Source organism: Glycomyces sp. NPDC046736 (genome assembly GCF_040645615.1).
In the GTDB taxonomy this organism is placed as follows: domain Bacteria; phylum Actinomycetota; class Actinomycetes; order Mycobacteriales; family Micromonosporaceae; genus Glycomyces.
This window is the reverse complement of the sequence record NZ_JBEYYO010000024.1, coordinates 1-56,286: the sequence shown is the minus strand read 5'-3', so window position 1 is coordinate 56,286 and position 56,286 is coordinate 1. Positions and strand designations below refer to the sequence as shown.

The 56,286-nt window shown below is 69.4% G+C and carries 50 protein-coding genes, 1 tRNA gene and 2 pseudogenes (1 of these 53 only partly in view); 27 read left to right on the top strand and 26 right to left on the bottom strand.

From position 1 onward, the window contains the following. Positions 1-623: the 5' portion of a helix-turn-helix transcriptional regulator gene (locus AB0B28_RS20550; protein ID WP_360123804.1), read on the bottom strand. Its footprint begins 316 nt before the window's first position; the window shows 623 of its 939 coding nt (coding positions 1-623); it begins with the start codon at positions 621-623; its stop codon lies beyond the left edge, outside the window. Positions 624-950: 327 nt separating this feature from the next. Here AB0B28_RS20550 and AB0B28_RS20545 point away from each other — a divergent pair, with 327 nt between their 5' ends. Both AB0B28_RS20545 and AB0B28_RS20540 read left to right on the top strand, forming a co-directional pair. Further along, entirely contained in the window at positions 951-1,265 is a 315-nt protein-coding gene (locus AB0B28_RS20545; protein ID WP_360123801.1) for a hypothetical protein, read from the top strand. A gap of 152 nt (positions 1,266-1,417) precedes the next feature. Beyond that, positions 1,418-3,133 (top strand): protein kinase, encoded by a 1,716-nt coding sequence (locus AB0B28_RS20540; protein ID WP_360123798.1) that lies wholly within the window; start codon positions 1,418-1,420, stop codon positions 3,131-3,133. 336 nt (positions 3,134-3,469) lie between these two features. Here AB0B28_RS20540 and AB0B28_RS20535 read toward each other — a convergent pair whose 3' ends face one another. Together AB0B28_RS20535 and AB0B28_RS20530 are read right to left on the bottom strand one after the other, a co-directional pair. Next, positions 3,470-6,415 carry a UPF0182 family protein gene (locus AB0B28_RS20535; protein ID WP_360123795.1) on the bottom strand — a complete coding sequence of 982 codons (2,946 nt, stop codon included), beginning with the start codon at positions 6,413-6,415 and terminating at the stop codon, positions 3,470-3,472. 106 nt (positions 6,416-6,521) lie between these two features. After that, on the bottom strand, positions 6,522-7,493 hold the full coding sequence (locus AB0B28_RS20530; protein ID WP_360123792.1) for a S16 family serine protease: 972 nt from the start codon (positions 7,491-7,493) through the stop codon (positions 6,522-6,524). A 144-nt stretch (positions 7,494-7,637) separates the two neighbouring features. Here AB0B28_RS20530 and AB0B28_RS20525 point away from each other — a divergent pair, with 144 nt between their 5' ends. Beyond that, entirely contained in the window at positions 7,638-8,900 is a 1,263-nt protein-coding gene (locus tag AB0B28_RS20525) for a zinc-dependent metalloprotease (RefSeq protein WP_360123789.1), read from the top strand. A gap of 46 nt (positions 8,901-8,946) precedes the next feature. On the opposite strand, the gene AB0B28_RS20520 is transcribed toward AB0B28_RS20525, so the two are convergent. Further along, complete coding sequence (locus AB0B28_RS20520) at positions 8,947-9,477, bottom strand: YgjP-like metallopeptidase domain-containing protein (RefSeq protein ID WP_360123786.1); 531 nt, start codon at positions 9,475-9,477, stop codon at positions 8,947-8,949. A gap of 173 nt (positions 9,478-9,650) precedes the next feature. Then, positions 9,651-9,815, bottom strand: a complete 165-nt coding sequence (locus AB0B28_RS20515) for a DUF5679 domain-containing protein (RefSeq protein ID WP_166659568.1) — start codon at positions 9,813-9,815, stop codon at positions 9,651-9,653. Positions 9,816-10,113: 298 nt separating this feature from the next. Between AB0B28_RS20515 and AB0B28_RS20510 the strand changes: the two genes are divergently transcribed. Continuing rightward, positions 10,114-11,415, top strand: a complete 1,302-nt coding sequence (locus AB0B28_RS20510; protein WP_360123842.1) for an AarF/ABC1/UbiB kinase family protein — start codon at positions 10,114-10,116, stop codon at positions 11,413-11,415. 60 nt (positions 11,416-11,475) lie between these two features. Here the strand turns inward: AB0B28_RS20510 and AB0B28_RS20505 are convergent, their stop codons facing one another. From AB0B28_RS20505 to AB0B28_RS20495, 3 genes are all read right to left on the bottom strand, one after another. Next, entirely contained in the window at positions 11,476-11,658 is a 183-nt protein-coding gene (locus AB0B28_RS20505; protein WP_360123782.1) for a hypothetical protein, read from the bottom strand. After that, positions 11,655-12,014: a WhiB family transcriptional regulator gene (locus AB0B28_RS20500; RefSeq protein WP_360123839.1), complete on the bottom strand. Its 360-nt coding sequence runs from the start codon at positions 12,012-12,014 to the stop codon at positions 11,655-11,657. The genes AB0B28_RS20505 and AB0B28_RS20500 overlap by 4 nt, the downstream gene beginning before the upstream one ends. 649 nt (positions 12,015-12,663) lie before the next feature. Further along, on the bottom strand, positions 12,664-14,814 hold the full coding sequence (locus tag AB0B28_RS20495; RefSeq protein ID WP_360123779.1) for an ATP-dependent DNA helicase UvrD2: 2,151 nt from the start codon (positions 14,812-14,814) through the stop codon (positions 12,664-12,666). 279 nt (positions 14,815-15,093) lie between these two features. Between AB0B28_RS20495 and AB0B28_RS20490 the strand changes: the two genes are divergently transcribed. Together AB0B28_RS20490 and AB0B28_RS20485 are read left to right on the top strand one after the other, a co-directional pair. Continuing rightward, the gene (locus AB0B28_RS20490) at positions 15,094-15,327 is read left to right on the top strand and encodes a mycoredoxin (RefSeq protein WP_360123776.1); all 234 of its coding nucleotides are present in this window, start codon (positions 15,094-15,096) and stop codon (positions 15,325-15,327) included. A gap of 269 nt (positions 15,328-15,596) precedes the next feature. Beyond that, entirely contained in the window at positions 15,597-16,547 is a 951-nt protein-coding gene (locus AB0B28_RS20485) for an EamA family transporter (protein ID WP_360123773.1), read from the top strand. 48 nt (positions 16,548-16,595) lie between these two features. On the opposite strand, the gene nudC is transcribed toward AB0B28_RS20485, so the two are convergent. The 3 genes from nudC to AB0B28_RS20470 are packed head-to-tail and all read right to left on the bottom strand — an operon-like array spanning position 16,596 to position 20,103. After that, positions 16,596-17,498: an NAD(+) diphosphatase gene (gene nudC, locus AB0B28_RS20480; RefSeq protein WP_360123770.1), complete on the bottom strand. Its 903-nt coding sequence runs from the start codon at positions 17,496-17,498 to the stop codon at positions 16,596-16,598. Further along, positions 17,495-18,805: a pitrilysin family protein gene (locus tag AB0B28_RS20475; RefSeq protein WP_360123767.1), complete on the bottom strand. Its 1,311-nt coding sequence runs from the start codon at positions 18,803-18,805 to the stop codon at positions 17,495-17,497. The genes nudC and AB0B28_RS20475 overlap by 4 nt, the downstream gene beginning before the upstream one ends. Beyond that, a complete protein-coding gene (locus AB0B28_RS20470) occupies positions 18,802-20,103 on the bottom strand; it encodes a pitrilysin family protein (protein WP_360123764.1) in 1,302 nt (433 codons plus the stop codon). The genes AB0B28_RS20475 and AB0B28_RS20470 overlap by 4 nt, the downstream gene beginning before the upstream one ends. A 237-nt stretch (positions 20,104-20,340) precedes the next feature. Between AB0B28_RS20470 and AB0B28_RS20465 the strand changes: the two are divergent. The 4 genes and pseudogenes from AB0B28_RS20465 to AB0B28_RS20450 all read left to right on the top strand — a co-directional run. Further along, positions 20,341-21,051 (top strand): annotated as a pseudogene (locus AB0B28_RS20465) (ATP-binding cassette domain-containing protein); the annotation flags it as partial. Between the two features lie 92 nt (positions 21,052-21,143). Continuing rightward, positions 21,144-21,797 (top strand): methionine ABC transporter permease, encoded by a 654-nt coding sequence (locus AB0B28_RS20460; protein ID WP_360123761.1) that lies wholly within the window; start codon positions 21,144-21,146, stop codon positions 21,795-21,797. Positions 21,798-21,832: 35 nt separating this feature from the next. Then, a complete protein-coding gene (locus AB0B28_RS20455) occupies positions 21,833-22,666 on the top strand; it encodes a MetQ/NlpA family ABC transporter substrate-binding protein (protein ID WP_360123758.1) in 834 nt (277 codons plus the stop codon). Between the two features lie 80 nt (positions 22,667-22,746). Beyond that, positions 22,747-22,819 (top strand) — tRNA-Trp (locus AB0B28_RS20450). Positions 22,820-22,872: 53 nt separating this feature from the next. Here the strand turns inward: AB0B28_RS20450 and AB0B28_RS20445 are convergent. The 5 genes from AB0B28_RS20445 to AB0B28_RS20425 all read right to left on the bottom strand — a co-directional run bounded on the left by AB0B28_RS20445 (position 22,873) and on the right by AB0B28_RS20425 (position 26,932). Then, the gene (locus AB0B28_RS20445; RefSeq protein ID WP_360123755.1) at positions 22,873-23,382 is read right to left on the bottom strand and encodes a hypothetical protein; all 510 of its coding nucleotides are present in this window, start codon (positions 23,380-23,382) and stop codon (positions 22,873-22,875) included. Next, positions 23,366-23,758, bottom strand: coding sequence for a hypothetical protein (locus AB0B28_RS20440; RefSeq protein ID WP_360123752.1), 393 nt, complete (start codon positions 23,756-23,758; stop codon positions 23,366-23,368). Before AB0B28_RS20440 ends, AB0B28_RS20445 begins: the two co-directional genes overlap by 17 nt. Before the next feature lie 90 nt (positions 23,759-23,848). After that, positions 23,849-25,540, bottom strand: a complete 1,692-nt coding sequence (locus tag AB0B28_RS20435; RefSeq protein ID WP_360123749.1) for a CDP-glycerol glycerophosphotransferase family protein — start codon at positions 25,538-25,540, stop codon at positions 23,849-23,851. Positions 25,541-25,551: 11 nt separating this feature from the next. Further along, positions 25,552-26,259, bottom strand: a complete 708-nt coding sequence (locus tag AB0B28_RS20430) for an SDR family oxidoreductase (protein WP_360123746.1) — start codon at positions 26,257-26,259, stop codon at positions 25,552-25,554. Further along, positions 26,252-26,932 carry a 2-C-methyl-D-erythritol 4-phosphate cytidylyltransferase gene (locus AB0B28_RS20425; protein ID WP_360123743.1) on the bottom strand — a complete coding sequence of 227 codons (681 nt, stop codon included), beginning with the start codon at positions 26,930-26,932 and terminating at the stop codon, positions 26,252-26,254. Before AB0B28_RS20425 ends, AB0B28_RS20430 begins: the two co-directional genes overlap by 8 nt. A 541-nt stretch (positions 26,933-27,473) precedes the next feature. On the opposite strand from AB0B28_RS20425, the gene AB0B28_RS20420 reads away from it, so the two are divergent. Next, positions 27,474-31,406 carry a glycosyl hydrolase family 28-related protein gene (locus AB0B28_RS20420; RefSeq protein ID WP_360123740.1) on the top strand — a complete coding sequence of 1,311 codons (3,933 nt, stop codon included), beginning with the start codon at positions 27,474-27,476 and terminating at the stop codon, positions 31,404-31,406. 84 nt (positions 31,407-31,490) lie between these two features. Here the strand turns inward: AB0B28_RS20420 and AB0B28_RS20415 are convergent, their stop codons facing one another. From AB0B28_RS20415 to AB0B28_RS20405, 3 genes are all read right to left on the bottom strand, one after another. Next, positions 31,491-31,784, bottom strand: coding sequence for a hypothetical protein (locus AB0B28_RS20415; protein WP_360123737.1), 294 nt, complete (start codon positions 31,782-31,784; stop codon positions 31,491-31,493). Beyond that, positions 31,781-32,077, bottom strand: a complete 297-nt coding sequence (locus tag AB0B28_RS20410) for a hypothetical protein (RefSeq protein WP_360123734.1) — start codon at positions 32,075-32,077, stop codon at positions 31,781-31,783. Before AB0B28_RS20410 ends, AB0B28_RS20415 begins: the two co-directional genes overlap by 4 nt. A gap of 186 nt (positions 32,078-32,263) precedes the next feature. After that, positions 32,264-32,764: a MarR family transcriptional regulator gene (locus tag AB0B28_RS20405; RefSeq protein WP_360123731.1), complete on the bottom strand. Its 501-nt coding sequence runs from the start codon at positions 32,762-32,764 to the stop codon at positions 32,264-32,266. A gap of 82 nt (positions 32,765-32,846) precedes the next feature. Here AB0B28_RS20405 and AB0B28_RS20400 point away from each other — a divergent pair, with 82 nt between their 5' ends. Continuing rightward, positions 32,847-34,043: an amidohydrolase family protein gene (locus AB0B28_RS20400; protein WP_360123728.1), complete on the top strand. Its 1,197-nt coding sequence runs from the start codon at positions 32,847-32,849 to the stop codon at positions 34,041-34,043. Positions 34,044-34,070: 27 nt separating this feature from the next. Next, the gene (locus AB0B28_RS20395) at positions 34,071-35,096 is read left to right on the top strand and encodes an FAD-dependent oxidoreductase (protein ID WP_360123725.1); all 1,026 of its coding nucleotides are present in this window, start codon (positions 34,071-34,073) and stop codon (positions 35,094-35,096) included. 9 nt (positions 35,097-35,105) lie between these two features. Here the strand turns inward: AB0B28_RS20395 and AB0B28_RS20390 are convergent, their stop codons facing one another. Further along, positions 35,106-36,200, bottom strand: coding sequence for a hypothetical protein (locus AB0B28_RS20390; RefSeq protein WP_360123721.1), 1,095 nt, complete (start codon positions 36,198-36,200; stop codon positions 35,106-35,108). Between the two features lie 83 nt (positions 36,201-36,283). After that, on the bottom strand, positions 36,284-37,276 hold the full coding sequence (locus AB0B28_RS20385) for a LacI family DNA-binding transcriptional regulator (protein ID WP_360123718.1): 993 nt from the start codon (positions 37,274-37,276) through the stop codon (positions 36,284-36,286). 169 nt (positions 37,277-37,445) lie between these two features. On the opposite strand from AB0B28_RS20385, the gene AB0B28_RS20380 reads away from it, so the two are divergent. The 5 genes from AB0B28_RS20380 to AB0B28_RS20360 all read left to right on the top strand — a co-directional run bounded on the left by AB0B28_RS20380 (position 37,446) and on the right by AB0B28_RS20360 (position 44,798). Beyond that, positions 37,446-39,857 (top strand): HAD family hydrolase, encoded by a 2,412-nt coding sequence (locus AB0B28_RS20380; RefSeq protein WP_360123715.1) that lies wholly within the window; start codon positions 37,446-37,448, stop codon positions 39,855-39,857. 25 nt (positions 39,858-39,882) lie between these two features. Beyond that, positions 39,883-40,779, top strand: a complete 897-nt coding sequence (locus AB0B28_RS20375) for a cell division protein FtsQ (protein WP_360123713.1) — start codon at positions 39,883-39,885, stop codon at positions 40,777-40,779. Then, positions 40,779-42,476, top strand: coding sequence for an ATP-binding cassette domain-containing protein (locus tag AB0B28_RS20370; RefSeq protein ID WP_360123710.1), 1,698 nt, complete (start codon positions 40,779-40,781; stop codon positions 42,474-42,476). Before AB0B28_RS20375 ends, AB0B28_RS20370 begins: the two co-directional genes overlap by 1 nt. Beyond that, positions 42,476-43,309 (top strand): energy-coupling factor transporter transmembrane component T, encoded by an 834-nt coding sequence (locus AB0B28_RS20365; RefSeq protein WP_360123707.1) that lies wholly within the window; start codon positions 42,476-42,478, stop codon positions 43,307-43,309. The genes AB0B28_RS20370 and AB0B28_RS20365 overlap by 1 nt, the downstream gene beginning before the upstream one ends. 193 nt (positions 43,310-43,502) lie before the next feature. Further along, positions 43,503-44,798 carry a prenyltransferase/squalene oxidase repeat-containing protein gene (locus tag AB0B28_RS20360; RefSeq protein WP_360123704.1) on the top strand — a complete coding sequence of 432 codons (1,296 nt, stop codon included), beginning with the start codon at positions 43,503-43,505 and terminating at the stop codon, positions 44,796-44,798. A 103-nt stretch (positions 44,799-44,901) separates the two neighbouring features. On the opposite strand, the gene AB0B28_RS20355 is transcribed toward AB0B28_RS20360, so the two are convergent. Both AB0B28_RS20355 and AB0B28_RS20350 read right to left on the bottom strand, forming a co-directional pair. Next, on the bottom strand, positions 44,902-45,297 hold the full coding sequence (locus tag AB0B28_RS20355; protein WP_360123701.1) for a hypothetical protein: 396 nt from the start codon (positions 45,295-45,297) through the stop codon (positions 44,902-44,904). Next, entirely contained in the window at positions 45,276-45,791 is a 516-nt protein-coding gene (locus tag AB0B28_RS20350; RefSeq protein WP_360123698.1) for a hypothetical protein, read from the bottom strand. Before AB0B28_RS20350 ends, AB0B28_RS20355 begins: the two co-directional genes overlap by 22 nt. A gap of 105 nt (positions 45,792-45,896) precedes the next feature. Here AB0B28_RS20350 and AB0B28_RS20345 point away from each other — a divergent pair, with 105 nt between their 5' ends. Beyond that, a complete protein-coding gene (locus tag AB0B28_RS20345; protein WP_360123695.1) occupies positions 45,897-46,403 on the top strand; it encodes a DUF664 domain-containing protein in 507 nt (168 codons plus the stop codon). 36 nt (positions 46,404-46,439) lie between these two features. Here the strand turns inward: AB0B28_RS20345 and AB0B28_RS20340 are convergent, their stop codons facing one another. Further along, positions 46,440-47,798 carry a cellulase family glycosylhydrolase gene (locus AB0B28_RS20340; RefSeq protein WP_360123692.1) on the bottom strand — a complete coding sequence of 453 codons (1,359 nt, stop codon included), beginning with the start codon at positions 47,796-47,798 and terminating at the stop codon, positions 46,440-46,442. Positions 47,799-47,970: 172 nt separating this feature from the next. Between AB0B28_RS20340 and AB0B28_RS20335 the strand changes: the two genes are divergently transcribed. The 6 genes from AB0B28_RS20335 to AB0B28_RS20310 all read left to right on the top strand — a co-directional run bounded on the left by AB0B28_RS20335 (position 47,971) and on the right by AB0B28_RS20310 (position 51,746). Beyond that, a complete protein-coding gene (locus tag AB0B28_RS20335) occupies positions 47,971-48,345 on the top strand; it encodes a helix-turn-helix transcriptional regulator (protein WP_360123689.1) in 375 nt (124 codons plus the stop codon). A 37-nt stretch (positions 48,346-48,382) separates the two neighbouring features. Further along, complete coding sequence (locus AB0B28_RS20330; protein WP_360123686.1) at positions 48,383-48,649, top strand: hypothetical protein; 267 nt, start codon at positions 48,383-48,385, stop codon at positions 48,647-48,649. A 117-nt stretch (positions 48,650-48,766) separates the two neighbouring features. Then, positions 48,767-49,483 carry an ABC transporter ATP-binding protein gene (locus AB0B28_RS20325; protein ID WP_360123683.1) on the top strand — a complete coding sequence of 239 codons (717 nt, stop codon included), beginning with the start codon at positions 48,767-48,769 and terminating at the stop codon, positions 49,481-49,483. A gap of 2 nt (positions 49,484-49,485) precedes the next feature. Beyond that, positions 49,486-51,000 (top strand): hypothetical protein, encoded by a 1,515-nt coding sequence (locus tag AB0B28_RS20320; protein ID WP_360123680.1) that lies wholly within the window; start codon positions 49,486-49,488, stop codon positions 50,998-51,000. Further along, on the top strand, positions 50,900-51,244 hold the full coding sequence (locus AB0B28_RS20315) for a hypothetical protein (RefSeq protein WP_360123677.1): 345 nt from the start codon (positions 50,900-50,902) through the stop codon (positions 51,242-51,244). The genes AB0B28_RS20320 and AB0B28_RS20315 overlap by 101 nt, the downstream gene beginning before the upstream one ends. After that, positions 51,216-51,746, top strand: a complete 531-nt coding sequence (locus AB0B28_RS20310; RefSeq protein WP_360123675.1) for a hypothetical protein — start codon at positions 51,216-51,218, stop codon at positions 51,744-51,746. The genes AB0B28_RS20315 and AB0B28_RS20310 overlap by 29 nt, the downstream gene beginning before the upstream one ends. Here the strand turns inward: AB0B28_RS20310 and AB0B28_RS20305 are convergent. Next, positions 51,703-52,128, bottom strand: coding sequence for a methyltransferase domain-containing protein (locus AB0B28_RS20305; RefSeq protein ID WP_360123672.1), 426 nt, complete (start codon positions 52,126-52,128; stop codon positions 51,703-51,705). The two genes, AB0B28_RS20310 and AB0B28_RS20305, sit on opposite strands and share 44 nt — an antisense overlap. Positions 52,129-52,176: 48 nt before the next feature. Then, complete coding sequence (locus AB0B28_RS20300; RefSeq protein WP_360123669.1) at positions 52,177-52,437, bottom strand: LuxR C-terminal-related transcriptional regulator; 261 nt, start codon at positions 52,435-52,437, stop codon at positions 52,177-52,179. Positions 52,438-52,693: 256 nt separating this feature from the next. On the opposite strand from AB0B28_RS20300, the pseudogene AB0B28_RS20295 reads away from it, so the two are divergent. Both AB0B28_RS20295 and AB0B28_RS20290 read left to right on the top strand, forming a co-directional pair. After that, positions 52,694-52,954: pseudogene (locus AB0B28_RS20295) on the top strand (winged helix-turn-helix domain-containing protein); the annotation flags it as partial. 18 nt (positions 52,955-52,972) lie between these two features. Beyond that, positions 52,973-55,975 carry a BTAD domain-containing putative transcriptional regulator gene (locus AB0B28_RS20290; protein WP_360123836.1) on the top strand — a complete coding sequence of 1,001 codons (3,003 nt, stop codon included), beginning with the start codon at positions 52,973-52,975 and terminating at the stop codon, positions 55,973-55,975. The last annotated feature ends 311 nt before the right edge of the window (positions 55,976-56,286 follow it).

Genomic DNA, 56,286 nt, shown 5'->3' with positions numbered 1-56,286 from the left:
TGGTCGATCATGACCTTGGGGCCGCCCAGGACCCGCCGGATCGCGGCCTCGTCGATCACGTTCCAGATCTTCAGGTCCCCGCGCAGGCGCTGCTGGCGCTCCATGCGCAGGTCGATCCGCTCGCTCATGTAGCGGCGGGAGTTGCCCTGCTGGTAGTCGAAGGTGTGCTCGGCGTACTCGCGGGTCTGCAAGAGCCCGTTGATGATCAGGCCGTCGTAGAGGTTGAGGCTGGAGGCGTCCTGCTCCAGTCCGATGTAGGTCGCGTACGGCGGGGAGATCGTGTCGGAGTAGCGGGCCCACCAGCCGCGCTTGCGGCCGTCGCGGGCCAGGCGCACGAGCTCCTCGACCAGGTCGTCGTCGTCCACGCCGTAGACCTCGACCAGGGCCTGGACGTCGCGGGGCTTGATCCCGACACGCCCGAGCTCCATGCGGTAGATCGTGGAACTGGTGACCTCCAGAGCGTCCGCGGCGTCGTTGGCGTCGCGTCCGGACTGCTCGCGCAGGGCCCGGAGGATCTTGCCCGCGCGGCGGCGGCGGACGGTGGGGCTGCCGCTCGAAGGCATGGCCTTGCCTCCCAACTTCTTCGGCAGATCGCTGTCAGAATTGCCGTTCGATGATCCCATTTGACACCCTGATCTCTCCGGATTCGGTGAGGACGCACCGGCCGTAGAGGACTTCCGGTCGACCACACGGTGACGTCACGTGACCGCCCACGGCCGGGCCAGGGGCCGCCGAGGTTCGGGGAGAACGCCACCCGATCCGGTTATACCTCTTGCATCCAAAATCTGCATGTGCAATTCTACTCTACGGAGGGGCTACCCGCCTCCCTCGACTGTACCGATTCGACACCGCGACTCGGCATCGACCAGGCCGAACCCGAACCGGAGCGCCCGATCACGAAGGGCCACAAGCGGTTCGACTCATCTCGAAGACCGGAAGGGCAGCCAGCCTTGCGCAGTCCGTACACACTCGACAATCCTCCGCCGGAAGCGCCGCCCAGCGAGGTCCTGGTGCCGAGCCTCTGGCGCGTCCAGGTGCGCTGGTGGAAGCGGCACACGCCCGCGCTCGACCAGCACGGTGCCAAGCACCCCGTCTGCCGCCACTGCGGCCAGTCCTGGCCCTGCCACTCGTGGGCCTGCTGGGACGGCCAGCTCGGCCAGGCGATCGGGCAGGCGCCCGTCCCGGCGCCGGTGCCCGCCGCGCCCGTCAAGCCCCCGTCGCGGGTGCTGGCGCTCAGCGGTGTCCTGGCGGCCAAGCGCACTTGAGGGCCCGCATACGAGCCTTGATTTTCGGCGCCGCGAGACATCGCGGCGCCGAAAATCCTTCGTTCGGGCCGAAGTTCGCCCGCTCCAGCGCGTAGCCTGGGCCGCCCCCGGTCGTTAGTCCCTCAGAGATGATCCGACTCAAGGGGACAGCCTTGCTCAGCACGCGCAACCTCAAGGCGGGCGATGTCCTGGACGGGCGGTACCGGCTTGAACGCCGCATCGGCGGCGGCGGCATGGGCGACGTCTGGGAGGGCACCGACACGATCCTGTGGCGCACGGTCGCCATCAAGATTCTCCTCGCCGACCTCGTCGACGACCGCGGCTTCCGCGAACGGTTCCGGCGCGAAGCCCGCGCCATCGCCGTCATGCAGGGACCGGGGGTCGTGGAGGTCTACGACTACGGCGAGATCGAGGACGAGGACGCCCAGCTCGCCTACCTCATCATGGAATACGTCGACGGCAAGCCGCTCTCGCGGCTGCTCGGCCTGTGGGGCAAACTCGAAGCGCCCGACGCGATGCGCGTCATGGGCGGCGTGGCCCAGGCCCTCCACGTGGCGCACGCCGCGGGGATAGTCCACCGGGACATCAAGCCCGGCAACATCCTCGTGCGCGCCGACGGCTCGGTGGTCCTGGTGGACTTCGGGATCGCCCGCGTCAGCCACAACCTCACCCTGACCACGACCGGGGTCGTGCTCGGCACGGTCACCTACATGTCGCCCGAGCAGGCCGCCGGCGAGAACCTCAGCGCCGCATCCGATCTGTACTCGCTCGGGGTGGTCGCCCACCAGTGCCTCGCCGGTTCGCCGCCGTTTCGCGCCGACACCCCGCTCGGGGTGCTCTCGGCGCACCTGCGCAACGCGCCGCCGCCGCTGCCGGCCGACGTCCCGTACGAGGTCAGCCAGATCGTGCGGCGCGCGCTGGAGAAGGACCCGTCGGCGCGCTGGCCCGACGCGGCCTCGCTGGCCGCGGCCTGCCACGAGACGCGCGAGCGGATGCTCGCCAACCGGCGCGGCGCGAGTCCGGTGCGCACCAAGGTGATGCCCGAGCCGCACGACGGCTCCTCGCCTCAGGCGGTGTCGCCGGTGCGGGCCACGGGCGCGCACCGGCGGGCCCGCGGCGTGGCCGGGCCGGTCACGGGCGCGAACACGCTGCCGCCGTTGACCGGGGCGCACACGGGGGCGCATGCGACCGGCGCGCACACCGGGGCGAACCCGGTGCCGCCGTCGCCGCCGCCCGAACCGGCTCCCGAGCCTGAGCACCACCGGCGGCGCGGCATGTGGATGTCGCTGATCGGGACCATCGCGGGGCTGGCGGCGGTGGGCGCGATCGCGTTGACGCTGCCGTGGGGCGAGCCGGACGGCACGGGCCGCTCGCCCGCCGACGACCTCGACGTCAACGGCGCCGAGCTCCAGGGCCAGGTGGGCGAGGACGGCGAATGGGCCGGGGACTACGGCGACGACGAGGAGCGGTCGGCCTCGCCCGAGCCGAGCGAGTCGGCCACCGACGGCGAGGACGCGAGCCCCGAGGACCCGGCCGCTTCGGCCGGGCCGTCGCTGAACCCGAGCGGCTCGGCGACCCCGACCGAGAGTTCCTCGCCGACCTCCCCGGCGAAGTCGACGGTCCCGAACGTGGTGTCCAAGAACGAGGCCGACGCGCGCTCCAGCATCGAGGAGTCCGGCCTCAACCCCACGGTCGAGTACGAGGGCGAGGGCGACGCGCGCTGCACGGTGGTGCGCCAGTACCCCAAGGCCGGCGACGAGGTCGAAGAGGGATCCACGGTCCAACTCACGATCCGCAAAGCCGCCGACGCCGAGTCCTGCAAGACCGAGTCGGAGGAGACCCCGACCCCGGGCGAAGGCGCGCCGTAACGCGGGAAGCGACGCGAGCGGGGCGGGGATACCATCCCTAGCCCCCACCCACCCGAGGGGAAAAGGTAGCGCCCATATTGCCCGCCGGGTCCGACAAGAATCGGCCCCGGCCGCGAAGGTGTCACCCGAAAGTGTCACCGGCGCAGCGCCGCAAGCGTCCGCGCCGGAATCCGACCGCTCGGCGAGGAACGAAACCGAGGACTCCGGTCGCCGCGTGAACGACCAGCCTCCGCGCCGGAATCCGACCACTCGGCGAGGAGCTCCGAGTCAGAGCGGATGTCGAAAACGGAAATCGCCCGGCGGCCGAAAGGCCGCCGGGCGATTTCCTTCTATCGCTTACTGACCCGCGGCTTCGCGGGCTGCCTGGAGTTGGTCGAGCGCGGCGAGGAGGTCGTCGAGCGCGCGGCCCTCCTCCTCGTTCGAGCCCGAGGTGCGGGCGACCTCGTAGGCCTCCTGCGCGGCGATCACGTTCTCGATCGCGGCCTCGACCTCAGGCGGGTCGGTGGCCGGAGGCGCCTCTGTCGTCGGCTCGTCCGTCGGGGTCTCCGAAGGCGTCTCGGTCGGGGTCTCCCCCTCCTCGCCTTCGCCTTCGCCCTCGTTCTGCTCGGCCTCACTCGGCGCCCCGGAGACGTACTTCTCGACCACCATGTCCACGGCCTGCTCGAACGTCGGCGCGAAGCCGACGTAGCCGCCGTAGCTGATGGCCACGTTCGTCAGTCGCGGCAGCTCCTCGCCCTGGCCGCCCGCCTGCCTGCGCAGGTACATCGGCTCCAGGTAGAGGATGCCGTCGCCGACCGGCAGCGCGAGCAGGTTGCCCCACTCGACCGTGGTCCCGGCCTGCTGGGCGTCGCGCAGCGTGGTCACCACTTCCGAAGTGGAGGTGATGATCTGGTGGATCTGGCGCACCGACTGGTCGTCGCCGCCCACCACGTCGAAGACCTTGAGCTGCGGATCGCCGTTCTCGTCGTAGTAACCCGACATGAGGCTCGCCAGGGCGTTCGGCCGATTCCTCGGCGTGAACGAGCCGGTGAGCTGGAAGTACGGCTGGGACTGCTCGGGGTAGGTCGCGTACACGTAGTACGCGGGCTGGGTGACCTCGGAGCCCTGCGACGGGTCCGAAGGCGTGGCCCAGGCCTCGCCGCCCTCGATGAAGGTCCGCGCCTCGTTGACGTGGTAGCGCTGGAGCAGGCTGCGCTGGACCTTGAACAGGTCCTGCGGGTAGCGGAAGTGGTCGATCAGGCCCTGGGGCGTCTCGTCCTTGGGGATGACGAGGTCCCCGCCGTAGATCTGGTTCCAGGCCTGGAGGATCGGGTCCTCTTCGTCGAACTCGTAGAGGTCGACCGAGCCGTCGTACGCGTTCACCACGGCCTTGACCGAGGAGCGCATGTAGTTGATCTCCTCGGACGACTGGTTCGCCACGCCCTGGCCGGAGTAGGTGTCGTTCGTGGCGTCGGCCAGGTTGACCCGGTCGGCGTAGGGGAAGTTGTTGGTCGTGGTGTAACCGTCCACGATCCAAACGATCTCACCGTCGACCACGGCCGGGTACGGGTCGGCCTCGATCGTCAGGAACGGGGCGACCTCCTGGACGCGCTCGCGCACGTTCCGGTTGTAGAGCAGCTGCGACTCTTCGTTGATCTGGTCGGACAGCAGGAAGCGCGGCTCTTGGAACTCCCACGCGTACAGCAGTCGGTGTCCGATGGAGCCGATGTCGACCCCGCCTTCGCCTTCGTAGGTGGTGTAGCGGTCGTCGCCGATCTCCTCTGCGTCCTCCTCGGTCGAGTCGTCGTCGCTGACGGCCACGTCGATCGGGCGGTCGTACTCGCGGGGCGTCTCGGTGTCGGGCGCGCCGACGATCGCGTACTCGTTGTTGAGCAGGCCGTAGTAGATCTGCGGCTTCTCGACGTCGATGATGTCGTTGCCGATCTGGCAGTTGCCCGGGTCGTCGGAGAGGACGCCGGAGGTGAAGCAGGGCGCGCCGTTGTCGCTCTCGGTGGTCGAGGCGGACACGAAGCCCCAGCCGTGCGTGTACACGGTGTGGGTGACGGTCCAGTCCTGCTGCTCGTCGGTCAGCTGCGCGGGGTTGAGCTCGCGCAGGCCGACCACGAAGTCCTGGGTGACCTCGTTGCCGTTCTCGTCGGTGTAGGTGTAGCGGTCGATGTCGAGCTTCTCGTTGAAGTCGTAGAAGCTTCGCGGCTGCTGCGCCTGGGTGAACGCGTCGGAGACCACGAACGGGTCGATGAGGCGCACGAACGGCACGGTCGACTTGTCGGCGGCCATGGCCTCGGCGTCGGGCTGGGAGGCCACTGGGTACGTGGTGGTCTCCAGGTCCTCCATGCCGAAGGCGTATCTGGTGCCGTCGATGGTGTGCTGGGCGTAAGGGCCTTCGCGCTGGGGGCGGTTGGGCTCGACCTGGAAGTTGCGGACCACGGCGGGGTAGATGCCGCCGGCGGCGATCGCGGTGACCACGACGAGGCCCAGGGCCGCGGCGGGCAGGGCCAGCGAGCGGGTGAAGCCCCACGAGAAGACCAGGATGACGACCGCGGCGATGACCGAGACCCAGATGAGCGCGTTCTTGGCGTTCATGAGCGCGGTCATCTCGGTGTAGCCGCCGCCGACGATGTCGGTGACCTGGTTCTCCTGGGTGGTGAAGTTGAAGCGGTCGAAGTAGTACGCGACGGCTTTGAGGCCCAGGAAGAGCGCGACGAGCACCGAGAGGTGGATGCGCGCGGCGTTGCTCATGCGGTCGCCGGTGCCCGAGAAGCGCAGGGCGCCGTAGAGGTAGTAGGCGCTCAGGGAGGCGAGGATGCCGACCACCACGGCGGCGAAGCCGAAGCCGATGAGGAACTGCCAGAACGGGAGCCGGAACACGTAGAAGCCGGCGTTCATGCCCAGGACCGGGTCGGACCAGGCGAACTCGCCGCCTTCGCGGAACAGCAGCCAGGTCTCCCAGCGGCTCTGGGCGGACATGCCGGCGAAGACGCCGACCACGGCGGCCACGCCGCCGATCCACCAGCCGGCCTTGGGCGAGATGAGTTCGCGGTAGCGCTCCAGGCCCTCCTGCTCGCTCGTGGCGGGCCAGGTGTCGGGGCGGAAGCGGTAGGCGAGGTAGAGGTTGATGCCGGTCCACGCGGCCATGGCCAGGGCGAATACCCCGAACAGACCGAGGCGCGTCCACATCATCGTCGAGAACACCGAGGTGTACCCGACCGATTCGTACCAGAGGTAACTGGTGCGCAGGCTGACGAGCCAGCCGAGCACCGACAGGAGGACTATGGCTCCCACGAGGAGTATCAGGACGTAGCGTCCTCGTCGGCTCATCCGTGGGGGGGTGGGCGTCCGGTTCGCCACTGTCAAGCAACTCCTTCGTTGTGCTGCGGCACTGGCGGGGTCAGCAGGTGATGACTTCCCCGCCGGCCGCTAGGGACTCCAGCGCCGTTACGGCGTCTGCGAGCGTCTCGACTCTGACAATAGTCATGTCGTCGGGCGCGACGGTGACGGCGTCCGAACAGTTCGAAGCCGGGGAGAGGAAGACCTCGGCGCCCGCTTCGGCCGAGGCGGCGATCTTCTGCTGGATGCCGCCGATGCCACCGACGTTCCCTTGTGGATCGATCTCGCCGGTGCCGGCGATGATCCTGCCGTCGGTGAGATCGCCCTCGGTGACCCGGTCGACGATGCCGAGCGCGAAGATCAGGCCCGCGGAGGGGCCGCCGATGTCGAGGGCCTCGGTGTCGATCTCGATGCCGTAGGGGTCCTCATGTGTGGAGGACAGATCGGCCTGCCCGAGGACCACGCCGGGAACCTCAACGGCCGCACCGGCACGCGTCACGGTGACCGTGGTTTCGCTGTCGGCGTAATTCTCCAGGTCGGTCAGCGAGGTGACGGGGGTCCCATCGACGGCGGTGAGGACGTCCCCGGCGACCAGGCCGCCGGAGTCGGCCACGACCTCGATGACGGCGGGCTCGCCGAGGTAGCCCAGGGCGGCCTGCTCGGCGTTGGACTGGGACTCGACCCAGTCGGCCTGCTGCTCCTCGGCGATGTCCTCCTCGGACTCGCCGGGCGGGTAGACCAGGTCGCGCGGGATGATCGCGTAGTCGTCGGACATCCAGAAGCGCAGGGCCTCGGCGAGGGTGATCGACTGCCGCACCCGCACGGTGGTCAGTCGCAGCTGGCCTTCGGAGTCGTATTCGGTGTCGGCGGTGATGATCTGGTGCTCGACGCCGTCGAGTTCGCCCGAGCCGAGCACGTCTTCGGTGGGCCCGGGGCTGAAGACCACGTAGGCGACGTCCATCGAGAGGGCCTGCCAGGTCAGCATCGCCACGAGGGCGGCCCCCAACAGGACGGTGATTCCACGCCTTCGCACCTTCGGCGATCCTTTCGAGCCGGACTCGGTATGGCGGGAAGCCTACATGCCGCGGCCCACAGCGGCTTTCGGCCCGCAGCGAACAGGGCGTTCCAGTTCGGCGGGCCGTGGTCCGAGGCCCCTACTCTGACGTACGGTTGGCGCATGGGCTCCGATATTCCGTTCGGCTTCGGGAACATGGGCGGCGACCTGCCCGACCCGAACGATCCGCGTGTGCGCCAGATGATGCAGCAGCTGCAACAGATGATGTCGCAGTCGCTGTCGTCCGGACCGGTCAACTGGGAGTTGGCGAGGCAGCTCGCCGAGTCCGAGCTGGAGGCCGAGAACACGGTCGGACCGGCCGACCAGGCCAAGATCGCCGAGGCGGTGCGCCTGGCCGACCTGTGGCTCGACTCGGCCGTGAACTGGCCCTCGGGAGTCACCGCCACTGACGCGTGGACGCGCAAGCAGTGGATCGCGCGCACCGAGGCCTCGTGGAAGCAACTGGCCGAGCCGCTGGCCGCCCAGATGGGCGAGGCGATGCAGACCCTCGTCCCCGAGGAGATGGCCGGGATGCTCGGCCCGATGGCCGATTTGATGAAGGGCGTCGGCTCGGCGCTGTTCGGCGCGCAGATGGGCCAGGCCCTCGCCAAGCTCGCCGGAGAGGTCCTGTCCTCCACCGAGGTCGGGCTGCCGCTGGGCAAGACCGGGGTCGCCGCGCTCCTGCCGGGCAACATCACCGCCTACGCCGAGGGCCTCGAGCTCCCGGTCGAGGAGGTGCGCCTGTTCGTGGCGCTGCGCGAGGCCGCGGCCCACCGCCTGTTCACGCACGCGCCGTGGCTGCACGCCCATCTGCTCGGCGCCCTGGAGGCGTACGCGCGGGAGATCCGCATCGACGAGTCGGCGATCGAGGAGGCCATGTCGGGGATCGACCCGATGGACCCCGAGGCCGCGGCCACGCTCGACCTGAGCGAGGTGTTCAAGCCCGAGGACACCGAGCAGCAGAAGGCCGCGCTGGCGCGGCTGGCCACCACGCTGGCGCTCATCGCCGGTTGGATCAACGTGGTGGTGGCCGAGGCGGTGGGCGAGCGCCTGCCGACCATGGGTCGCCTCATGGAGTCGGCGCGCAGGCGCAGAGCTTCCGGAGGTCCGGCCGAGCAGACGTTCGAGGCCTTGGTGGGCCTGCAACTCGATCAGGCGAAAGTGCGGGCCGCGTCGCAGCTGTGGCGTTCGGTCGCCGAGGCGCGCGGGATCGAGGGGCGCGAGGCGGTCTGGGCCCACCCCGACCTGATGCCGAGCGCGGCCGATCTGGAGCACCCCGAGAGCTTCGCCACCGTCTCCGAGGCGATGGAGGACCTGGAGTCGATGTTCGACCAGCTCGCGGTCAACGACCCGAAGAGCGAGGACGAGGGCCCCGAGGAGAAGTGAGGCGCGCGGGCTCGCCCGGCCGCCGAGGCGGTCGGCTGCGGCCTCTTCAGGCGCGTTCGCTCGCTTCGGCGTCGGCGATGCCTTCGAGGTAGCCGCGGGCGCGCTCGGCCTTGCCGTAGCGGTTCACCAGTTCCCAGAACGGCCCGGAGTGGTCGTGGTGGACCAGGTGGGCCAGTTCGTGGAGCAGGACGTAGTCGATGACCCACGAGGGCATCATGGTGAGCCTGCGGGAGATCCTGATGGTGCCGTCCGAGGGGGTGCACGAGCCCCAGCGGCGGTGCTGGTTGTCGACCCAGCGGACGCTGCGCGGGGCGGCGCATTCGGGGTGGTCGGGGTAGTAGCGGTGCGCGAGCCTGACGGCCCGGTCCTGGAGGGCCGAGTCGGACGCGCGGCCGTCGCGGGCCTCGCGTTGACGCAGCCTCGCCAGCATGTGGTCGATCCACTCGCGCTCCTCGGTCTCCGAGAAGGCGTCAGGGATCATCACGACCACGCGGCCTCGTTCTTCGTAGGCCGCTACGGTAGCCCGGCGTCGGGGGGAGCGCCGCACTTCTACGGGGGGATGCACTTTGCGCGCCATGCACGCACACTAAACCTCGGGAGTGACAATCGCATAACGCCGATGTCGCGATTGCACCGAGAGTGCGTGTATGCCAAGAAAATCCCCTCGCCAGTGTCCCGGAATATGGGATCAGGCGAGGGGTGTGCTCACCGGGCGTCGCCCGCGAGTCGCAGTCGGCCCTTCGGCCGGGGTCACGAGGCCTTGCCGAGAATCCGGTTCATCTTGGTGCCGCAGGTCGGACACGTGCCCTTGGCCATTCGGCGACCCGAGTCCGAGACCACCACATGACCCTCGAAGTCGCGCTTCTCGCGGCATTTGACGCAGTAGCCGTTGTATGTCTCCGTAGCTTGAGCCACTGGTTTCCCCCTGTAGTCTGCGTCGCGGTTGCGATGGTCACGCTGTGCGACCGTTCCGCCTCAGAATGCCACAGATTTCACGCGTGTAAGCCCCGCCGCGCCACATCACCCAAAGGGTGTGAGGACCGTGCCCCCAGGCGGGTGACAGGCGTGAGGTGGGCTCGCGGCCTGAGTGGATTCGGCGGCGTGCTCGGGCTTCGGGAAGCGGCCCGGCCGTGAGAGCATTGGGAACGTGAGCGACAGGCATGGACCCTCCCAATCGGGTGACGATCTCCCGCGGCGGGCCTTCTCGCGCGGCATGAAACTCGCCTCCCTGCCCCTGGGGCTGGCGGGCCGGGCCACCGTGGGACTGGGCAAGCGGGTCACCGGGCTGGCCGACGAGATCCTCTCCGAGCAGGCGCAGCGGCGCACCGCCGAGCACGTCTTCAGCGTGCTGGGCCAGCTCAAGGGCGGGGCGATGAAGCTCGGGCAGGCCCTGTCGATCTTCGAGGCCGCACTCCCCGAGCACCTGGCCGCGCCCTACCGGCAGGCCCTGACCAAGCTCCAGAACGCCGCTCCCCCGCTGCCGGTGGCCAGCGTCCACGGCGTGCTCTCGCGCCAGATGGGCCCGGACTGGCGCGACAGGTTCGAGTCCTTCGACGACGCCCCGGCCGCCGCGGCGAGCATCGGCCAGGTCCATCGGGCCGTGTGGTCGGACGGGCGCGACGTGGCCGTCAAGATCCAGTACCCCGGCGCGGGCGACGCGCTGCGATCGGACCTGCGCCACCTCTCGCGCATCGCGCCGATGTTCAAGGTGCTGCAACCGAACTTCGACGTCAAGCGGATCACCGTGGAGCTGCGCGAGCGGCTCCTCGAAGAGCTCGACTACGAGCTGGAGGCCGCCACGCAGCGCAAGTTCGCCGACGCCTTCCGCGACGACCCGCTCATCGTGGTCCCCGAGGTCGTCCACGCCAGCGGCGAAGTGCTCGTCACCGAGTGGATCGCCGGGCGCGGCCTCGCGCAGGTCATCGCCGAGGGCACCCAGGCCGAGCGCGACGCGGCCGGGCTGCGGCTGGCCACGCTGCACTTCTCGGCCCCCAGGAGGGTCGAGCTGCTGCACGCCGACCCGCACCCGGGGAACTTCGCGATCGCCGAGGACGGGCGGCTGATCGTCTACGACTTCGGCGCCGCCGCCAGGCTCCCCGGCGGCATGCCGGTGCAGGTGGGGCGCTTGACGCGGCTCACGCTCGACGGCAAGGCCGACGAAGTCGTCGAGGGCCTGAGGGGCGAGGGCTTCGTGCCGCCGCACCTGAAGATCGACGCATCGGCCATGCACGACCTGCTGGAGCCGATGCTGGCGCCGATCGCCGGCGAGGAGTTCCAGTTCTCGCGCGAGTGGCTGCGCGGGGAGAGCACCCGCATCACCGGGCAGGGCTCGGAGGCCGCGAAGCTGAACAAGCAGCTGAGCTTCCCGCCCGAGTACCTGCTCATCCACCGCGTCACGATGGGGTCGATCGGGGTGCTGTGCCAGCTGGGCGCGACGGCGCGCTGGCGTTCGATCCTGGAGGAGTGGCTGCCGGGCTTCGCCGACCCCGAGGGCACCGACCCGAAGCGGGCATAACGAAAGGGGCCCTTCCTCTCTCAAGGAAGGACCCCTTCAGCCAACGCGGTTGTCACGGCGTCAAAGACGCCCCTCACCGGCTTCTTTCCACAGACTCCGCATCCGGAGCCTGCCGATGCGGCCGAACAGCGTGCTCGGCGGTGTCATCGGCCTGACCGCTTCGATCTCCTCGCTGAGCAGGAGTTCGAGTTCGTTCACGCCGACATCGCGCTTGAGATGACGGCTCAGATAGTCGACGGTCATGACACCGCCACCCCCGCGAGCGCGAGCTCCTTGGTCCGCGCGGCGAGCTCGGCCTGCGCGGCCTGCTCGACGAGCGCGGCGTCCTTGCGGGGCCGGCCGCGCGGCCGCTTGCGGGCCACGACGTTCCCCTTCTCGAAGATCTCGCCGCCCCACACGCCCCACGGCTCGTGCCGCTCCAGGGCGCCGGTCAGGCACGCCATCCGGACGGGGCAGTCGGCGCACAGGGACTTGGCGTACTCCAGCTCGGTGGGCTGCTCCGAGAACCACAGGTCGGCGTCGTACTCGCGGCAGGGCAGGTCGCCGCCGGTCTGACAGGCCTGCTCTCGCAGCTCGGGCCCGATGAGGGTGTCGGTCATGAGCTCGGTCTCCTCTCTCGTGTTGTCGGTCGGTCGCATCAGTGCTGTCTGAGGACTCAATTGCTTCGCAATCTGTCTCGTCTTTGGTCAACTGGTGGGTCGCGACCTGGCCTTCAAGCCATACAAAAAGGCCGCGATCCCTGGTGCGGGATTCGCGGCCTCGAGAGTTCCGAGCGGGCTCTAAATAAGCCCTTTCGATGTTCTCGAGGCGGTCTCCCGCGGGTGGCGCCGTGACGCTTCTTCTCGGAGCCGACGATCGGCTGCCATCCGAGGCCTGCGAACGCACGGCCGCTTCCGAAGACGCCGGTGACGTCCATGCCATTGGTGCCGACGGTGCCCAGAGCCGTAGTACGGACGGCAACGGGCAGAGTGGTGCCACGAAGCTGGGTGAAGACGGGCGCGAGACGGTGATAGGCGGCCGTGGCCGTCTCAGTCGTGGCGTGCGGCGCGGTGTGCGCGGTTGCTTCGAGCAGCATCATCGTCTGATCCCCCTTCCCAGGTTTCGTGGTCAACATTGGTCAACTCCTAAGTTCAACGAGTGAGGCACACACCTCACCCGGCAGCAGCAACGCTACGCCCGTCGTACACCGAAGCGCAACGTCTTTTTCCGCGAGTCAATCAAGAAATTTCTCGCCCGCCTCCGGGGCGGTCAGGAGGCCGCTTCGCACAGCGCCACCGCCCCCTCGACCTCGCCGCCGTTGACCAGGTGCAACACCGCCGGACCGTACTTGTCGAGTTTGGACTTCCCGATGCCGTGGAGGGACGCCAGCTCGCTGTCGGATCCCGGACAGCGCTCCGCGATGGCGATCAAGGTCACATCCGTGAAGATCGTGAAGGCCGGTTTGGCGTCCCGCTTGGCGATCGTGATGCGCCATTCGCGCAGCCGCTCGAACAGCGATTCGTCCATTGTGGCCGGGCAGTCGGCGCAGTGGCCGAGCTTGCGGTCGCGCGCGTCGGTGAGGGTCTTGCCACAGCCGGAGCAGTCGAGGATCTTGTTGGCGCGCTTGGCATTTCGCTGCTTGGATGCGGCGGTCTTGGGCTCTGAGGGGCGGGGGAATCCGCTCAGGCCGAGCGGGGCGAGGAAGCGGCTGAGCCGCCGTTCGCGGCCTCCGGCGTTGCGGGCCAGGCCGTAGGAGAGCTGGAGCCGCTCGCGGGCGCGGGTGATGCCGACGTAGAGGAGGCGGCGCTCCTCTTCGAGGGCGGCGTCGGTGCGGGCGAACGTGGTCGGGAGGGTGCCTTCGGCCAGGCCGACGAGGAACACCGCGTCCCATTCGAGGCCCTTGGCCGCGTGGAGGCTCGCGAGGGTCACCCCGGCGACGGCGGGCGCGTGCTGCTCGGCGGCGCGGCGTTGCAGTTCGGCGCAGAACGCGTCGAGGTCGGGGTCGGGGCCGTCCTCGTCGGGGTTGGCGCGGTGGTGCTCCAGGAACTGCTCGGCGAGGGCGGCGAGGGCCGAGACCGCTTCGTACGCTTCGCGTTGGGCCCCACCGGAAGGGGGCGAGTCGGGGCGCCAGCCGACCGCTTCGAGGGCCGCGGGGACCGCTTCGAGGAGCGGCTGGTGCGCCAGCTCGGTCTTGGCGGCCGAGCGGAGGGCGACCACGGCCTGGCGGACCTCGGGCCGGTCGAAGAAGCGGGCCGCTCCGGTGATCACGGTGGGGACGCCGTAGGAGGCCAGCGACTCCTCGTAGGCCTGGGACTGGGCGTTGGTGCGGTAGAGGACGGCGATCTCGGAGGGGCTGACCCCGTCGGCGATGTACTGGGAGCAGCGGCGGGCGATCATGTCGGCCTCTTCGGCCTCGTCGGCGAAGACCTCGGCGGTGACTGCGGGGCCGTCGGGGCGCTGGCCGATCAGTTCGAGGCGCATCTTGGCCTCGCGGCCCTTGGACTCGCCGATGATGCGGTTGGCCAGGCCCACGACCTGGGGGGTGGAGCGGTAGTCGCGGACGAGGCGCACCAGGGCGGCGCCGCGGTGCCTGCGGGTGAAGTCGAGGAGGTGGGTGGAGGTGGCGCCGGTGAAGGAGTAGATGGTCTGGCTGGCGTCGCCCACGACGGTGATGTCGTCCCTGTCGCCGAGCCAGGCGTCGAGGAGTCGCTGCTGGAGGGGGGTGACGTCCTGGTACTCGTCGACCACGAAGAAGCGGTACTGGCTGCGAATCTGGTCGGCGGCGCTGTCGACGTCGGCGATGAGGTCGGCGGTGTAGGCGAGGACGTCGGCGAAGTCCATGACCCCGGCGCGGCGCTTGGCCTCGATGTAGGCGGCGTAGACCTTGGCGACGTCTTCGGGGGCGATGGGGGCGTCGCGGCCGAGGGCGGCGATGGCGCTGACGTAGTCGTCGGGGCCGATGAGGGAGGAGGCGGCCCATTCGATCTCGGTGGTGAGGTCGTAGTTCTTGGCGCGGGTGGTCTGGAGTCCGGCGCGGGCGGCGGCGATGGCGGTGAACTTGAGGGTGGAGTCGACCAGTTCGGGGAGCTGGCCGCCGAAGCGGCCGGTGCCGAAGTAGCGGAGTTGGCGCAGCGCGGCGGAGTGGAAGGTGCGGGCGTTGACGCCGGAGACGCCCAGGCCGCGGAGGCGGTCGCGCATCTCGCCGGCGGCGCGGGCGGTGAAGGTGACGGCCGTGACGTGCTGGCCGCGCATGTCGCCGCGCAGGACGCGCCAGGCGATGCGGTGGGTCACCGCGCGGGTCTTGCCGGTCCCGGCCCCGGCCAGGACGCAGACCGGCCCGGGTTCGGCGGTCACGGCCTCGCGCTGCTCAGGGTCGAGTCCGGCCAGTAGCTCTTCGATTGCCCGGTCGCGTGCGGTCATCGCAACAGTGTGGCAGAGCGGACCGACACGGCCCGGGCGGCGGGGAAGCGCGGTGGGGCGCGCGATCGGGTGCGCGACGCGGTTACGGGAGGTGCGGGGAAACGTGGGGTGGGTGGGTGGGGACGTACGATCCCTAGCCCCACCCACCCAGGGGAAGAAGAAGGTGCGCCCATCTTCCGGCGGGGGTACGACAAGAATCGCCCCGCTGCGGGTGATGTTCGCTGCGGGCGGAATGCCCCCGGGCGGTATCGCGTTAGTGTCGATGACGAAGGAGGATCGATGATCACCATGTACAGCACCACCTGGTGCGGCTATTGCAGGCGGCTCAAGTCGGCGTTCGACCGTGAGGGCGTGCTCTACAAAGAGGTCAACATCGAGGACGACGCCGAAGCCGCGGCGTGGGTCATGGGGGTCAACGGCGGCAACCAGACCGTGCCCACGGTCAAGTTCGAGGACGGCTCGGCCCTGACCAATCCCTCTCTGGCGCAGGTGAAAGCCAAGCTCGCGGTTTGACCTGTGCCACATGTCGAGACCATGGTCACGTTTAGGACACAAAGCCGGTACGATGCCCTATAGTTGACTCGTCAGACTTGCTTAGCGACTTCGAGGGGTGGTCGCTAAGCATTCAAGGCCCGGGATGGATCCGTCCCGGGCCTTTTCTTCTGCCCTCAATCGGTGCTACGGTTCGCCAGCCCCTCAATCGATCCCGCGCGTCGGCCCCGCTCGGACCCCTCAGGTCCGAGCGGCCCGCGCCTCCCGACCGATCGACTTGTGGAGCCCTCATGTCCTCACCTCGCGCCACCCTCGGCGTGGCCCTCGTCCTCGCCGCCTCGCTGTTCTTCGGTGTCTGCGGTCCCTTCGGGAAGGTGGTCATCCAAGCGGGCCTGACCCCGCTCCAGGTCACCTGGCTGCGCATCTGCGGCGTAGGGGTCATCGCCATCGCGATCGCCCTGGTCCCGCTCGTGCGGACCCTGCGCGAAGGCAAGCGGCTCCCCTGGGGCGCGCTGATCCTGTTCGGGCTCACCGCGATCGCGGCCGTGCAGGCGTTCTACTTCATCGCCGTCGAACGGCTGCCGGTGGGCATCGCGCTGCTCCTGGAGTTCATGGGCCCCATCGTGGTCGTGGCCTGGGTGCGGTTCGTCAGGCGGACGATCCTGCCGCGCTCGGCCGTGATCGGGGTGCTGCTGAGCATCACCGGCCTGTGCATCGTGGTCGAGGTCTGGTCGGGGCTGCGCCTGGACGCGGTGGGCCTCATCGCAGGCTCGGCCGCCGCCGCCTGCCAGGCCACGTACTTCCTCGCGGGCGAGAAGCTCACCGCGAAGGTCGACGTGCGCGTCCTCTTGGCCGTGGGCTTCGCGGTCGGCGTCGTGGCCCTCACCCCGCTCGCGGCCCCGTGGGCGCTCGACTGGGCGGTGCTGTCGGCCGAAGTCACGCTCGGCGGCGTCGAGACGACCGCGCTGGTCAGCTCGATCGCCTTGGTGCTGTGCACGGCCCTCGCGTACGGGTTGGGCCTCAGCGGCCTGCGGTTCGTGTCCGCGCCGGTCGCCGGAGGCATCGGGTACACCGAGGTCGTGGTGGCCTCGCTCGCGGCCTGGGCGCTGCTCGGCGAGGCGTTGACGGTGCCGCAGATCATCGGCGGCCTCGTGGTCATCGCCGGGGTCTTCACCGCGCAGCGCGCGGTGGCGGCCAAGACCGGCGTCACCGAGTCCGAGGCCACCGTCGCGAAGGTCTAGGCGGTGCATGCGAGCCCCGGCCGCCATCGGGCAGGGGTTCGCAAGCGCTCAGCCTTCTTCGAGCCAGTTCTCGATCAGGAAGCGCGCCACCGAGATCCGGACCGCGCTCGGGGTGCCGTCGGCGGTGTCGGCCCACATGTCGCGCACCTCGTCGCGGGTGAACCAGCGCGCGTCGGAGATCTCCTCGGGTTGCAGCGTGAGCGGCTGCGACGCGTCGGCGGTGGCCCGGTACGCGAGCATGAGCGAGCGCGGGTAGGGCCACGGCTGGCTGGAGACGTATTCGAGCCGGTCGATGCGGATGCCGATCTCCTCGGCCACCTCGCGGTGGACCGCGGCCTCGGCCGACTCGCCCGGTTCGACGAACCCGGCGATACACGCGTACCGGCCCTGGCGCTCGCGCGGCGGGCTGATCGTGTTCTGGGCGACGGCCGGTTTCGGCTGCCCGCCATAGCGTTGGTGCTGCGCCAGCAGGACGCGGTCGGCGCCGTCGTCGATGAGCACGATCACGGCCGGGTCGGTGCGTGGGAAGACCGGGCGGGACCCGCCCGCCGCGAGCTCCCAGCCCGCGTTGCGGGCCTTGAGCGGCTCGCCCGTGGTCGGGTGGAACCGGTAGGTCGCGTGCCAGTGCCCGATCCCGATGGCCTCCACCGCGATCGCGAGGTCGCGGCGGTCCCAACTCGGTTTGATCGAGCGCCCCGGCAGGCCCTCGGGCAGGTCGGTGAGCACCGCGAACACCGGCGGGTCCTCGCCGCCGAGGTAGACGCGCTCGCCGTCGGGGGCGGTGTCGGCGCCGTGGTAGTGCAGGCCGTCCTCGTCGGCGTCGATGCGCTCGCGCTCGGGGTCGCAGACCACGATCTGGGCCTGTTCCCAAGCGGCGCTGAGCCATTCGTCGTCGCTGCGGTGCGCGGCGCCGCGGTCGAGGACGTCGATCGCCAGGGGCGGGTGGTTCACGGCGCCTCGATCTCCCCGAACTGGGCCAGGCCCTCGCGGATCTCGCCGCCGTCGCCGAGGACGACGGTGACCGCGCGGTCGGGGTCGAGGCGGGCGGCGCTGACGCGGCCGATGTCCTCGGCGGTGACGGCGCGGAGCCGCTCGGAGTGCTCGGCCAGCCACGACAGCGGCAGGCCCGCGGCCGCCAGCGCCGAGATGTAGTTGGCGACGCCGGCCTGGGTGGCGGTGGCGAGTTTGATCGAGCCGAGCGCGTACCGGCGGGCGAGGTCGAGCTCCTCCCTCGCGGGCGGGCGTTCGGCCATGCCGCGCAGTTCGGCGCGGACTTCGGCGAGCGCGGGGCCGGTGACCTCGGTGGCCACGTCGACGGCGGCGAGTTGGATGGAGCCGGCGGGGGCGTGGTCGACGCGCGAGCGCGGCGAGTACCCGTAGCCCTTGGTCTCGCGCAGGTTCATGACCAGGCGTGAGGAGAAGTAGCCGCCGAACGCGAGGTTGGCGAGGTGTTGCGCGGCGTTGTCGTCGTGGGTGCGGGCCACGGCCGGGTAGGCGACGCGGATCGCGGACTGGACCGAGCCGGGCCGGTCGACCAGGACGAGGGGTCCGGGGACGAGGTCGGGCAGGGGTTCCATGGTGCGCGGTTCGCCGGCGCCGTTCCAGTCGCCGAGGGCCTTCTCGACGGCGGCGCCGGTGGCGTCGATGTCGATGTCCCCCACGATGACCAGGCGGGCCCCGGTGGGGTGGACGCGGGAGGCGTGGAGGGCGAGGACGGCGTCGCGTTCGATGGCGGCGACTTCGTCTGCGGTGGGCTGCTGGTGCCCGTAGGGGTGGTCGCCCCACAGGCGGGCGTCGAGGACGCGGCCGACTTGGAAGTCGGGCTGCTGTTCGGCGACGGAGAGGCCGTCGATGATGCGGGAGCGTTCGACCGCGAGGGGCCCGTCGGGGTAGTCGGCGGATTTGAGGAGTTCGCCGAGGACTTCGAGCAGTTCGGGCAGGCCGGTGGCGAGGCTGTTGCCGGAGACGGCGATGCGGTCGGGGTCGGCTCCGGCGCCGAGGGCGCCGCCGACGCCTTGGAGGCGTTGGGCGATCTCGGTCATGGAGGCGGTCTCGGTGCCGGAGAACAGCGCGGAGGCGAGCAGGTCGGCGGCGGCGAGGTCGGCGTGGGCGGCCGGGATCGACAGGCGCACTTCGGCGAGCGGGACGCCGGGGCGGCGCAGGAGGAGGACGCGCAGCCCGTTGGGGAGGGTGCGCTCGACGGGGACCGGCAGGGACAGCGGGACTTCCGGCGCGAGTCCGGGAATGACGTTGGTCACTGTGCTCCTCCAGGAATGACTTCGAGTACGGCGCGGCGGTTCGGCGTCAGTGCGGCGGCGGCGCGGGCGACGGATTCGGCGCTGACCTCGCCGAGCAGGGACGCGAAGCGGGTGGTGATCGCGGCGTCGCCATGGAAGATCTCGGCGGTGGCGAGGCGGCGGGAGCGTCCCATGACCGAGTCGTCGCCGCGGAGGAGTTGGGCGGCGACGCGGGCTTTGACGCGGTCGAGTTCGGCTTCGTCGACGCCTTCGGCGACGCGTCGCAGCTCTTCGTCGACGGTGCCCAGGACGGTGTCGACTGCGGTGCCGGGCGGCAGGAACGCCTGGACGAGCATCGCGGTGGGGCCACGGGAGGCGAAGGGTTCGGCCATGAAGGTGCAGTGGGCGGCCACTGCGGTGGCGGTGCGGTCGGTGTGGACGAGGCGTTCGACCAGGCGGGAGGCGTCGCCGTCGGTGAGGAGTTCGCCGAGGACGACGTACGGGAGGAACTCGTCGAGTTCGGTCACCGGGTCGGGGACGCGCCAGGCGGCGGCGAAGGCCGGGAGCGTGGCGCGCTCGTCCACATAGGATTCGCGGCGCTCGCCGGTGAGGTCGGGCTCGTCGAAGGACGGGTGGACCGGCGCGGGCCGGGTCTCGACGTTCCCGAAGTGGCGTTCGACCAGCTCGCGGGCCTGGGCGAGGTCGAAGTCCCCGGCGACGGAGAGGACGGCGTTCGAGGCCGGGTAGTAGGCCTCGAAGAACGACTTCGCGTCGGCCACGGTGGCCGCGTCGAGGTCGACGAACGAGCCGTAGCCGTCGTGGGCGTTGGGGAAGGTGTCGAACATGACCGGCGGGAGCTTGATCCACGGGAAGCCGCCGTAGGGGCGGTTGAGGACGTTGACCCGGATCTCCTCTTTGACGACGCTGACCTGGTTGTCCAGGTTCTCCTGCGTGATCGCCGGGCCGCGCATGCGGTCGGCCTCCAAGAACAGCGCCAGTTCGAGGCCGTTGGAGGGCAGCAGGTTGAAGTAGTCGGTGTAGTCGATGTGGGTCGAGCCGTTGAAGGTCCCGCCGGCGGACTGGACGTGCCGCATGTGCTCGGCCTTGCCGACGTTGTGGGAGCCCTGGAACATCATGTGCTCGAACAGGTGCGCGAAACCGGTGCGTCCCTCCGGTTCGCTTCGCATGCCCACGTCGTAGACCACCGCGACGCCGACCACGGGCGCGCCCGGGTCGGGCGCGAGGACCACGCGCAGTCCGTTGGCGAGTCGGAACCGCTCGATCGCGAACGCCGGGGCGGGAATCGTCGCAACAGTCATGGCCGAACCCTATCTCAGCAGCGGCCCCGTTCGAGGACGCGGCGTTCGTCACAGGCACTTGGAATCGGCACGAATTCCTGCTTGACTTCTAGGCTATGAACGGACAGCACTTCGAACGCCTCAGCGACGCCACCGGCGCCGCGGCTTCGTGCTGCCGAATGTGCGCCTGCTGAGGGTCCCCGCAACGCCGCGCCCCGAAGCGGCGAACTCCCACAGCGAAAGCGATCTTCCATTCTCATGGACCGCAATCCCAGCATCAGCCTGTCCGGCGTGACCAAGCGCTTCGGTGACCTCGTCGCCCTCGACGCGGTCGACCTCGACGTCGCCCCCGGCGAGATCTTCGGCATCCTCGGACGCTCGGGCGCCGGCAAGTCCACGCTCCTGCGCACCGCCAACCTCCTCACCAGGCCCGACGAGGGCACGGTGACCGTGGACGGCGCCGAACTCACGGCCCTGCGCGGCCGCGAGCTGCGGGCCGCGCGGGCCAAGACCGCGATGATCTTCCAGCACTTCAACCTGCTGTCGAACCGCAACGCGGCCTCGAACGTGGGCCTGCCACTCCGCTTCCGCGGCGTGGCGCGTCCCCAGCGGCGCGCCCGGGCGCTCGAACTGCTCGACCTCGTGGGCCTGGCCGACAAGGCGAGGGCCTACCCCGGGCAGCTCTCCGGCGGCCAGCGCCAGCGCCTGGCGATCGCCAGGGCGCTCGCGGCCGAGCCTGCGGTGCTGCTGTCGGACGAGGCCACGAGCGCGCTGGATACGGACACGACCGACGAGATCCTGGACCTGCTGGCGCGGCTCAACCGCGAACTGGGGTTGACGATCCTGCTCATCACGCACGAGCTCGAAGTGATCACCAGGATCTGTCACCGTGCGGCGGTGATGGAGGAGGGCCGGTTCGTCGAGACCGGCGCGGTGGCCGACCTGTTGTCCGACCCGGATTCGCGCCTGGGCGGCCAGGCCCGGCGGCTCGCCGCGCGCCTGCTCGGTGAGGAACTCGCGCATTCGGCGACGCCGATCGTGCCAGTCGAAGGGGTGCAGTCATGACCGATCGCATGACAGAACTCCTGGTCGAAGCCTTCTGGGAGACCCTGCACATCGTGTCGGTGGCGGGCTTGTGGACGCTCTTGGGCGGCCTGCTGCTGGGGACGATCCTGTACGTGACGTCCAAGACCGGGCCGCGGCCGTTCGCGGTGGTCAACGCGCCGCTCGGACTGGTCGTGAACATCGGCCGCAGCGCTCCGTTCGTCCTGCTCATGGTCGCGGTGGTGCCGCTGACGCGGTTGATCACGGGCACGAGCATCGGCACCGAGGCGGCGATCGTGCCGCTGACGGTGGCGTCGATCCCGTTCTTCGCCCGGTTGGTCGAGGGCGCGCTCCTCGAAGTGCAGCCGGGCCTGGTCGAGGCGGCCCGCTCGATGGGCGCTTCGACTCCGGCGCTGGTGTGGCGGGTGGTCCTGCCCGAGGCCACACCGGGGCTCATCCGCGGCTTCACCGTGACGCTCGTGGCCGTCGTCTCGTACTCGGCGATGGCCGGGATCGTGGGCGGCGGGGGCCTGGGCGACCTGGCCTACCGCTACGGCTACCAGCGTTTCCAGACCGAGTACATGATCTGGCCCCTGGTCATCCTCGTGGTGCTCGTGCAGCTGTTCCAGATTCTCGGCGATCGGTGCGCCCGCACCCTCGACCGCCGGTAAGAAGTAATTCCCTACCTTTCCCTTAGGAGAAAACTATGTTCAATCGCCGTGCCCTCCTGGGCAGTTCGATCGTGGCCGCTTCGGCGCTGGCGCTGACCGCCTGCGGCGCCGACGAGCCGTCGGAGCCGACCGAGACCAACGGGACCGTGACCGTGGCCGCCACGCCGGTGCCGCACGCCGACATCCTGAACTTCATCGCCGACAACCTGGCCGATGACGCCGGGCTGACGATCGAGGTCGAGGAGTTCACCGACTACGTGCAGCCGAACGTGGCCACGGCGGACAACTCGGTGGACGCGAACTTCTTCCAGACCGAGCCCTACCTGGACGAGTACAACGCCGCGAACGGCACCGACCTGGTCACCGTGGCCGCGGTGCACATCGAGCCGCTGGGCCTGTACTCGGACAAGGCCGCCACCCTGGAGGAGATCCCCGAGGGCGGCCAGGTGGCCATCCCCGGCGACGGCTCCAACGGCGGGCGCGCGCTGGCGCTGCTGGCCGACGCGGGCCTGATCACCCTCGCCGATGGCGTCGACGTGACGCTCGCGACCGAGGACGACATCGCGGAGAACCCGAAGAACCTGGAGTTCGTGCCGCTTGAGGCCGCGCAGCTGGCGCTGTCGCTGCCCGACGTGGACGCGGCCGTCATCAACGGCAACTACGCGCTCGAAGCCGACCTCAGCCCGGCCGAGGACGCGCTCCACTCGGAGTCGCCCGACGGCAACCCGTACGCGAACTACCTGGTCACCACGGCCGCGAACGCCGACAACGAGGACATCCAGAAGCTCGCCGAGCTCCTCCAGTCCGACGAGGTCAAGCAGTTCATCCTCGACACCTGGGACGACGGCTCGGTCGTCCCGGCCTCCTAACCACCCCACCCCAACCCGCTTGCACCGGCTGAACCGCAACACGTAAGATGGTTGCGGCCAGCCGGGCAACGGGCTGGCAAAGGAGTGTGGCGCAATTGGTAGCGCATCGGTCTCCAAAACCGAGGGTTGCAGGTTCGAGTCCTGTCACTCCTGCAAAGCAAGCGGCCCGGATCTTTGATCCGGGCCGCTTCTTCGTCTCGATGGGCTCACCAGATCAGGGGCAAGGTGATCGGACGTCGAAGCCAGTACCAGCGGGCCTCCCTGCCTTCAGCGAGCGGCTTCCAATACTGCGCCAGTTCCTCGCCATGGTCGTGGAATGTGCGGGCCCGAAACCGCTGATCGAGGTCAGCGAGCAAGCGGTCGAACTTGTGTCGCAGCGGGTCTCGCATGCCTCGCCGGAGTCCCTCCAGCCTGTCCCGAGCGGTGAGTTCGTTCAGGTACTCGTAGACGATGGAGGTGCTCGGTGCCGTCCAGCCGCCCTCCATCGCCTCGATGAGCCATTGCCAGGTGCGTAGTGAGTCCAGCAGCCCGCCTCGCGGTTCGCCGGGTCGTGCCATGTTCGCTGCGGCGGGTCCGGTCTGCTTAAGGTCCAAGCTTCGGCCTTCGAGAGCGGCTATCTCGATTCGGTCCGCGTCGTCCAGGCCGGCGATGAACTGCTGAACGGCAGACGGTTCATGCTGAGCTACTGCCCGTCCCTTCTTACGGCGTTTCGGCACGGTACTCCCCCACGACTTCGATGACGCCGATGATGTGGCGGTTGAATTCTTCGAGGTCTTCGGCGGGAACCCAGAGTTCGAGGATCGTGCGGCCTCCGGCCTGTTGGATCGGGTAGCGCTCGGCGAAGGCACCGTCGACTTCGAAGCGGGTCACGTACCCGACGCCGTCTCGGGGCGCGTTCCAGTCGCGGGCGATCTTCGTCGCATAGTCCTCGTTGAAGACCGGGTAGAAGATCGGCTGGTCGGGCAAGCGAGGAGGCCAAGCGGTCCACCCCGACTCACGGACCAACGCAAGCTCAGCCGGGCCGCAAGGGCGCCACAGAGTCATCGTCTTCACGGCAGTTCCATTCGCAGAGAGGAAATCTGACTCTGCCATGCCCAGGACTCCCGGCGCATCTGGATTGTGACCGGCTGAACCCCGATGGGCCCCTGCCGCTGTGGCAGGGGCCCATCGGGGTTCGACGGGTCAGTTGGTTGAGCGGTCGTCGATGTAGCGCTGGGCGGTTTCTATGAAGGCTCGTTCGTAGGTTTCGGCGGGGAAGTCGCCGAGGTAGTAGACCTTTTCGCGGGCGCGGTCGGGGGCGAGGGGGTCGGTTTTGAGGAGGTCGTCGAGGACTGGGCCGAGGTTGGCGCCGGTGGAGTCGATCCTGTAAGCGACGCGGGCCAGAGGGAAGGTCTCGACGAAGGCCTCGCCCTCGTCGCGGGCGTCGACGACCGCGAAGGGCTTCTCGGTGTAGAGCCAGTCCGAGGCGACGGCGCTGACGTCGCAGACGAGGGCGTCGGCGGCGTCCACGCAGTCGAACAGCGTCATCTCCTCGCAGGCCTTGGCTCCCCACAGGTGCGCGCGCCCGGTCTTGGCCGCGTCGGCGCGCAGCAGTTCCTCGGTCTCGGCCCTCTTGCGGTCGGCGCCGTCGTCGCGGTCGGTGTACGGGTGCGGCCGGAACACCACGGTCGCGCCCCGGTCCAGCAGCGCCTTCACCAGCTTGGGCCCCAACGGGAGCGAGCAGTAGTTCGCGTCCTCGTAGAACCCGGTCCACGTCGGCGCATACAGCACCGTCGGGGACTTGACGGTGCTGATCTCGGTCCGTGGGATGTCGAGCACCGACACCTGCGGGCGCCCGACGATGTCGAACTTCTCCGCCGGAATCGACACGCCGTGGTTCTCGTACCGGTCGATCCCGGCCTGCCCGGCCACGAAGATCCGGTCGAACATGCCCGTGACCGGGTTGAAGCTGGAGACCTTGTCCGAGTCGCCGTGCAGCAGTTGGATGTGCCGCAGGTCGGGGTTGCGGACCAGGTGGGCGTTCTTCATGCCGTTGTTGACGTAGAACACCGTCGTCACCGAAGCGGGAATGACCCCGTCGATCGGCCCCTGCCCCTCGACGAAGACCACGGACCGCTCGGTGACATCGGCCAGCGCCTGGAGGTTGTGCCGCTCGCGGGTCATGACGAAGTACCCGCCGGAGATCTGCTCGAAGTACGGCAGCCACATCTCCAGTTGGTAGGTGGTGTTGGGCGGCCCGGCGAAGTAGACCATGAACGTCGGTTCGAGCCGGTCGAGCGCCTCGGCCACCGTCAGCGTGGTGTCCTCGGTGGTGGGCAGGATGCGATGGGTCAGGTCCAGGAACTTCGCCGCTGCCAGCACCGCCGTGGGCAGCACCGCCAACGCGACCGCGTACGGCGTCACCGCCGCGACCCCGGGGAACACCAGCGGCGCCTGCACGGCCAGGACCGCGAACGTCGACAGGTAGTACAGGACGGTCCGGCGCAGGAACGAGTCCGCGGTGGAAGGCGTCGTGGGAAGGTGCGCCGTGGCGATCTTCGCCGCCGACACCACCCGGCCCAGTAGCACCTCGACGGCGATCATCCCGGCCGTGGCCAGCGCGGCCACGGCCCATGCGAGCGGCACGTCCGACCCCGCGGCGACGGCCGCGGTGAACGGCGTGAACGCCAGCAGCGTCCGGCCCGGCGCGTAGCGGCCGGGCACGTTGGCGGCCCGGGGATAGAAGTAGAACGCCAGCGTCGCGGCCGTCAGCGCCAGGCCCACCGCGGGCCAGGCCCCCGAGACGCCGAAGAGGATGACGGCGTGGCACAGCACTGGCAGCAGGTTCGGCAGAAGCGCCCGGATGTATCTGAGCTGCGTGATCTCAAGGAGCATTCGAGTGTCTCTTATCGACGGACGACGAGGTTCTGGCTGTCGACGAGGTGGCCGACATCGGAGGCGAGCATGGCGATGGCCGAGGCCACGTGCTCGGGCTGCATGATCGTCGAGGGGTCCTCGTCGGGGGCGAGTTTTCGCCGCAGGTCGGTCGCGCAGCGGCCGGGCGAGATGCACACGACGCGGGTGCCGTAGATCGACAGCTCCTCCTTGATCGCCTCGCTCATGTTGATCACCGCGGCCTTGGACGCGCCGTAGGTGAGCCAGCCGGGTCGGCCGCCCATCCCGGCGGTGGAGGCGATGTTCACGATGAGCTCGAAGGTGTTGCCGCAGTGGAGCAGCTCCTGCACGATCGTGAACGGCGCGTACACGTTCACGCCCATCGTCCGCTCGAAGTCGGCGAACGTGATCTGCTGCAACGCGCACGGGGCGGTGTATCCGGCGTTGTTGATCAGGATGTCGACCTTGCCTGCCTCGGCCATGACGTCGCGCATGAGGCCGACGATGCGGGCGCGGTCGGCCAGGTCGATGAAGTGCGGGAAGACGCGTTTGCCGTGCGGGTTGTCGTCGGCAAGCCGGGAGATGAGCTTCTCGAACTCCTTGGACTCGCGGGCGAGGAGGATGAGGTCGGTGACGTCGTTGTCGTCGTAGAAGAAGCGCTCGGCGGTGGCCGCGCCGATGCCCTTGGACGCGCCGGTGATGAGGATCGACTTAGACATCGTCGCCTCCGCCCAGGAGGAAGCCCGCGAGCTTGACGTCGGTCGGGGTGGTGACCTTGATGTTGGTGTCCTGGCCGTCGATGAAGTACACGTCGTGACCGGTCACCGCGCACAGCGTCGCGTCCTCGGTGAACACGAGCTGCTTGTCGCGGGCCTGCTCGTGCGCGTCGGCGAGGTCGGCTTTGAGGAACTTCTGGGGGAGCTGGACGTTGCGCAGGCGGTCGCGTTCGAGCGAGCCGGCGACCAGGGCCGTTTCGGGGTCGACGGGGGCGACGGTGAAGGGGATGGGGAGCATGAGACTCACGTTCTCGCGAGGGTCGGCGACCAGGAGTTTGAAGTCGGCGGTGCCGACCAGGGGACGGGCGGACTCGTGGACGAGGACGCGGTCGTTGCAGCATTCGGGGAGCATGGCGGCGACCGACTCGTGTCGGCTCGCGCCCGCCTTCACATAGGTGACCGGCGTCTGGATGGCGTAGTCGTCGACCAAGCGTTCGATCTCCTCGCGGAACCCTTCGGGGTAGTTGAGGACGATCTGGTCGATCTCGGGTACGGCGTCGGCGGCGACCAGCGAGTAGACGATGATCGGGCGTCCGGCCACCTCGATGAACTGCTTGGGGCGGCCTGCTGCGACACGGTTGCCGATTCCGCCGTTGAGCAGCATCAGGCTGTACATATGGGGTCTACCTCCGCGATGGGCACACGAAGTTCTGGGGAACTCTCGAATGGTCAAAAAGGGCGTTCCCAACCGAAGGAGCAGAAGTGGTGGCCGCGTTGATGGGTGTGCCACCACCTCAAGCCAATTTGGTTGGCTCATTGATCAATGAATTCCGTCACAGTAGCAGTCGTATTGGCACGATTCAAGCGCCCCTTTACCCGTACATAACCCACCGTTCACCCTGTGGCAGCCAGGCGTTTCACACAGTGATGGCCCGAACCGGAAGGCGTTTCGGGCCAGGCCGAGAAGGACGCGTTTCGCGGGGCGCTGCGGCGCTGCCTCGGGACCGACATCCGAGGTTGAGCGCTGGGGAGGCATTGGGGTATTGAAGTGCTTGACTTAGTAACACTCATGGGGTTACTTTGTAGGCCGAAGCTTGACCTGCCTTGAGCGATCGCGGGTCATCACCCCGACTGTGACGATCGTTACCCCCGATTCCCTTGCTGCGCATGCTGATGCATACGCGCTTTCGCCTTACCCCCGAACGAAGGTTCTGAGCATGAAAGCACTGATAGGCCGTGCGGTCGCGACGGCTGCGGCCGTCGCGTTGACCGTCACCGGGCTCGCGCCACCGGTCGTGGCCGCGCCGAATGTCGATGTCGACCGCTATCCCGCCGGGCTCGGCGCGGACTTCTCGGTCGCGCCGCGCACCCACGGGATCGCCGTCGCCACCGCCCCCACACCGGACGCGGAGGTGACCGGCGAGCAGGACGACCGCGAATACTGGCGCACCGACAGCGCCGCAGGAGCCGAGCGCATCGCGCTCGATCTCGTCGACGAGTACGTGGACCGCCTCGCCGAATCCCCCGGGTACCTCGTGGTCGACCACCTGGCCGGGGAGGAACTCGTCGCCACCAGCGGCGGCGAGACCCTCGACGCGGGCGATCCGCAGGAAGGCGATGTCTGGACCACCACCGTTGTGCCCCTTGCCGTCAGAGCGCTCGATGCGTCCGACCCCGAGGTCGAGCTCGGCGCGGTCGACGACGAGTTGACCGTGGCGTCGGTGCGCGTCGTCGTCCGGGGCACGAGCGTCGATTTCGGACCGAGCGTGTCCGAGCAGGGCATCGCCGTGCGCGCCGGGGATGAGACCGCCGGTCTGGTCACCGGCACCGAGGACGGGCGCGGGTACTGGCAGACCGGCCGTGAACTGGGCACGAACTTCATCTACGCGAACGTGTCGAACTCCTACGCGCTCAACACCACTGACCGCGTTCTTGTCGACGCCACCGTGCAGCACGGCGGCGGTTCGCTGTTCCTCCAATACGACTCGCCGGGTGAGACCATTCCCGACATGTTCAAGCCGTCCGCGCGGCACCAGCTGGGCGGCGACGGGTCGTGGCAGTCCAGTTCCTGGCTGCTGGACGACGCGATCCTGACGAACCGCTCCAATGGATCGGACTTCCGCGTCTCGGTCGAGGACTCCACTGAGGATGTACGGTTCGACGCGCTCGCCGTGACCGTGATTCCGCGCGAAGTGGATCCCGCGGTCGGGCTCCGGCAGCTGGTCGACCAGGCCGACATCGCGCACTACGCCGCCCGCGAGGGCGACCGGGACGGGCAGTTCCCGGCGGGCTCGAAGTCCTTGCTGCGGAACGAGATCGACGCGGCGCAGGCCGTGCTTGATGATCCCGACGCGGCCGAGGCCGACATCGACGCCGCGATCGAGGCCCTGAAGAGCGCGCTGGAGACCTTCCTCGCCGCCGAGGTCACGACCGACCTCGCGCGCGGCGCGGCGGTCACCGCGAGCTCGACCAGTGCGGGTCAACCGGGTGCCGTGACCGATGGAACCGGGTCGACGTGGGTGTCGGGGCGCGATCACGAGTCGGCCTGGATCCAGGTCGACCTCGGCGCGGCCACGACGTTCGACGAGGTCACCGCCAACTGGACCGCCGACTACGCGCACGTCTACCGCGTCCAGGTCTCAAGCGACGGCGAGGAGTTCACCACCGTCGCCACCGCGGGTTCGCTGGGTGGCAACCAGATCCGGACCCGGTTCGAGGAGACGAGCGCTCGCTACGTGCGTCTCTCGCTCGACCAGTTCGCCACGCAGCGAGGCGCTTACGGTCTCAAAGCATTCGAAATCCGCGACATCACGCCCGTGGATCTCGAACCGCGCATTGTGGACACGGTGTTCCCGAGCGACGACGTGATCGTGGCCGACCTCGACGTCACCGATTTCGGGGCCGACCCCACGGGCGCCGCCGATTCGACCGCCGCGATCCAGGAAGCCCTGGCCACCTGCCGCGACGCCGGTGGCGGGACCGTGTGGGCCCCGGCCGGGACCTACCGCGTGAGCGACACGCTCGAAGTGTTCGCCTATTGCACGCTGCGCGGCGACCACCGCGACCTGGACGAGCAGCCGCTCGGCGACCCGGATGCCCCCGAGGGCCTGGGCACTGTGCTTGAGGCGCATCTGGAGTCGGGCGACGACGGCCCGGCGCTGCTGCGCGTCGGCGGCTCGGCCGGGGTCGTGGGGCTGACCGCGTACTACCTTGAGCAGGACGCCGCGAACCCGGTGCCGTACGGGTGGACCGTCGAGGTTCCCGGGCTCGCGTGGATCGGCAACGAGAACTACATGCTCAGCACCGTCGAGGACGTCACGCTCCTCAACTCCTACCGCGGCATCGGCGTCTCGACCATGCGCAACGACCGGGGCGAAGGCCCTGGGGCGCAAGGACATGAGCTCGCGAACGTGCGCAACGTGTCGGGCACGGTCCTCTTCGAGGGCGCGGCCGGGTACAACGGGGCCGACGTGGGCGTGTGGGAGGACGTGCGCTTCGACAACGCGTACTGGTCCGGCGCGGGGGAAGCGTACGCCGCGCCCGACCGCGAGGTCCTGGACGCGTGGACGCGCGAGCACGGCACCGGTTTCGTGCTCGCCGACCTCGAATGGGACCAGTTCGTGGGCCTGCACGCCGCCGATTACGCGGTGGGCATCAAGGCCGTGAAGGGCCCGAGGGCCTCGTTCACCGGCATCTTCGTGGACGCCCATATCGTGGACACCGATGTGGCTGTGCTGGTGGAGGACTCGGATGACCGCTGGGGCGTCTCGTTCGCGTCGAGCGTGCTCGAAGGCGCCGAAGCGGCGGTGCGCAACGTCTCCGACGGGTACGTGAAGCTCACGGACACCGCCGTCGAAGGCGCTCTCCAAGGCACGGTGTACACACTGGATGGACCCGACGAGGTCCCTGAGATCACTGACACGCGTATCGCTCCGAAACCGGATGAGCTGCTGTTCGACGTGACGGCCGAGCCGTACAACGTGCCGCGCACGCCGAAGGAGTTCTCCGACTTCGACGCGACCGCGGGTATCCAAGCGGCGCTTGACGACGCAGGCGAGGCCGGCGGCGGCGTGGTCTACCTGCCCGCGGGCTGGTACACGATTCGCGGGCACCTCACGGTCCCTGCGGGTGTGGAGCTGCGCGGCGCTTCGGCGGTGCCGAACCGGGTGTCCCTCATCGAGTCGTCGGGCACGGTCCTCATGGCTTACGAAGGCCGCCAAGAGGACACGAGCGAGGCATCGGTGGAGGCCGCGGCCGAGGCGACCGCCGTGGTCACGCTCGCCGGTGAGGACGCCGGGGTGCGAGGCCTGCGGGTGCTGCACCCGGAGAACAACCCGGCCGAGGGCGCGGTGCCGTACCCGTTCGCGGTGCGTGGCGACGCTCCAGGCGTCTACGTCGTGAATGTGGGTCTCGACAATGCTTGGAACGCAGTCGATTTCACCGCCGAGGCCGATGGGTTCCTGGTGCGGCGGGTGCTGGGCATCTTCCTCTCCGAGGGCGTGCGCGTCGACGGGGCTGCGGACGGGGTCGTTGACGGGCTGCTCTCCAACGGCAACGTGATGACCCGCAACGCTTACGGCCTGCCGGGCTGGGTCGAGGAGACCAATCTGTTCGCCGACGTGATCGACAGCGTGAGCCGCGAGCGGGAGATCCTCGTCCACGCGATCGGGGCCGAGAACCTGGAGGTGCGGAACACCTTCGCGTACGGTTCGCACGACGGGATCGTGGCCAGCAATTCGACTGTGACGGCATTCAACCTGGGCACCGACAACCTCGGCCCCGGCGGCCACACGGTCGACGCCGACGAGTCCAGCGCGGTCACGGTCGTGAACCTGATGCGCTACAACGGCACCACCAGTCGAGGCCCGGTCACCATCGTCAACCCGATGGCGATCAACATGACCACCGCAGCCCTGACGGTGACCGCCGAGGGCGACGGCACCGCCGCAATCGAAGGCAACGAAGCCGAACCGGGCCGCTATGAGGTCGGCGCAACGGTCACAGCGGTCGCAGAACCGGCACCGGGCGCAAGGTTCACCGAGTGGCAAGACGCAACTGGCGCAACGGTTTCGACTGAGTCGCGCTACACGTTCGCGCTCGAAGCGGACACAACCCTCACGGCGAAGTTCGAACCAGCCCCGGAATCGTGAATCGAAGCGATCGATTGCATTAAGCGATAACCCAACGAGAGACGCGAGCCCGGGCCATTCGGCCCGGGCTCGTTCGTTTGCCAGTCAGCCGTTGCAGGTTCGGAAGATTTGGTCCTTCTTTTGCCAGAGGTTTATGGATTGGTCGAGGATGGCTCGGGTGCGGGTGGGGTCGTCTTGGTTGAGCCAGGCGAGGCCTTGGGAGCCGGGGACGAGGCGGGGAAGGCCGTCGAGGTGGGTGACTCTGCCCAGGAGGGTTCCGTTGTCGGCGAAGGTGATGCGCAGGCTCGGATGTTCCCAGACCCAGGCGTAGTTGAAGGTGTAGCCGTCGATCGTGTCGGTGCCGATCAGGGGGTAGTGGTTGATGAAGTGGAGGCTCATCCTTCGACCTCCGCGCGGCGGGCGGCGTGTCGCCAGGTCACGGTGACCTTGTCTTTGGCGTTGCGGCGCTGCACGGCCGACCAGTGGGCGCGGTAGAGGCGCACGCGGGCGTGCGCGGCCTGGATCTTGATCGCGCTTTGGCGCCTCGGGCAGCCGTGGGCGCCCCACTTGTGGTGGCACCACTCGCATCGCAGGCGGCCCAGGCCGAGCCAGGTGCGGTAGGGCTTGTGGAGTTCGAGGTCGATTTTGACCGAGGCCGGGACCGGGTCATGGCGTACGCTGAACGAGACCACGAGAGGTCTCCTCTCTGGTAAGGGGCGGGCCGCCGATCCGGATTGGCGTTTGGTGCGGCGGCCCGCCGCGTTGATATTCAGTTGGTGTGGTTGCACGCGTGATACACGCGTGCTGAAACCATTGCACAGCTATCGCCGCGCATCAACCAGCGACACGCCCTCATGTCGCAAACGTCTAGTTCTTTGTCAGGTGTCGGTGTTCATCAGCGCCCTGAGGGCTCGGTCCAGATTGTTGAAGTCCTTTATGGACATTCTGGTGGTGAGGTCGACCATGCGGTCGGCGACTGCCTCCGCTGCTGCGTCTGCTGTGGCTTTTCCGGTGGGGGTCAGGGTGATGCGGAAGCTGCGGCGGTCGCCGGGGGTTTGGGTTCGGGTTACCAGGCCTGCGGCTTCGAGGCGGTCGAGGCGCTTGGTCATGCCCGCGCGGGACATCAGGAGCTCGTCGGAGAGTTCCGACGGGGTGAGGGCGTAGGGCTCGCCGCTGCGGCGGAGGGTGGTGAGGACGTCGTATTCGGGCTGCTGGAGGCCGTGTTCGGCCATCGCGGCCTCACCGACGGGCATCACCACGTGCTGGAGGACGTGGGCCATGCGCATCATCGGGCCCATGTGGTCCAGGTCGAGGCCCGGCAGCTCCCGCTTCCAGGCCGCCAGGATGCGGTCGATGCGGTCCTCGTTCGATTCGGTCATGGGCTCATTCTATTCGCCTTGAGATAGTTTGCTAGCGTACTATCAACTAGCGAAGTAGTTTCACCTACGGAAGGAGCAGGCCATGCGCACCCTCATCCAGAACGCACGGATCTTCAACGGGCGCAACATCTCAGGGCAAGACTCGGTCCTCATCGACGGCGACCGGATCGCCGCGCCCGACGGCGGGCCCGTCGACTCGACCGTCGACGCCACCGGCCGGACCATACTGCCCGGGCTCATCGACGCCCACACCCACGCGGTCGGCCAGGACCTCGAACTCGCGCTCAGCTTCGGCGTCACCACCGAGCTCGACATGTTCAGCCTCCCCGCCACCCACGCGCGTCTCAAGGCGCTCGCGGCCGAGCGCGACGATCTCGCCGACCTGCGCAGCGCGGGCCACCTCGCCACCCCGCCCGGCGGGCACCCCGCGCAGATCGCCACGCCCGAGGTGATGGCGTTCTACGGCGAGAGCGCCGACGCGTTCAAGCCGATCGAATCGGCCGAGGACGCCGAGGCGTTCGTCAAGGCACGCTTGGAGGAAGGGGCCGACTACGTCAAGATCGTGATCGACGACGGGACCCACTCGGGCACGCGCCTGCCCGTGCTCGACCAGCGGACCGCGGCAGCGATCGTCAAGGAGGCGCACGCGGCCGGACTGATGGCGATCGCGCACGTGTGGACCAGCGGCGACGCCCGGATGGCGCTCGACGCGGGCGTGGACGGACTCGCGCACGCTTTCACCGACCTCGGCCCCGGAGCGGCTCTCGCCGAGCTGACCGCGCGCATCGCCGACAGCGGCGTGTTCGTGGTGAGCACCCTGGCCTACATCGAGAACCTCACCGGAGGCGGCGGCGCGGAATTGATCGCCGACGAACGTGTCGGACCGCGACTGCCCGAGCACCTGCGTGCCGCTCTGGCCACCGATCCCGTTGCGCAGAGCCGGGAATCGGCGAACGCCGCGGCCGCGATCGCGAGCCTCCACGCCGCCGGGGTGCCGATCCTCGCCGGGACCGACGCGACCCCGTTCGGCCCCGCGCACGGCGCGTCCATGCTCCGCGAACTCGTGCTCCTGTGCGACGCGGGCCTGACCCCGACCGAGGCCCTGACCGCCGCGACCAGCACCCCGGCCCGCCACTTCGCCCTCGACGACCGAGGCCGCATCGAACCGGGCCTGCGCGCCGACCTGCTCCTGGTCGAAGGAGACCCGACCGAGGACGCGCGCGACGCCCGCTCGATCGAACGCGTGTGGCGTCGGGGTGTGGAGAAGCGGCTCGCCTGAACTGGTTCCGGCTGGTAGAACTCGGCTATGACGGATGGAAGCATTGTCGTGGTCGGTGCCGGGATCGTCGGGACGTCGCTGGCGTACCACCTTGCGGGGCAAGGCAGGCCCGTGACGGTGATCGACGCGGGGTTGCCGGGTTCGGGGGCCACCGGGGCGTCGTTCGCGTGGATCGGGCGGCCGCTCGTCAGCGATCTGCCTTCGGCGGCGCTGCGGTACCTGGCGCTCGATGAGTACCGGCGGCTGGAGACCGAGCTTCCCGGGCTGCCGATCCAGTGGTCGGGGTCGATCAGTTGGGGCGGCTTCGACGCGACACAGGGGCCGAGCGCGGGCGACGTCCGCGCGTTGGAACCGCGTCTCCTCGACCCTCCTGCGGAAGCCGTGCGTCGCCCCGAAGACGGCGCCCTTGATCCGGTGGCGACCACGGAACTGCTGGTCGCGGGCGCGCGCGACCGGGGCGCGCGGGTGCTGACCGGGACGCTCGCCACCGCGCTCGACCACGAAGCCGGCACAGTGCGCGGCGTGCGGACGACCGCCGGGACGGTGCCCGCCGAGACCGTGGTCCTGGCCGCCGGAACCGGCACGGTCGCCTTGTGCTCAGGCATCGGGGTCGCCGTGCCGGTCGAGCCCTCTCCTGCGATCCTGGTGCGGCTGCGTGCCAAGCCGAATCTGGTTCAGGCCATTGTGGCCACTCCGGAGCTGGAGGTCCGGCAGCTCCGTGACGGCACGGTACTGGCCCCTGTGGAGTATCGCGGCGAGACCGATCAGGCGGCGCTGCACGAAACGGCTCGACGCGTGCGGGACCGCTTCGCCGCCGCGTTCTCCGGCGCCGAGGACACCGAGATCATCTCCGTCGAGATCGGTTGGCGCCCAATGCCCGCCGACGGCGAGCCGATCATCGGCCGCCCCACCGGCACACGAGGGCTCTACCTCGCCGTGATGCACTCGGCGATCACCTTGGCCGCCGCGGTCGGTCGGCTGGCAGCCGCCGAGATCCTCACCGGCCTCGAGGCACTCGAGCTCGCACCATGCCGACCCGATCGCGAGTTCTGAAGCCCCGAATCAGGGCAGTTCGAGGTTCAGGGTGGGGAAGGCCAAGGCGAGCGTCAGGTAGATCGTGGCCAGGGCGGTGAGGACCGTGAGGGTCATCGCGGGGCGTTTGAGGGGGCCGAACCAGTTCGCCACGAAGGCCGCTCCTTGCCCGAGGTCGGGGGCGGTGTGGTTGCCGCCGCTGGAGTTCGCCACGGCCGCAGCGAAAGTGAGCGTGGCCGGGGCGAACCACCAGGGAGTGAGGGTGAGGGCCAGCAGCGCGAGGACGGCGAGGGGCACGAATTCGAGAACGCCGACCGGGAAATCGGAGCCGTCCTTGCGGAGCGCGGCGGGGAGCGTCACCGCTGCGGTGGCGCAGACGGCGGTGAGGAAAACGCCGAACGGATTCGCGCCGGAGGTGGACGCGACCAGGCACGCGCACGCGATGGCGGCCGCTGAGAGGAGAAGCGGGATCGGGCCGTGCTCGTAGAAGTCGTCTTCGAAGCGGCCGGTCACGGCGGTGAGCTGGAACATCGCCAGTGAGGCGACGAGGAGGCCGATGTGGGGCTCGGTGACGGTGCCGATCCAGATGCCTGCCGCGGCGGCGAGGGTGTAGGTGATGAGCGCGTCCAGGCCCGCACCTCGTTGCGCCTCTTGGTGGTTGAAGTTCCAGCCTTGGGCGATCATGGCGGCGAGCAGGGCCCAGGCGCAGGCCGCGGCGGGCAGGAGCAGGCTCGCGTATGCGGCGGCGTAGCCGCGCAACGGGACCGGGTCGAGCAGCGCGGGGGGCGCGGTCACGGCGGCGGCGACCGCGAGGGTGACCGCCAGCGGCAGGCGGATGTTGCGCACGGCTTCGAGTGGGTGCGCGGCCAGGTCGGGCCAGGTCCAGACCGCCGGTGCGCGGCGCTCGGCGGCCTCGGCCGCGGGGCCCGAGACGGTGAGCGCGATGATCGAGGCCATCCCCGCCATGACCGCGCCGACTGCGGCGATCGCGATCGCCACGGTCCCGGTGAGCAGGTTGACCACCGAGCCCGCGAACGTCGCCCCCATGGTGAGGACCCCGACGGCCACCGCAGTGACGAGGACCGGACGGCGATGACGGGGCGGGGCGGGCTCCTCGTCGGTCATCGGCGCTCCGAGTCGTTGCGGCGCACCGCTATAGGACGTTCAGGCATCCCAGAAGTCTACGAACCGCGGCCACGAGCCGGTCATCAATCGGTCACAGCGGCGGTCGAGGCTCGTTTGACGAGGGTCGGGGAGATGACCTCGTGGCGGTCGGCGGTGCGGCCTTCGAGGCGGGTCTTGAGGAGGGTGAGGGCGGTGCGGCCGAGGTCGGGGCAGTGTTGGTCGATGCTGGTCAGACGCGGCCAGGAGCGGGCGGCGAGTTCGGTGTCGTCGTAGCCGATGAGCGAGAGGCGGCCGGGGACGTCGAGGCCGAGTTCGTGGGCGCGGCCGAGACATTCGATGGCGAGCACGTCGTTGTTGGCCATGATCGCCGTCGCGCCGCTGCTGAGGATCTCGTCGATCGCGCCGGGCTCGGGGCGGAGGCGGTGGATGCTCGGTTTCAGTGCTGCCGCTTGGAGTGTGGTCTCGTAGCCTTCGAGGCGGGCTCTGGCCGCCGGGCGGTTCGAGGTGGTCGCGAAGGCGATCTCCTTGTGGCCGAGGGTGATCAGGTGCTCGGCGGCCTGCCTGGCGCCGTCGAGGTCGTCGTTGGCGACCGAGTCGACGCCTTCGGGCAGGACTTCGGGGCGACCTACGACGACGATCGGGAGGCGTCGAGCGGCCGCAGCCAGTACTTCCGAGTCCACTCTGGAGCTTACTACGACGAGGCCTTCCACGTTGTGGCCGATCATCGCCTCCACTTGGGCCGCAAGGCGCTTCGGGTCGCGGCGGCCGTTGGCGAGGAACGTGCCGAAGCCCTCGTCTTCGGCCGATTCCTCGACGCCGAGCGCCACTTCCGCGTGGTAGGGGTTGCGCAGGTCGGTGACGATGACGCCGATCTGGCCGGTGCGGCCTTGGACGAGGGCGCGGGCCTGCGCGTTCAGGCGGTAGCCGAGTTCGGCGGCCGAGCGGAGGATGCGGTCGCGGGTGGAGGGGCCCACGCCGTCGTCGCCGCGCAGCGCGAGCGAGACGAGGGACTTCGAGACGCCCGCGTGGGCGGCCACGTCGACGATCGTGGGGCGGCGGTTCCGGTTCGCGGTCACCGGCCAATCATCGCCGCCGCCTACCACTAGTCGCAAACCGGCACACCGGTCTTGAGCAGGAAACCTGGAACGTTCCAGTCCTGTTCGGCGCTCGTTCACCCGACGCGGGGCCCGCCGTCACCGGGCGGCCCGATGCTGGCCATGCAACCCCGAGACGACTGGAGCGCCCGTGACCGCCAGCCCCGCCCCCACTGCCTTCGAACCGATCGCCCCGGCGCTCGCCGCCCGCCCCGAAGCGCTGCTGCTCGACTTCGGCGGCGTGGTCTTCGAGACCGAGAAGCTGCCCGAAGGTCGAAGGCGCGCAGCGGAACTGGTGAGCGAGCGGCTCTCGCGGGCCGGGCACGACGTGGACGCGGCGGCGGTGGCGGCCTCGATGGCCGCCGGGCTCGACGCGCTCAAGCACTGGAAGCACGCGATGAGCCGCACCCTCGCCCCGGTCGAGCTCACGCACCGCGAGCTGTGGGAGGACTTCCTCCTGTCCGACCAGCCCGAGGCAGTGCGGGCCACCGCCGCCGGGGACGGCCGCGAGCTCATGGCCGCGATCAACCCGCTGCTCAGCGACCACCGGGTCCGGCCGGGCGCGGCCGAGCTGGTGCGGCTGGCCCGCGAGCTCGGCGTGCGGGTGGGGATCGTCTCGAACGCCCACTCTGGACTTTCGCACCGAAACCTGATGCGCCGCTTTGGAATCGACGTAGAAGTGCAGCTGTACTCCGACGAGGTCGGCATCCGCAAACCGCACCCGGGAATGATCACCCGAGCCGCCGCCGCGCTCGGCACGATCCCGGAGCGGTGCTGGTACGTGGGCGACACGCAGGACCGCGACGTCCAGGCCGGTCGCAGGGCCGGGGCGAGCGCGGTGATCCTCACGCGCTCCAAGCACACCGACTCCCCGCCGTTCCCGGTGGCGGACAGGGCCGACGCGGTGTTCGAGACGCCGGAAGGGTTGATCCCGGCGCTGGAGCAGGCGAGACCGGTAGAGGGTGAGGCGGCCCGGGGGGTCGTGACGAGGCGCGAGGCCGCACCGACAAGCGAGGTGGGCGGCACCCGCAACGACATCGGATCGAGTCCGGCGATCACGCAGCCGACGCCGGTGGGGGCCGGGACGTGCCGGGAGATGGCGGCGGGGCGTGGGGCCGCAACCGGTGGGGCGGATGCTGCTCGCGAGGCGGCGCCTACGCGTGAGGCGGACACTGGCCGCGACCCTTCGGCATCGACTCCGGCGCTCGCACATGCGAGGCCGGTCGAGATCAAGGCGAGCCCGGACGCCAAGGCAGGGCGGGGGGCCGCGACCGGCGAGGTAGATGCTGGCCGCGACGCCGCAGAGTCGCTTTCCGCGTTTGCGCCGGCAGGGTCGGTCGAGTCCGAAGTGAGCCCGGACACCGGGACAGGGTTTGGAGCCGCGACCGGCGAAGCGGACGCTGGCCGTGACGCCACACCTACGGGCGAGGCAGACGCTGGCTGCGACGCCGCAGGGTCGCTTTCCGGATTCGCGCTAGCGGGGTCGGCCGAGTCCGATCCGGGGCGGGACGCCGAGGCTGAGCGTGGGGCCGTGGCTGCGAGTGAGGCGGCATCCGCCCTCGACGCCACCGCATCGACTCCGACGCTCGAGAGGCCGACACCGACACCGACACCGACACCGACACCGACACCGACACCGACACCGACACCGACACCGACACCGACACCGACACCGACACCGACACCGACACCGACACCGATCGAGACTACGGCGGTCGCTTCTGCCACAAAGAAAGCCGTCTCCTCGACCGCCTCTCGTGCCGGGCGTGCGGTTGCGCCGGCACCGCGTGCGCTTCTTCTGGACCAGGGCGGCGTGCTCGTTTCCTCCGTCAAGTCCCCTGAAGCGCTGGCCGCGTTCGCTGATCGCACCGCCTCGCGCCTGCGCTCCGCTGGGCATCCCGTCACCGATCTCCTCATGGGCGACGCGCTCGCCTACGCGCTCGATGCGTATCGCCGCCACAAGCGCACCCCCGAGTCCGATGCGGACGGACAATTCATCTGGCGTGAGATCACGCCCGCCGTCTTCTGGGGCGAGCACGCCGCCGCAGCGCTCCCGCCCTCGGCCCGCGAGTGGCTCGCGGCCGAGGCCGTGGCACTCACCGAGGAGTACTCGCGGGCGAAATCGCATGCGCGCCTTCGAGACGGCGTGGTCGACCTCCTCGAATGGTGCCGCCGCGCGGGCGTCCTGGTCGGGATCGTCTCCAACACCGTGTGCGGCCGCGAAGGGCGCAGGCGGCTCGCCGACGCCGGGGTCGCCCACCTGATCGGCGCGAACGCCTACTCCGACGAGGTGGGCCGCCGCAAACCCGACCCGGCGCTGGTCCTCGCCGCGACCCGCGCGCTCGGGGTCGATCCGGCCGAGTGCTGGTTCGTCGGCGACAAGCCCTGGCGCGACGTCCGGGCCGCCCGAGCGGCAGGCGTCGGCACCGCCGTGATCGTCGAGGGCGGCTCCCCCACCGCCCCCGAACTCGCCGAGGCGGCCGCAGCCGACCGCCCCGACCTCGTCCTCGATTCCATGTCCGCCGTCCACGAAGCCCTCGCGGCGACGCTCCGCGCCGCCTGAAAGCCCCCTTGAGAAAGGCCCTTCCATGACCAAGACCGCCCCGTCCAGGGCCCGCCGGGTCCTGCCCGACCCGCAGTCCCTGACCTCCTCGCAGAAGCTCATGGTGTTCGTCCTGTCGATGACCCTCTTCGGCCTGGCGAACATCTTCACCGAGATCCTCCCCGAGTTCCGGCTCGGCCCAATCGAACTGTCGGTGTCCTATCTGGCCTTCGTCCCGGTGGTCATGGTCAGCCTCTTCCACCCGCTCTACGCCGCGCTCGGCGCGCCGCTCGGCGAGATCGTGTTCGTCGACCTCCTCATGGGCAACTTCTCCGGCATCGGCGAGCTGGAGGGCTTCCTCCAGCTCTCGCTGGGCCTGTACGTCGGCGGCTCGCTCGTGCGCGACCCGAGCCGCAAATGGCAGGTCGCGACGGCCGCGATGGTCGCCGTCCTCATCGACAAGGGCGTGGGCGGCGTCATCGACATGTCGAAAGTCCTTGTAGGCGTGGAGGATGCCGAATGGGTCGAGGGCCTGCCCGAGTCCATTCTGCTCATCGAGGGCTTCGCGTTCGGCTCCGACTTCCTCATCAGCGGCATCCTGTTCGGCGCGATTCCCGCCGCGTACCTCGCCGCTCGCCTGCACGGCAAGATCGAGCCGCTCATGGGCATGGCCCCGCGCGACGCCGAGCACCCGGTGCCCGGCCGCGCCCGCCAGAACGCCGCGTTCATCGCGCTCGCGGTGTTCCTCATGCTCGGGTCGGCCGTGTTCGCGTTCCTGGAGGCCGCCGACGTCAAATTCGGGGTGTGGGAGCCGGACTTCATCGACGAGTTCGGGGCCGGATTCCTGTGGATCAGCGTGGCCGCGTGCGTCGTGGTCTTCGCCGGGATCGCGTTGTCGGCCACGGCGTTGCGCCGTCGAAACCGGGACCGGACGGAGGACTAGTGAACGACGTCATTGCCGTCGACGGCCTGACCTTCCGCTACCCCGGGGCCGCCGAGCCCACCCTGAACGGCGTCGACCTGCGCATCGAGCGCGGGGACTTCACCGCCGTGATCGGCGGGAACGGCTCGGGCAAGACCACCCTGTGCAAGGCGTTCAACGGGCTCATCCCCCACTTCTGGTCCGGCGAGTTCGCCGGTCAGGTCACAGTGGATGGTGTGGACACGCTGGACGCGTCGGTCGGGGCCCTGTCGCATCGCGTCGGGTACGTCTACCAGGACTTCGGGAACCAGCTGGTGAGGCCGTCGGTGCGCGAGGACGTCGCCTTCGGGCCCGTCAACTTCGGGCTCGCCGACCACCGCGAGCGCAGTGAGGCCGCGATGCGGCTGCTCGGGATCGACCACCTCGCGCGCAAGTACGTGTGGGAGCTCTCGGGCGGCCAGCAGCACCTCACCGCGCTCGCCGGGGTCCTCGCGATGGACCCTGCGGTGATCGTGGTGGACGAGCCGGTGGCCGAGCTCGACCCGGCCCGCGCCGAGGAGACCTACCGGATGCTCAAGCGCGTCAACGAGGAACGCGGAACCACCATTGTGGTCATCGAGCACCACGCCGAGTTCATCGCGCGGTACGCCCGCAGCGTGGTCCTCATGTCCGAGGGCAACGTGCGCTGGCACCTGCCGGTGCGCGAGGCCCTGGGACGCACCGAGGAGCTGGCCGAGCACGGCATCCCCGCGCCGCAGATCATCGCCGCCACATCGCGCCTGACGCCCGGTTCCCGCGTGCCGCTGACCGTCGCCGAAGCGGCGCAAGGAATCCGAGACGCGGGGCTCGAACCCGGGCCCGGTCGCGCCGCAACTGAACCGCCACAGGCCGGGCCTGTGATCGCCAGGCTCTCTGGGGTGACCCACGGATACAAGGACGTGCACTCGCGCGTCTCGACCGTGCTCGACGACATCGACCTCGCATTCCGCGAAGGCGAGCGGGTCGCGCTCGTCGGCTCGAACGGGGCCGGGAAGTCGACGCTGCTGCGGCTCCTGACCGGGCTCAACGTCCCTCGCAAGGGGACGGTCGAGGTCGAGGGGACCGACACGCGGGGCGTCAAACCCGCGCGGCTGGCCGACCGCGTCTGCTACCTCTACCAGCACCCTGAGCAGATGTTCCTCAACGATTCAGTGCGCCAGGAAATCGCGATGTTCCCGACGCAGCGAGGCCGTCCCGACGCGGAGTCCATCGTGGACGACGTACTCGAACGCTTGCGGCTCAACGACTTCGCCGACCGCGACGGCCGGACCCTCTCGGGCGGCCAGCAGCGGCGCACCACGCTCGGCATCGGCCTCGCGATGGCCCCGGCACTGCTGCTGCTCGACGAGCCGACCGCCAGTCTCGACACCGCTACCAGGAACGACGTGATCGCCATGCTCGCCGCGCTCGCCGAACGCATCCGCTGCGTCGTGGTCGCCACCCACGACATGCAGCTCGTGGCCGAATGGGCCACGCGCGTGCTCGTCCTCGGCGAGGGCCGCGTGCTCGCCGACACCACCCCGGCCGGGCTGTTCGACGACGCCGACCTGTGCGACCGCGTGAACCTCGTCCCGCCGCATATCAGCGACCTCGGCCGCGAGCTGGGCATCCACCCACCGCCGCTGAGCGTGGACGAGTTCACCGCCGCGTTCGCCCCCGCGCTCGCCGGGGGCCGATGATGGCCCGCAAGCAGCGCGACGTGCTCTCGGTCGAATGGGTCAAGCTCGAACTGCTCCGCACGGCGTACGCGACCCGCGGCGGCCTGTTCGCCGCGTTCGACCCCCGCGTGATCATCGTCTGGTACCTGGTGTTCGCCGTGGTGCCGTGGCTGACGCACAACATCACGGTGCTCGCGATACTGTTCACCGCCTGCGCGGCGGCGGTCGCGCTGTGCCGCGTGGGTCCGCTCGTGTTGGGGCTCTTCGCGTTCGGGCTCGTGACTGAAACGGTGTACCTGTTCGCGGTGGCGTGGTTCTTCGACGGGAACCTGCACACCGTGGCCTCCCTGGTGACGCTGAGCCTCAAGCTCGGGATCGTGGCGCTCGCGAGCATGGCCGCGTTCGTCTCGCTCGACCCCGAAAAGCTCTCCGACGCGCTGGTGAGCATGAAGGCGCCGCCGCTGCTGAGTTTCGGCGTGAGCTACGGGTACCGGATGCTGCCGATCATCATGGACGAGTTCCACACCATCGTGGACGGCTACCGGCTCCGCTCGGCGCCCCTGGAACGCAAGGGCCTCCTCGCGTGGCGAGTGCCAGTCCACATCGGATTCGCGCTGGTGCGCAGCTTCTACCCGATGATGCTCAACACCGCCAAACGCACCCGCACGACGGTCGAAGCCCTGGAGACCCGAGGCTTCACCTTCGCCGGAGAAAGCACAAAAGGCCGAGAAATCCGCCTGGCCTACCTCCGCCTCCGCCCCCGAGACCTCGCCCTGGCGCTCACCACCGCAATCCTCATCACCGCCTCGTTCACCCTGGGAACCCTGGCCCCACTCTTCGCCCGAGACTTCTAGGCAGCGGTGATCGCAGACGGTCATCCATCGAAATTGACCGATCCATATATGGACATCATCCCTGCTCTAAGCCATTATTGAGGAATGTGAGCATGTAGTGCAGCGTGGCACTGAGCGATCCAGAGCGACGGCAGGACTGCGCCCCTCTCACCCGGTTTTCCACGGCGCTTCCTCCTGCGGATGGAGGTGCCCGATGCGGCGAAGACGATGGCCCACCGAGGTCGAAGTCAACGAGTCCTTGGCACTGGCCGCCGCATGGCTCAAGCGGCACCAACTCCCCGGGCCTCCGACCTGGCCGGTGTCGGCAGGCGGCGACGAACCCTCCCTGTGGGGCGGCACCGTCGACGCCGTCTGCGCGATCGCGGCGCTCCGCCGCTGCGACCGGGACCTCGCCGAGCCCTTCGACGAGCTCGACCTCGGCGCGGTGCGCCGCTGGGCGGCCGGCCAGCAGCTCAAGGACGGCTCGTTCAACGCGGGCGAGTTCGGCTACGCCGGAGCCGAACCCACCGCCTGGGCGCTCATCGCGCTGCACGCGATCTCCCCGAACTCCATCGAACGCGACGTCAAGAACGGCCTGGCCTACCTCGAATCATGCATCGATACGCGCGACGGATCGGTCGCCTCGACTCCCGGCGGCGAGCTCCCCCGCACCATGCCCTCGGCGCTGACGCTGTGGGCCTTCGCCCTGTGGCGGCACCGAGACGACCTCCGGTCCCAGATCGTCTCCTATCTCCAACGCTGCCAGGACAACGCCAGCGCCGGTTGGGGCGTCACCAGCTCGGCGCGCCCCAATCCCGCGACGACGGCGCAGGTACTCGTCGCGTTCCAGGCCGCCCGTGTTCCCGTCGAGGAATTCGCGCTCGCGGTGGCGTACTTGGTCGAACAGCAGCGCGAGAACGGCCGATGGCCCAACAGCCTGGACGAATGGCATACGCAGCGCAGCCGGAACACCTTGCAGTTGACCAACAAGGTGGTCAACAACGGCACGGCCTGGAGCCTGCTCGCGCTGGCGCAGCTGCGCGACCACCGTTCGCGCACGGCGTGCCTTCGCGCGGTCAACTACTTGATCGGCGATCAGTGGACCACGGGCCCTGATCTGGTGCGCGGTTCATGGGCGCTGTCCTACGACGGCGCGCACCGGCACGTATGGCTGACCGGGCAAATCGTCGTCGCCATCGCCGCGTGGCGGAGTGCGCTGCCCCGGCAGGGCGTCCAACGGGAGGGCATGCGGCTTCGGAACGCGCTGCTGACGGTCGTGGACGTCATCGTCGCGCGAGCGTCGCTGATCTCGATGCTCGGCGTGCTCGGCGCGGTGGTGGCGCTGACCATCGACTCAACCGATTCGGGCCTGCGCGATCGCCTCGTGGGCGACGGCGTGACGTTCCGACAGAGCCTCTTGACCTCGGGATTGGCAACGGCGATGATCGGCGCGATCTCCTGGGTCTACCGGGGAGTCCGCAACTGGCAGTCGCGCCGACGCCGGGAGTGATCATGGAGCAGCTCAGGTATTTCCTGGTGGTGAGCACCGAGACGACTCGGGAGCGGCCGAACGCGGTCCTGCGCCGGCTCAACGGCCGGTCGGCCCGAGCCTGTCAGTTGACTTCGAGGCTGAAGTTGAAGCTTGGGTTTTGGAAGGCTTCGCCTTCGGGCCGCAGTGGGGGGCGGGGGTGGCGGAATGTGGGTAGCTCGGCCACGGTGCCTGACGCCGCTGCGGTGAGGTCGGTCAGTTCGTATTCGTAAGTGCGGCCGTCGAAGTCCTGGACGACTTCGGCCAGGACTTCCACGAGTGCGGTCTCGCCGGCGGCTGCGGTGAAGCCGGCCTCGGCGGTCTTCGTGGGGATGTCGGCGGGGTCGGGGCGGCGCGGGCCGTTCGAGTGCAGCGGGACCTCGACGCGGAGCGTGTGCGCGCCGGGTTCGAGCTCGACGTGAATTCGCGCCCAGCGGGCTTCGATCGGTTCGCCGTCGATCAGCACTCTCGGAGCGGGCATCCACGGGCGCTCGACCGCCCCGGTCGCCGAGGCACGAGGCGTTCCAGGCCGATCACGACCGCGCACGCGACGGCGAAGGAGGCGATGAGGTACAGCGCCATCGGAAGGCCGGCGTGCGGAGCCGGGGCGATGGTGGCCACCAGCAAGGCGGCCCAGGTCAGGACGATGACGCCCGGGCGGTTGTAGGCGAACTTGAACGTGTCCTGGTCGTCTGCCGGTATCGCTCTGGGACCTGGAGGACCGAAGAACCACCGGCTTCCAGGCCGCGACCGCGGCCGTCGTCGGCGCAGCGGATTGCAGACGTCGTTGTAGAAGTCGAGTTCAACTGCCGGAGCACCATCAGCGAGATCGGCTCCGTCGACCATCCACCAGCCGCGGGCGCCGCCGCCCTGCACCTCGATGAGATGCGGTTCCCGAGTGAGAACTGATCGTTGATGCGCCCGCACCCGCCATCCTGGTGCGATGTTCTTCGGGTCGGTGGTCGGGTGCTTCACGAGGGGGCGTCCATGATCTCCTCTTGGCCTGCGTTCGGTGCTTTCGCACTAGTCTTCAAGGTTGTGGGTCCGCCGTCAACTTCGGCGGCCGGGGAAGGGGTGTTCGTGGAGGTCAGTGACGTTTTTCTGGACGCGTATGGGCGGGTTCGGGAGGAGGTTCATGCTGTGCTCGATGGGATTTCGCAGGTCGTGTTGGATGTGCGGCCGGGGCCGGCGGCGAATTCGATCGGGTGGTTGGTGTGGCACATCGCGCGGGTGCAGGACGATCATGTGGCGGGGGTCGCCGGGCGTGAGCAGGTGTGGATCGCGGACGGGTGGCAGGAGCGGTTCGGGCTTGCGTTGGAGCCCAATGACATCGGCTATGGGCACACGCCGGAGCAGGTCGAGCTCGTGCGTGGGATCGCGCCTTCGGATCTGCGGGACTACTACGACGCGGTGCACGCCGTGACCGTGGAGTACCTCGGCGGGCTGACCGCCGCCGATCTCGACCGCGTCGTGGACACCAACTGGGATCCGCATGTGACCCTTGGGGTTCGGCTGGTGAGCGTCGTGGACGACAACCAGCAGCACTCCGGCCAGGCCGCTTACGTGCGCGGACTGCTCGAAGCGTGAGAACGGCCCGGGCTGGAAAGCCCGGGCCGTTCAGGTTCAGTCGAGGTTGGCCACCACGAACGGCGCGTGCCCGCGGAGGTACGCGTCCCAACCCCCCGTGACCGGAGCGCCCGGTGCGAGGAGGTTGGTGGTGTCGTTGCCGACGTCGAGTTTCCAAGCGGTCCAAGAGATCTGGTTCGCGTTCATCCAGTCCATCCAGCGCTGCGCCTCGTCGAGGCAGACCACGCCGTCGAGGCCGCCGTCGGCATGGCTCGCGCCCCACTCGGTCACGAACAGCGCGAGCCCGGCGTTGCGAGCCGTGTCGGCCTTCGCCCGCAGCGCGTCGCCGTGGGTGCACGAGTAGAAGTGCAGCGTGTACATGAGGTTCGTGCCCGCGACGGGGTCGCCGGCGGCCACGTCGACGTCCTGTGACCAGGTCGGCGAGCCGAGGATGACGATGTTGTCCGGGTCCTCCGCACGGATCGCGGCGGTCACCGATTCGAGGTACGGCTTGACCTCGCCGCTCCAGGAGACCTGGAGGGGCTCGTTGAAAGGCTCCCATAGGACGTTCGGCAGGTGGCCGTACCGGGCCGCGAGGTCGGAGAAGAACCCGACCGCGGCGGCCTCGTCGTGCTGCGCCTCGTGCGCGTGATAGTCCACAATGACGTATACGCCGGTGGCCACGGCGTTCTCGATGACCTTCTCCACCTCGGCCTTCCAGGTCCCCGGATCGTCGAGGTAGGCGCCCTCGGGCTCGACGCCCATCGCGACGCGGAAGACCTCCAGGTTCCATGAGTCGCGCATCCATTGCAGCGCTTCGCGGTTCTGCGCGTACGGCTGGGTCTGCCAGTGCAGCCACATGCTGGAGATCCCTTGGAGCTGAACGGTGTCGCCGTGCTCGTCGCACATGTACTGGCCGCAGACGTGGAGCTGGCCGTGCCGCTCGACGGGCGTGCCGGTCGGCGGGTCCGTGGGTTCCTCGGGTTCGGTGGTCTGCTCGCCGCCGCCTTCGCCGCAGGCCACGCCGTTGACCGTGGCGCCCGTGATCGCGCCCGCGGCGCCGTCGGCGGTGAGGCCGAAGACCTCGCGGGTCTCGCCGGAGCTGATGGAGCCATTCCAGCCCGCGTCGGTGGCGGCGAAACGGGTGCCGTCGAGTGCATGGGAGCCGACGTTCCAGGCGCTGATGCCGGAGACGGCGCCGGTGAAGTCCCATTCGACGGTCCAGCCGTCGATCGGCTGGTCGGCGGTGATGCTGACGTTGGCCTGGAAACCGGAGCCCCAATCGTTGACCACGGTGTAGTCGACCTCGCAGCCTTCGGCCGCGCTGGCGCCCTGGGCTGCGACGATGGTGAGTGCGCTGGCGGTCAGCGCCGCGACGGTCGCGCCGATGATCGCGGTGCGTCTTCGGATTGACATGGTTCGCCTTTCGTTCGCGAGAGGCCCCCTCTCGCGCGGAAGCGCTCCCAATTACATCGGAGTCTGTCAATATCAGGACGTGAAGTCAAGCCCCGGGACGCGAGCGATGAGCCGATCGGTTCAGGTTGCGACGCGGGTCTTGTGCGGAGTTCGCGCGCACTGCAATGGTGGGATGATCCGGCCGTCCGCCAGTGGCAGCGCCGGGATGCGGTCATCGACCCGGTTTCAGATGGGGGCCAACACGTTGGAACACCTTGATGAGGGCTGTGGGGCACCGGCGTGGGTCCACGCCGCCGATTTGTCCTGTTTGACTTTCCGTGAATGCGAGATCATGCTCGCGCTCGGCGACTGCCTCTCCAACGCGGAGATCGCGTCGTCATTGTTCATCACCGATCGGACGGTGCGCAAGCACATCGCGAGCGTCTTCGTGAAGCTGCGCATCTCGTCGCGTTCCGAAGCGGCCGTGATCGCTTCGCACCGCAGGCGCGAGCTCGATCCGAAGAGTGGCGTTTCCGACACTTTCGAAGTCCTTTCGCAGCAGCGATGATTTAAAGCGAGTTCGACAACTCGGAAGGAGGAAGAAAATGTCTATCTCAACTATGGCGATCGCTCCGATCGTCAAGGCTCAGGTCGGTGCCGCTCAGGCCGTCGAGACCGTGAAGGAGAAGCTCGACAGCGCTCTCGTCCGGTACGACGCCTGGTACGTGGTGCTGCTCGCCGTGATCCTCGCCCTCGGCGTGACGATCCTCGCCGGTCTCTCGATCTGGTGTGTCGTCTACAAGGGCAAGCGATTCACGGGCAGCTGGAACTGGAGCTGGTCGGGAGTCTCGATCAACGTCCAGTGCGTCTAGCCGAGTTCTCGGCAATAGCTTCAGCCCCTTGAAGCAGCGACTGTTCACGGTGGCCCGATCGCATTCCCCGGGCCACCGTGAATCGTCGCAAGGGAATGCGACACGAAAGAGGGCACCATGGCAATATTGGAGATCGAGCAGCTTTCCTATTCGTATGACAGCGTGGTCCGCGCCGTCTCGGAAGTCTCTTTCGAAGTCGAGGAAGGCAGCATCGTCGGCCTCATCGGACCGAACGGGTCGGGGAAGTCGACGCTCATCAAGAACGTGTTCGACCTGCTCCGGCTCCAGGCCGGGCGGGTGCGCATCGGCGGGCACCGCCACGACCACCCGCGCGCGCGGGCCCAGGGCATGTACCTCTCCAGCAACGACTACCTGCCGGAGTTCCTCACCGCGCGCGAGTACGTGTCGATGACCGCCTCGCTCTACGGCGTCGACGTCGACCACGCCGAGGCCCAGGACCTGTTCCGCCGCTTCGCGATGGCCGAGCGCTACGACCACCTCATCGAGGACTACTCGCACGGGATGCGCAAGAAGACCCAACTCGTCTCGGCGCTGGTCATGCGGCGTCCGCTGACGGTGATCGACGAGACGCTCAACGGGATCGACCTGGAGGCGCTGCGCCTGGCCGAGGCCGAGTTCGCGCGTGTGCGCGAGGACGGGCGGGCGCTCCTGCTGTGCACGCACGACTTCGCGGTCCTGGAACGCCTGGCCGACCGGATCGTGCTGCTCGACTATGGACAGGTCATCTACGACTCCCCCACAGGCGATCTGGTCGACGAGCACGGCTCGCTCGCCGAGCTCGTGTTCGACTACCTCGAATCGGGCGAGCGGTAGCCATGCGCCTGCGACAGTCGCTCGTCCTCGCCCGGATGCTGCTGGTGTTCTTCCGCCGCAGGGTCCTCGCGGTCGGCGCCCTCAAATCCACCCCGGTGCGCGTCTTCGCCCTCGCGGCCACCGTGCTCTTCGTCGGCGTCCTCACCGTGGCCGCCTATTTCTTCCTGGAAGAGCTCACCGAGCAGCGCGAGGTGTGGGGCCTCTTGTTCGACACCACCACGGTCTCGGTGCTGCTTTGGGTCCAGATCGCGTTCCTGACGGTGAAAGTGCTGTTCGTGAATGCCGACGGGATGCTGCAACTGACCTTCCAGCTGCCGGTGACCAACCGGGAGCGGTCGCTGGCGTTCCTGCTCTACGAGGCCGCGATGACCGCCGTGGTCACCTGCGCGGGCGTGTTCGCTCTGGTGGCCAACGCGATCGTGATCCTCGGGCCCGCCGCGCTCGGCCCCGTGGCGGTCTCGGTGGTGCTGCCGGCGGTCCTGGGATACCTGGCGCTGTCGGTCGTGCATCAGTTGCTCACTCGCATGTGGACAATGTTCCGACTGGAGCGGGTCTCCGGGATCCTCAACATCCTGGTCCTGTTCGTGGTCGTCGCGTTGTACGCCAACTCCTCCAGTTCGATGATCGGCGACATCACCGACGCCTACCTGGACGAGCGGTCCTCCCGGCAGTGGGCCACGGCCCTCGCCGACGCCGCCGAGGAATTCGGGACCGGGCCGGCGATCCTCGGCGCGCTCGCCCTCGCGGCGGGCCTCGCGGCGCTCGCCGTGGCGCTGTCGCCCAACCGGCACGTGCGGCAGTCGCGGTACCTGAACGCGCGCCTCGGACGGCTGGGCCGGAGGTTCCTGACGGCCTACGACTGGGCGCTGCTTCGCAGTTCGCACACCGCGACGGCCGCACTGCTCTCGATAGCGCTGTTCGCCTACCTCATGCTCAGCGGCAGTGCGAATCCATTGTGGGCGACTTCGATCCTCACCGTGGGCGGCCTGTACCACTTCACCGCGACCGGGGTGCTGCGCGCGCTGCCTGGGGCGCGGGTCCCGGCCTGGCGCGTGTTCGCGCGTCTCCTACGGGCCCAATGCGTCCTGATCCTCGCGTTCACCGCCCCGTTCACGCTCGTCACCGCGATCGCCGACCCCGGCGCGGCCGCCGAGGTGTGGCAGACGCTCGCGGCCGCGTTCGCCGCCGCCGTCATGACCACCGGCATCGGAGTGATCTTCCCGGCCGAAAAGGACAATCCACTGTCGGTGTTCCTGGGCCTGTCGGCCGTGGCCGTGGTGGCCGGGCTGGTCGTGGTCGGGCTCGGCGTCCTCAACCTCTCCCCCTGGACGCTCGCGGCGGTGTTCGCCGCCGCCACCGGGCTGTTCGCCGCTTACGCAATCCAAGGCATCCACCTCGACGAATCAAGGAGGCGCAATGAGAAAGGCGCTGCTGGTCATCAACTCCGTAGCCGGAGCGGGACTCCTCACGCTCATCATCACGGTCTTCGCCATGCTGGTGCTGATGTTCACCGGTGACAACAGCGGGGACGTCCATCGCACGGGCCTGTTCGGGGCGTTGGAGTTCGACGCCGTCGAGCGACCCGACGGGGTCGTCGACATCACTGCTGGCCTTGGCAATCCGGTCCCGATCTACATCATCTTCGCGATCCTGGTGCTCCAGCTCGCGCTCGTCCAGATCATGTTCCGCCGCCTCAAGCAGCGGCGCGAATACCTGCTCCAGCGGATCGCCGATGGCGCGGACGACTTACCCGCGAAGTGAACTGCGGGCCCTGCGGGTCGCCTGGACGGTGGCCGCGAGCGTCTGGCCGCTCACGGCCTTCCTCGCGGCCCTGACCCTCGCCGCGCTGGCCTGGTGGGCGGGCACCGGCGACTGGGGCCTGGTGCTCTTGTCGCTGCTGTTCGCCAAGGCGGGCCTGCTCGGCCTGGTCGCCTCGTTCGCCCTGCACGAGGCAGCCCACGCCGCAGTCCTCAAGCGGCTCAACGGGATCACGAGCGTGACGGTCGAACGGACCGCACTGCGGGTCTCGCTGCGTCCTGAAGGGATGATCACGCGGGGCCAGAACGCGCTCGTCGCACTGGCCGGTCCGGTCTCCTGCGGACTGGTCGGCGCCGCGCTGTGGTTCGCGGGCGACGCCCTCGCGTGGTGGTACCTGCTGCACCTGGCGTTCCTGCTCCCGGTCTTCGGCGACGGCCGATCCCTTTGGCGCAGTGTGCATTTCAAGACAGGTCGAGCTCCCGCAGCGGGTTCCCGCCGTCGATGAGGAGCCGCCCGCCCGGGGTGAGCGCGGCGGCGATCCGGCGGATCGCGATCGCCCCGGCCTCCGGGTGGCGGCCGTCCAGCGCGCCGACGCGGACGGCGAAAGCGAGGTCGAAGGGCGCTTCCGAAGGCAGGAGCGCGAACTCCTCGGCGGCGACCTGGCGGGCGCTCAAACGCCCCGCCGCGATCGCGTCCGCCGCATTGGTGCGGATCTGGGCGATCCCCTTGGCGGAGCGGTCGATCACGAGGATGTGGCCGTCGCCGATCCGCTCGGCGACGGCCTTGGCCGCGGCTCCTGGCGCGCCGCCGATCTCCAGCACCCGCAGGCCCGGCCGCAGCGGCAATGCGTCGACGATCGCGGCAAGCCGCGGGGAGAGTCCGCTCATCCTCGAATCATCGCTCACCCCTGCGACACTCGGCGCGGTTTCGCCGCTTCAGAACCGGAACGGGGCCCCGAAGTGCTCCTCGATGAGGAAGCCCGCGCGGTACGCGAGCGCGCCGAGGCCTTCGGGGGACGAGGCGCCGAGGGTGCGCGTCATGTCGCGGATGTCGCGGTTGACCGTGCTGCGCGAGAGGTAGAGGTCCTTCGCGATGACCTCGCGGGTCTTGCCGCGCACCAGGTGGATGAGGATCAGGCGCTGGCGGGCGGTGACGTGGACTGCGGGTTCGAGATCCGGAAGACGACTGCCGGGCATAGAAAGTGCTCCTTGCTACACAGCCCGACCCGATGCCGCGGCGCCGGTGCGGGGAGGCTGCTCCGGCGCCGCGGCGGGAGACCGACGGGCCGTCCGGAACCGTGGACGGCGCGTCTGCGAGCCGGGGGCTTCTCGTGCCTCAATGATGCCGAGTGCCGCTTACAGCTCTCTTACACGAGACCTACACCGTTGAGCGCCTTCGTACTATCCTGTCCGGGACACGCCCCCATTGCGAGGCCGGTGAATCGTGCAGACAATGTCAGACGCGCTTCAATTCAAAGTCCTCGGTCCCTTGTCGGTCACTCTCGACGGTGCGCCGCTGCTCGTTCGCGCGCCGTTGCAGCGGCGGCTGCTCGCGGCGCTGCTGGCGGGATCGGGCCAGGTGATGACGGTCGAGGCGCTCACTCAGGCGATCTGGAGTGAAGCCCCGCCCGATAATGCACGAAATGCCCTGCTGGTCTATTTGCACCGATTGCGGCGCGCACTCCGGGACGATCAGCGAATCGTCCGAGAATCGGCCGGTTACCGACTATTGGTGACCGCTGAGGATTGCGACGCGGCGGCATTCGAGGAATTGTCGGCGGCCGCGAGAGACGCATGGGGAAAGGGGCGACTGGAGGAGTCGGCTGCGCGTTATGCGAGGGCGCTGGGGCTGTGGCGCGGGGAGCCGTACGCCGACGTGCCCTCGTTCGGGGCGATCGCCGACGAGGCGCTTCGATTGAGCGCCAGGCGGATCGACGTGCACCGCGAGTCGCTGGAGCTCAGGCTGGACCTGGGACTGCACGCCGACCTGATCGGCGAGTTCGAGGACCTCGCCAAAGAGCACCCGTTCCACGAGCGGCTGACGGCGCTGCGGGCCGTGGCGCTGTACCGGTCCGGGCGCCAGGCCGAGGCGCTTCAGGTGTTCCGCGAGAGCCGCAAGGCGCTGCGCGAGGAGATGGGCCTGGACCCGGGGCCGCTGCTGCAACGCGTCCATGACGCGATCCTGCACCGCGACGAGCGGCTCGACACCGTCTCGACCGACAGCATCGAAGGTGCGTGGGCTCCGGCGGCCGGGCCCAGGATCGAGGCGCGCCCGCCGGTGGCCGTGACGCCTCGCGAGCTGCCCGCCGACGTGGCCGGGTTCACCGGGCGCGTGAGCGAGCTGCGGGAGCTGGAGGCCGCGCGGCTCGGCGACGAGGCGGAGGGGATTCCGCCCTCGCCGATCGTGGTGATCTCGGGGATGGCGGGCGTGGGCAAGACCGCGTCGGCCATCCATTGGGGACGTGAGATCGCGGCCGATTACCCTGGCGGGCAGTTGTTCTTGGATCTGCGCGGCTACTCCGGGACGCCGACGCTGCGGCCGATCGAGGCGCTCGCGGCGATGCTGCGGTCGCTCGGCCTGGCCGACGACCAGGTCCCGGCCGACACTGACCAGGCCGCCGCGCGGCTGCGCACCGAGACCGCCGGGCGCCGGATGCTCGTGCTGCTCGACAACGCGCGGTCGGCCGAGCAGGTCGCGCCGCTGCTGCCCGGTGGGCCGGGGTCGCTGGTGATCGTGACGAGCCGCAACCGGCTCGGGGACCTGCTCGCACGGCACGGCGGCGTCCACCTCGCGCTCGCGCCGCTGGCCACCGAGGAGGCGATCTCGCTGCTCAAGTCGCTACTGCGGCTGCCGCGTTCTGCCGGGAGCGCCGAGATCGACCAGCTCGCGCGGCGGTGCGGGTGCCTGCCGCTCGCGCTGCGGATCGCGGCGGCGAACCTCGCGCACCGGCCTGACGGCGTGAGCGAGTACGCCGACCGTCTCGCCACCGGCGATGCGTTGGCGGCCTTGCAGATCGGCGACAGCCCGGAGGCGGCGGTGCGGGCCACGTTCGAGCGTTCCTATGCGGCGCAACCGAAGGAGGCGCGGCGCATGTTCCGGATGCTCGGGCTCGCGCCGGTCGGATCGCTCTCCGTAGACGCGCTGGGCGCAGTGGCGGGCGCGGAGGCCGCGGCCGCCGAGCGGGCGGCGGCGCAGCTGGTGGACGCGAACATGGCGAACCGGGACGCCCTCGGGCGGCTCACGCTGCACGACCTGGTGCGCGACTACGCGAACGGCCTGGTCGACCCGGGCGATCCGCCGCGCGAGGAGGTCCTGGAGCGGTTGTACGCGTGGTACCTCGACACGGCCGACGCGGCCAGCGCGAGCCGCTACCCGGCGTACGCGAGGTTCGTGCAGCCGACCGAAGCGGCGCGGTTCGCGACCCCGGAGGCGGCCGTGCGGTGGCTCGAAGACGAACGCGTGCAACTGATCGGGATCGCGCGTCATGCCGCCGAGCACGGGCGGGGTGCGGTGGCGTGGCGGCTCGCGGACGCGCTCCGGGCGCACGCGTGGGCCACTATGGACAGTGTGGATTTCCTGGCGCTGGCGAACGCGGCCCTGGACGGTGCGCGTCAGGAGGGCAGCGTTCCCGGGGAGGCGGTGGCCGAGCTGTGCGTCTCGACGGCGCATTTGAAGGCGCGCGATTTCAGGACGGTGGTGGGTCACGCGGAACGGGCCGTGGAGTTGTCGCAGCGCATCGGGTGGGTGTCGGGGCAGGCGTCGGCGTATCACAACATGACGTTGGCGTGCTGGCTGATCGGGCGGCTCCAGGACGCGGTGGCGCATGGGGAGGCGGCGCTGAAGATCAATCGGGAGCATGGGCGGCTGCGCGGGCAGGGCGTGAATCTCGGGGCGCTCGCGGCGGTGCACGGGAGTCTGGGCGAGCTGCGGCGGAAGGTGCGGTTGTGCCACGAGGGGCTGCGGATCGCGGATCGGATCGGGGATCAGCGGTTGCGGGAGTCGCATCTGTGCAGTCTGCTGGCGGCGGAGATCGAGCTGGGCGAGACGCAGTCGGCGGAGAAGCGCATGGACGAGGTGATGCGCATCGAGGCCGCGGCCGGGCACGGTGAGCTCACGCCGCTCGCGGCGGGGAGTCTCGCGGAACTCTATGCGGGGCTTGGGAAGCACGAGGACGCGCTGCCGTACGCGGCGGCGGTGGTGCGCGCGGGGGTCACCGGCGGCGACCGGCGGCATGAGACGGATGGGCTCGTGTCGGTGGCGTTCTCGCTGAACCATTTGGGCCGCCACGAGGACGCGGCCGAGGCTGCGGGCCGGGCTTTGCGGGCGGTGAGCGGGGATCTCACGGGAACGGAGATCAATGCGCTGATCGAACGCGCGGTGGCCCGGATCGGGCTCGGAGAATTCGAAGGGGCCCGCGAGGACGCGGGGTCGGCGCTGGCGTCGGCGCACAGGTGCGGGTACCGGACGCGGGAGGGCTTGGCGCTCAACGCGGACGGCGAGGCCGCGCTGCGACTGGGCGACTTCGAGACCGCGCGGGACCGGGCGGAGCGAGCAGCCGACCTGCTGCGACCGGCGGGCCACCGGACCGGCGAGTCGTGGGCGCTGTGGATCCTGGCGTCGGTGGCGAGGACCGAGGGCGACCAGGAGGCGGCCCGGAGGTACCAGGCGCGAGTCGAACAGGCCTACAAGCGAATGGGCACCCCGATGCCGACGCGGTTCGATTTCGGCCCGTGAACAGTGGCGAGCCCCGACCCCCGCGCTCGGGCGTGTCGCGACTCAGACGCCCCCGGTTGCAACTATCGCCTGCGGGTACGACACACGCGGTGCGCCGCCGACCCCCGCGGCCGGGCGTGTCGAAACTCGACTGCCCCCGAATCAATGATCGCGCGAAGGTACGACATCGCCACAAAGCGAGCGACACTCGCACGCAAGAGCGAGGACGGCGGCGGTCGGCGGTCGGCGGTCGGCGGTCGGCGGTCGGCGGTCGGCGGTCGGCGGTCGGCGGTCGGCGGTCGGCGGTCGGCGGTCGGCGGTCGGCGGTCGGC

Coding starts and splice junctions, on each gene's coding strand:
- AB0B28_RS20525 (WP_360123789.1), top strand. CDS start 7,638: ATGGGCTCCGATATTCCGTTCGGCTTCGGGAACATGGGCGGCGACCTG.
- AB0B28_RS20520 (WP_360123786.1), bottom strand. CDS start 9,477: ATGGCGCGCAAAGTGCATCCCCCCGTAGAAGTGCGGCGCTCCCCCCGA.
- AB0B28_RS20510 (WP_360123842.1), top strand. CDS start 10,114: ATGAAACTCGCCTCCCTGCCCCTGGGGCTGGCGGGCCGGGCCACCGTG.
- AB0B28_RS20505 (WP_360123782.1), bottom strand. CDS start 11,658: ATGACCGTCGACTATCTGAGCCGTCATCTCAAGCGCGATGTCGGCGTG.
- AB0B28_RS20500 (WP_360123839.1), bottom strand. CDS start 12,014: ATGACCGACACCCTCATCGGGCCCGAGCTGCGAGAGCAGGCCTGTCAG.
- AB0B28_RS20495 (WP_360123779.1), bottom strand. CDS start 14,814: ATGACCGCACGCGACCGGGCAATCGAAGAGCTACTGGCCGGACTCGAC.
- AB0B28_RS20490 (WP_360123776.1), top strand. CDS start 15,094: ATGATCACCATGTACAGCACCACCTGGTGCGGCTATTGCAGGCGGCTC.
- AB0B28_RS20485 (WP_360123773.1), top strand. CDS start 15,597: ATGTCCTCACCTCGCGCCACCCTCGGCGTGGCCCTCGTCCTCGCCGCC.
- AB0B28_RS20470 (WP_360123764.1), bottom strand. CDS start 20,103: ATGACTGTTGCGACGATTCCCGCCCCGGCGTTCGCGATCGAGCGGTTC.
- AB0B28_RS20460 (WP_360123761.1), top strand. CDS start 21,144: ATGACCGATCGCATGACAGAACTCCTGGTCGAAGCCTTCTGGGAGACC.
- AB0B28_RS20455 (WP_360123758.1), top strand. CDS start 21,833: ATGTTCAATCGCCGTGCCCTCCTGGGCAGTTCGATCGTGGCCGCTTCG.
- AB0B28_RS20440 (WP_360123752.1), bottom strand. CDS start 23,758: ATGGCAGAGTCAGATTTCCTCTCTGCGAATGGAACTGCCGTGAAGACG.
- AB0B28_RS20435 (WP_360123749.1), bottom strand. CDS start 25,540: ATGCTCCTTGAGATCACGCAGCTCAGATACATCCGGGCGCTTCTGCCG.
- AB0B28_RS20430 (WP_360123746.1), bottom strand. CDS start 26,259: ATGTCTAAGTCGATCCTCATCACCGGCGCGTCCAAGGGCATCGGCGCG.
- AB0B28_RS20425 (WP_360123743.1), bottom strand. CDS start 26,932: ATGTACAGCCTGATGCTGCTCAACGGCGGAATCGGCAACCGTGTCGCA.
- AB0B28_RS20420 (WP_360123740.1), top strand. CDS start 27,474: ATGAAAGCACTGATAGGCCGTGCGGTCGCGACGGCTGCGGCCGTCGCG.
- AB0B28_RS20415 (WP_360123737.1), bottom strand. CDS start 31,784: ATGAGCCTCCACTTCATCAACCACTACCCCCTGATCGGCACCGACACG.
- AB0B28_RS20405 (WP_360123731.1), bottom strand. CDS start 32,764: ATGACCGAATCGAACGAGGACCGCATCGACCGCATCCTGGCGGCCTGG.
- AB0B28_RS20400 (WP_360123728.1), top strand. CDS start 32,847: ATGCGCACCCTCATCCAGAACGCACGGATCTTCAACGGGCGCAACATC.
- AB0B28_RS20395 (WP_360123725.1), top strand. CDS start 34,071: ATGACGGATGGAAGCATTGTCGTGGTCGGTGCCGGGATCGTCGGGACG.
- AB0B28_RS20390 (WP_360123721.1), bottom strand. CDS start 36,200: ATGACCGACGAGGAGCCCGCCCCGCCCCGTCATCGCCGTCCGGTCCTC.
- AB0B28_RS20375 (WP_360123713.1), top strand. CDS start 39,883: ATGACCAAGACCGCCCCGTCCAGGGCCCGCCGGGTCCTGCCCGACCCG.
- AB0B28_RS20365 (WP_360123707.1), top strand. CDS start 42,476: ATGGCCCGCAAGCAGCGCGACGTGCTCTCGGTCGAATGGGTCAAGCTC.
- AB0B28_RS20360 (WP_360123704.1), top strand. CDS start 43,503: ATGCGGCGAAGACGATGGCCCACCGAGGTCGAAGTCAACGAGTCCTTG.
- AB0B28_RS20355 (WP_360123701.1), bottom strand. CDS start 45,297: ATGCCCGCTCCGAGAGTGCTGATCGACGGCGAACCGATCGAAGCCCGC.
- AB0B28_RS20340 (WP_360123692.1), bottom strand. CDS start 47,798: ATGTCAATCCGAAGACGCACCGCGATCATCGGCGCGACCGTCGCGGCG.
- AB0B28_RS20335 (WP_360123689.1), top strand. CDS start 47,971: ATGATCCGGCCGTCCGCCAGTGGCAGCGCCGGGATGCGGTCATCGACC.
- AB0B28_RS20330 (WP_360123686.1), top strand. CDS start 48,383: ATGTCTATCTCAACTATGGCGATCGCTCCGATCGTCAAGGCTCAGGTC.
- AB0B28_RS20325 (WP_360123683.1), top strand. CDS start 48,767: ATGGCAATATTGGAGATCGAGCAGCTTTCCTATTCGTATGACAGCGTG.
- AB0B28_RS20320 (WP_360123680.1), top strand. CDS start 49,486: ATGCGCCTGCGACAGTCGCTCGTCCTCGCCCGGATGCTGCTGGTGTTC.
- AB0B28_RS20315 (WP_360123677.1), top strand. CDS start 50,900: ATGAGAAAGGCGCTGCTGGTCATCAACTCCGTAGCCGGAGCGGGACTC.
- AB0B28_RS20310 (WP_360123675.1), top strand. CDS start 51,216: ATGGCGCGGACGACTTACCCGCGAAGTGAACTGCGGGCCCTGCGGGTC.
- AB0B28_RS20305 (WP_360123672.1), bottom strand. CDS start 52,128: ATGAGCGGACTCTCCCCGCGGCTTGCCGCGATCGTCGACGCATTGCCG.
- AB0B28_RS20300 (WP_360123669.1), bottom strand. CDS start 52,437: ATGCCCGGCAGTCGTCTTCCGGATCTCGAACCCGCAGTCCACGTCACC.